The sequence below is a fragment of the Mycobacterium sp. genome, assembly GCF_965230835.1.
Taxonomy (GTDB): domain Bacteria; phylum Actinomycetota; class Actinomycetes; order Mycobacteriales; family Mycobacteriaceae; genus Mycobacterium.
Window position 1 is genome coordinate 3,112,875 of the sequence record NZ_CBDDLW010000002.1, and the last position, 57,671, is coordinate 3,170,545.

General features: G+C 63.6%; 36 protein-coding genes, 1 tRNA gene and 7 pseudogenes (2 of these 44 cut by a window edge). 22 read left to right on the plus strand and 22 right to left on the minus strand.

Annotated features, from left to right (window positions below; all coding sequences use genetic code 11):
• The 3 genes and pseudogenes from ACO07W_RS14805 to ACO07W_RS14815 form a co-directional block, all read left to right on the plus strand.
• On the plus strand, positions 1-142 hold the final stretch of the coding sequence (locus ACO07W_RS14805; RefSeq protein WP_421844291.1) for an enoyl-CoA hydratase. It extends 590 nt beyond the left edge of the window; 142 of the gene's 732 nt are visible here — the last part of the coding sequence; its start codon lies beyond the left edge, outside the window; the stop codon is at positions 140-142.
• 6 nt (positions 143-148) lie between these two features.
• The gene (locus ACO07W_RS14810; protein ID WP_421844293.1) at positions 149-1,267 is read left to right on the plus strand and encodes an MBL fold metallo-hydrolase; all 1,119 of its coding nucleotides are present in this window, start codon (positions 149-151) and stop codon (positions 1,265-1,267) included.
• Between the two features lie 75 nt (positions 1,268-1,342).
• Positions 1,343-1,597, plus strand: a pseudogene (locus ACO07W_RS14815) (serine hydrolase); the annotation flags it as partial.
• A gap of 55 nt (positions 1,598-1,652) precedes the next feature.
• Here the strand turns inward: ACO07W_RS14815 and ACO07W_RS14820 are convergent.
• Positions 1,653-2,927: an IS256 family transposase gene (locus tag ACO07W_RS14820; RefSeq protein WP_421840071.1), complete on the minus strand. Its 1,275-nt coding sequence runs from the start codon at positions 2,925-2,927 to the stop codon at positions 1,653-1,655.
• Between the two features lie 125 nt (positions 2,928-3,052).
• Here ACO07W_RS14820 and ACO07W_RS14825 point away from each other — a divergent pair.
• The 5 genes and pseudogenes from ACO07W_RS14825 to ACO07W_RS14845 form a co-directional block, all read left to right on the plus strand.
• Positions 3,053-4,399, plus strand: a pseudogene (locus ACO07W_RS14825) (serine hydrolase); the annotation flags it as partial.
• A complete protein-coding gene (locus tag ACO07W_RS14830; protein WP_421844295.1) occupies positions 4,396-6,783 on the plus strand; it encodes a cation-translocating P-type ATPase in 2,388 nt (795 codons plus the stop codon). The pseudogene ACO07W_RS14825 and the gene ACO07W_RS14830, both read left to right, overlap by 4 nt.
• Positions 6,784-7,047: 264 nt before the next feature.
• The gene (locus tag ACO07W_RS14835) at positions 7,048-7,227 is read left to right on the plus strand and encodes an antitoxin (protein WP_421846016.1); all 180 of its coding nucleotides are present in this window, start codon (positions 7,048-7,050) and stop codon (positions 7,225-7,227) included.
• 4 nt (positions 7,228-7,231) lie between these two features.
• Positions 7,232-7,690 carry a type II toxin-antitoxin system Rv0910 family toxin gene (locus ACO07W_RS14840; protein ID WP_421844297.1) on the plus strand — a complete coding sequence of 153 codons (459 nt, stop codon included), beginning with the start codon at positions 7,232-7,234 and terminating at the stop codon, positions 7,688-7,690.
• Positions 7,691-7,856: 166 nt separating this feature from the next.
• The gene (locus ACO07W_RS14845) at positions 7,857-8,291 is read left to right on the plus strand and encodes a hypothetical protein (protein ID WP_421844299.1); all 435 of its coding nucleotides are present in this window, start codon (positions 7,857-7,859) and stop codon (positions 8,289-8,291) included.
• 3 nt (positions 8,292-8,294) lie between these two features.
• On the opposite strand, the gene ACO07W_RS14850 is transcribed toward ACO07W_RS14845, so the two are convergent.
• From ACO07W_RS14850 to ACO07W_RS14870, 5 genes and pseudogenes are all read right to left on the minus strand, one after another.
• Positions 8,295-8,765 carry a VOC family protein gene (locus tag ACO07W_RS14850; RefSeq protein ID WP_421846017.1) on the minus strand — a complete coding sequence of 157 codons (471 nt, stop codon included), beginning with the start codon at positions 8,763-8,765 and terminating at the stop codon, positions 8,295-8,297.
• Positions 8,766-8,811: 46 nt separating this feature from the next.
• Positions 8,812-10,329, minus strand: coding sequence for a carotenoid oxygenase family protein (locus tag ACO07W_RS14855; protein WP_421846018.1), 1,518 nt, complete (start codon positions 10,327-10,329; stop codon positions 8,812-8,814).
• Position 10,330: 1 nt separating this feature from the next.
• Complete coding sequence (locus tag ACO07W_RS14860; protein WP_421844301.1) at positions 10,331-11,560, minus strand: acetyl-CoA acetyltransferase; 1,230 nt, start codon at positions 11,558-11,560, stop codon at positions 10,331-10,333.
• Between the two features lie 171 nt (positions 11,561-11,731).
• Positions 11,732-12,970, minus strand: a pseudogene (locus ACO07W_RS14865) (PPE family protein).
• Positions 12,971-12,985: 15 nt separating this feature from the next.
• Positions 12,986-13,285, minus strand: coding sequence for a PE family protein (locus tag ACO07W_RS14870; protein ID WP_421844302.1), 300 nt, complete (start codon positions 13,283-13,285; stop codon positions 12,986-12,988).
• A gap of 517 nt (positions 13,286-13,802) precedes the next feature.
• On the opposite strand from ACO07W_RS14870, the gene ACO07W_RS14875 reads away from it, so the two are divergent.
• The 3 genes and pseudogenes from ACO07W_RS14875 to ACO07W_RS14885 all read left to right on the plus strand — a co-directional run bounded on the left by ACO07W_RS14875 (position 13,803) and on the right by ACO07W_RS14885 (position 17,518).
• A complete protein-coding gene (locus ACO07W_RS14875) occupies positions 13,803-14,174 on the plus strand; it encodes a hypothetical protein (RefSeq protein WP_421844304.1) in 372 nt (123 codons plus the stop codon).
• A gap of 38 nt (positions 14,175-14,212) precedes the next feature.
• Positions 14,213-14,617, plus strand: coding sequence for an MmpS family transport accessory protein (locus ACO07W_RS14880; RefSeq protein ID WP_421846019.1), 405 nt, complete (start codon positions 14,213-14,215; stop codon positions 14,615-14,617).
• Positions 14,614-17,518: pseudogene (locus tag ACO07W_RS14885) on the plus strand (RND family transporter). The gene ACO07W_RS14880 and the pseudogene ACO07W_RS14885 overlap by 4 nt, the downstream one beginning before the upstream one ends.
• On the opposite strand, the gene ACO07W_RS14890 reads toward ACO07W_RS14885, so the two are convergent.
• From ACO07W_RS14890 to ACO07W_RS14910, 5 genes are all read right to left on the minus strand, one after another.
• Complete coding sequence (locus ACO07W_RS14890) at positions 17,444-18,316, minus strand: ABC transporter permease (protein WP_421844306.1); 873 nt, start codon at positions 18,314-18,316, stop codon at positions 17,444-17,446. The pseudogene ACO07W_RS14885 and the gene ACO07W_RS14890 overlap by 75 nt on opposite strands.
• Entirely contained in the window at positions 18,316-19,182 is an 867-nt protein-coding gene (locus tag ACO07W_RS14895) for a 2-aminoethylphosphonate ABC transporter permease subunit (protein ID WP_421844308.1), read from the minus strand. The genes ACO07W_RS14890 and ACO07W_RS14895 overlap by 1 nt, the downstream gene beginning before the upstream one ends.
• Entirely contained in the window at positions 19,179-20,309 is a 1,131-nt protein-coding gene (locus ACO07W_RS14900) for an ABC transporter ATP-binding protein (RefSeq protein WP_421846021.1), read from the minus strand. Before ACO07W_RS14900 ends, ACO07W_RS14895 begins: the two co-directional genes overlap by 4 nt.
• Positions 20,310-20,338: 29 nt before the next feature.
• A complete protein-coding gene (locus tag ACO07W_RS14905; RefSeq protein ID WP_421846023.1) occupies positions 20,339-21,340 on the minus strand; it encodes a 2-aminoethylphosphonate ABC transporter substrate-binding protein in 1,002 nt (333 codons plus the stop codon).
• 141 nt (positions 21,341-21,481) lie between these two features.
• Entirely contained in the window at positions 21,482-22,618 is a 1,137-nt protein-coding gene (locus tag ACO07W_RS14910; RefSeq protein ID WP_421844310.1) for a TIGR03364 family FAD-dependent oxidoreductase, read from the minus strand.
• A gap of 61 nt (positions 22,619-22,679) precedes the next feature.
• On the opposite strand from ACO07W_RS14910, the gene ACO07W_RS14915 reads away from it, so the two are divergent.
• Positions 22,680-23,363 carry a phosphonatase-like hydrolase gene (locus ACO07W_RS14915; RefSeq protein WP_421844312.1) on the plus strand — a complete coding sequence of 228 codons (684 nt, stop codon included), beginning with the start codon at positions 22,680-22,682 and terminating at the stop codon, positions 23,361-23,363.
• 353 nt (positions 23,364-23,716) lie between these two features.
• Entirely contained in the window at positions 23,717-24,571 is an 855-nt protein-coding gene (locus ACO07W_RS14920; RefSeq protein WP_421844314.1) for an alpha/beta fold hydrolase, read from the plus strand.
• A gap of 122 nt (positions 24,572-24,693) precedes the next feature.
• Here the strand turns inward: ACO07W_RS14920 and ACO07W_RS14925 are convergent, their stop codons facing one another.
• Together ACO07W_RS14925 and ACO07W_RS14930 are read right to left on the minus strand one after the other, a co-directional pair.
• Positions 24,694-26,181 (minus strand): amino acid permease, encoded by a 1,488-nt coding sequence (locus ACO07W_RS14925; RefSeq protein ID WP_421844316.1) that lies wholly within the window; start codon positions 26,179-26,181, stop codon positions 24,694-24,696.
• Between the two features lie 345 nt (positions 26,182-26,526).
• A complete protein-coding gene (locus ACO07W_RS14930) occupies positions 26,527-27,306 on the minus strand; it encodes an SDR family oxidoreductase (RefSeq protein WP_421844318.1) in 780 nt (259 codons plus the stop codon).
• A gap of 377 nt (positions 27,307-27,683) precedes the next feature.
• Between ACO07W_RS14930 and ACO07W_RS14935 the strand changes: the two genes are divergently transcribed.
• The 3 genes and pseudogenes from ACO07W_RS14935 (at position 27,684) to ACO07W_RS14945 (ending at position 30,667) form a co-directional block, all read left to right on the plus strand.
• Complete coding sequence (locus ACO07W_RS14935; RefSeq protein WP_421844320.1) at positions 27,684-28,478, plus strand: hypothetical protein; 795 nt, start codon at positions 27,684-27,686, stop codon at positions 28,476-28,478.
• Positions 28,475-29,605: pseudogene (locus tag ACO07W_RS14940) on the plus strand (CaiB/BaiF CoA transferase family protein); the annotation flags it as partial. The gene ACO07W_RS14935 and the pseudogene ACO07W_RS14940, both read left to right, overlap by 4 nt.
• A 63-nt stretch (positions 29,606-29,668) precedes the next feature.
• Entirely contained in the window at positions 29,669-30,667 is a 999-nt protein-coding gene (locus ACO07W_RS14945; protein ID WP_421846024.1) for an acryloyl-CoA reductase, read from the plus strand.
• Positions 30,668-30,728: 61 nt separating this feature from the next.
• Here the strand turns inward: ACO07W_RS14945 and ACO07W_RS14950 are convergent, their stop codons facing one another.
• Positions 30,729-31,523, minus strand: coding sequence for an AraC family transcriptional regulator (locus ACO07W_RS14950; protein ID WP_421846025.1), 795 nt, complete (start codon positions 31,521-31,523; stop codon positions 30,729-30,731).
• Positions 31,524-32,144: 621 nt separating this feature from the next.
• Here ACO07W_RS14950 and ACO07W_RS14955 point away from each other — a divergent pair.
• A complete protein-coding gene (locus tag ACO07W_RS14955) occupies positions 32,145-32,900 on the plus strand; it encodes an MBL fold metallo-hydrolase (protein ID WP_421844322.1) in 756 nt (251 codons plus the stop codon).
• Between the two features lie 297 nt (positions 32,901-33,197).
• Here the strand turns inward: ACO07W_RS14955 and ACO07W_RS14960 are convergent, their stop codons facing one another.
• Complete coding sequence (locus ACO07W_RS14960) at positions 33,198-33,686, minus strand: hypothetical protein (protein ID WP_421844324.1); 489 nt, start codon at positions 33,684-33,686, stop codon at positions 33,198-33,200.
• Positions 33,687-33,865: 179 nt separating this feature from the next.
• Positions 33,866-34,546: a hypothetical protein gene (locus tag ACO07W_RS14965; RefSeq protein WP_421844326.1), complete on the minus strand. Its 681-nt coding sequence runs from the start codon at positions 34,544-34,546 to the stop codon at positions 33,866-33,868.
• A 155-nt stretch (positions 34,547-34,701) separates the two neighbouring features.
• Between ACO07W_RS14965 and ACO07W_RS14970 the strand changes: the two genes are divergently transcribed.
• The gene (locus ACO07W_RS14970; RefSeq protein WP_421844328.1) at positions 34,702-35,484 is read left to right on the plus strand and encodes a hypothetical protein; all 783 of its coding nucleotides are present in this window, start codon (positions 34,702-34,704) and stop codon (positions 35,482-35,484) included.
• On the opposite strand, the gene ACO07W_RS14975 is transcribed toward ACO07W_RS14970, so the two are convergent.
• Positions 35,389-46,416, minus strand: a complete 11,028-nt coding sequence (locus ACO07W_RS14975) for a type I polyketide synthase (RefSeq protein ID WP_421844330.1) — start codon at positions 46,414-46,416, stop codon at positions 35,389-35,391. The two genes, ACO07W_RS14970 and ACO07W_RS14975, sit on opposite strands and share 96 nt — an antisense overlap.
• Positions 46,417-46,766: 350 nt before the next feature.
• On the opposite strand from ACO07W_RS14975, the gene ACO07W_RS14980 reads away from it, so the two are divergent.
• From ACO07W_RS14980 to pe, 3 genes are read left to right on the plus strand one after another with little or no spacing between them, the layout of a single operon-like run.
• Positions 46,767-48,176, plus strand: a complete 1,410-nt coding sequence (locus ACO07W_RS14980; protein WP_421844332.1) for a condensation domain-containing protein — start codon at positions 46,767-46,769, stop codon at positions 48,174-48,176.
• A gap of 59 nt (positions 48,177-48,235) precedes the next feature.
• Entirely contained in the window at positions 48,236-51,214 is a 2,979-nt protein-coding gene (locus ACO07W_RS14985) for an RND family transporter (protein ID WP_421844334.1), read from the plus strand.
• The gene (pe, locus tag ACO07W_RS14990) at positions 51,211-52,335 is read left to right on the plus strand and encodes an acyltransferase PE (RefSeq protein WP_421844336.1); all 1,125 of its coding nucleotides are present in this window, start codon (positions 51,211-51,213) and stop codon (positions 52,333-52,335) included. The genes ACO07W_RS14985 and pe overlap by 4 nt, the downstream gene beginning before the upstream one ends.
• A gap of 13 nt (positions 52,336-52,348) precedes the next feature.
• Here pe and ACO07W_RS14995 read toward each other — a convergent pair whose 3' ends face one another.
• The 4 genes and pseudogenes from ACO07W_RS14995 to ACO07W_RS15010 all read right to left on the minus strand — a co-directional run.
• Complete coding sequence (locus ACO07W_RS14995) at positions 52,349-52,975, minus strand: GAP family protein (protein ID WP_421844338.1); 627 nt, start codon at positions 52,973-52,975, stop codon at positions 52,349-52,351.
• 11 nt (positions 52,976-52,986) lie between these two features.
• A complete protein-coding gene (locus ACO07W_RS15000) occupies positions 52,987-54,708 on the minus strand; it encodes an AMP-binding protein (RefSeq protein ID WP_421844340.1) in 1,722 nt (573 codons plus the stop codon).
• A gap of 303 nt (positions 54,709-55,011) precedes the next feature.
• Positions 55,012-55,087 (minus strand) — tRNA-Arg (locus tag ACO07W_RS15005).
• A 109-nt stretch (positions 55,088-55,196) separates the two neighbouring features.
• Positions 55,197-55,595 (minus strand): annotated as a pseudogene (locus ACO07W_RS15010) (poly-gamma-glutamate hydrolase family protein); the annotation flags it as partial.
• A gap of 112 nt (positions 55,596-55,707) precedes the next feature.
• Between ACO07W_RS15010 and ACO07W_RS15015 the strand changes: the two are divergent.
• Positions 55,708-56,982, plus strand: coding sequence for an IS256 family transposase (locus ACO07W_RS15015; protein WP_421840071.1), 1,275 nt, complete (start codon positions 55,708-55,710; stop codon positions 56,980-56,982).
• A 56-nt stretch (positions 56,983-57,038) separates the two neighbouring features.
• Here ACO07W_RS15015 and ACO07W_RS15020 read toward each other — a convergent pair.
• Positions 57,039-57,671, minus strand: a pseudogene (locus ACO07W_RS15020) (gamma-glutamylcyclotransferase) (its annotated part continues 72 nt past the right edge of the window); the annotation flags it as partial.

Sequence of the window (57,671 nt, forward strand, 5' to 3'; positions counted from 1 at the left end):
GGTGCTCAACGATGACGGGTCCATTGAGGAGCCCTGGCCGGTTCATAAGGAACTCTTCGACAAAGCCTGGGGCAGCAAGGATGTAATTGAGGCGCAGGTGGCCCGGGTGGAGAAGAGGCCGCCGAAGTTTCAGGGAGCCTAGATCGCCATGCTGCGCCGAGCGCTACGGCTGGCGGCCGGCACCGCTTCGCTTGCTGCCGGCGGGTGGTTGTTGCGCGCGCTGCACGGTGCGCCGGCCGCGCTGGGGGCCGACCCAGCATCGATCCAGGCCGTGTCGGAACATTCCGCCAACTACCGCGATGGCAAGTTTGTCAACCTCGACGCTGCGTCGATGCTCAGCATGGACAGCGAACAACTGCTGCTCATCGCTTGGGAACTATTAGGTCGTCACAGCCCAAGCCGGCCGACGGCGCCGATCCCGCTGGCCGCGCCGGAAATCACCGGGGGTGACGCCAGCCGGCTCGCAGTCAGTTGGTTCGGCCATTCGACAGCGTTGCTGGAGATCGATGGTTACCGCGTGCTCACCGATCCGGTGTGGAGCGACCGATGCTCGCCGTCGGACATTGTCGGCCCGCAGCGGCTACATCCGCCGCCGATGCATCTGGACAGGCTGCCCGCTGTCGATGCGGTGGTGATCAGCCATGACCACTACGACCATCTCGATATCGACACCGTTCTCGCGTTGGCCCGCACACAGCGGGCCCCGTTCTTCGTGCCGCTAGGAGTTGGTGCGCACCTTCGGGCGTGGGGTATCCCAGAGCATCGAATTGTCGAACTCGACTGGGATCAGAGTGCTCAGGTCGAAGAACTCACTGTGATCTGTATGCCGGCACGGCACTTTTCGGGGCGTTTTCTGAGCCGAAACGCCACACTGTGGGCGTCGTGGGCGTTCGTCGGTCCGAGTCACCGAGCCTACTTCGGGGGCGACACCGGCTACACGAAGAGCTTCGCCAAGATCGGTGCGGACCACGGCCCGTTCGACCTGACGCTCATGCCCATCGGCGCCTACAACACGGCGTGGCCGGATATTCACATGAACCCGGAGGAAGCGGTCCGGGGGCACCTGGATGTCACTGACTCGGGATCGGGACTGCTGGTCCCTATCCACTGGGGCACTTTCCGGCTGGCGCCACACCCGTGGGCCGAGCCGGTGGAGCGGTTGCTCGCCGCGGCTGAACCTGCTCATGTGCAGGTGGCAGTGCCCACCCCCGGTGCGCGTGTTGATCCGGCCGCACCGGCGATATTCAACCCGTGGTGGCGCCTTTGATCGGCTAGCGGCCCGCGTTCTTTCTCCAGCCAGATCCGGTCCACTTGCCGCTGGTGCCGGCTAAAGTGAGCGGCCATGACCAAACGTGCGGCAACGGTCGCGGTCGTGGTGGTACTGCTGGCGCTTGCCGGATGTGGACCTGCGCAGCGGGCGGCCAATCCGGATGTCGGCTTGTCCGATATCCCGCCCAACGAAGTGTCGGGTATCGAGATTCCCGACGGCCGCGTAGCCGAAGCTATCTCGAAAGTCGACGGCTTGGTCAACGAGCTGATGAGGGCCTCCGGCATCCCCGGCGTGGCCGTGGCCATTGTCCATGGCGGCAAGACGGTCGGTGGCGTCTTAGGACTGGTGTAAAAACGCTGGGCGCATGTTCCTGGTGGTCATGTTACGCGGCGGTGGTGTCGGTCGTGGTTGTTGTGGTGGGGGGATGCAGTGGGCGGGGTGGCTCGAGCAGTTGGTGGCGTAGTTCTTGGAGGTGGCGGCTGGTCGCTGATGTTTGGGTGACTCCGCGCCAGCCGCGGCTGGCGCGGTCGAGGACGGCCCATACCAGCGACAGACAGCTGGTTTCGCCGGGTAGGCGGCCGATGACCTTGACCCGGCGACGGGATTCTCCGAAGGTGCGTTCGATGAGGTTGGAATGGCGGATGCGTGTCCAGTGTTGGCGGGGGAAGCGCAAATGCACGCTCAGCGAGGCGAAGTCGTTGGCCAGGCAAGCGACCGCGGCTGGGTAGAGCCCGCGGTATGTGGTGGTGAACTCCTCGGCGCGGCGGGTGGCTTCATCCACGGCCTGCTGGCCGGGTGGCTGGTCAATGTCATCGAAGATCGACCAGAACGCGGCTTTGATCTCGTCCTGGACCGCGACAGGTGTCTTGGCGATGACGTTACGGCAGCGATGGATCAGACACCGCTGACGCAGGCTTGCCGGAAACGTGGTCTCCCATGCGGCGATCAGGCCCGGCGCCCCGTCGGAGATGCCCAGTAGCGGCGGGCGTAGTCCCCGGTTCCTCAGGTCAGCCAAGAAGTCGGCCCACGCATCAGCCGACTCCGCTGCGGCTGGGGCCAGCCCAATAAACAGGGGCTTGCCGTCGGTGCAGATGCCCCAGGCGGCCAGCACCGGCTCGGCCGGGGCGTTGGGATGCATCCGAAAGTTCGAGGCATCCAAGAACAGGTAGTCCAACACCAGCTCATCAAGGCGTCGAGACGACCACGCAGCGAACTCGTCTTTGATGGCCGCACAAATCCGGCTCACCGTCGAGCGCGACAACGCCGCCTGCGAGCCCAGCACCTCGGCCAACGCGGCCTCGATGTCGCGATCCGACAAACCGCGCACCCATCCCGAAATCACCAACGCCTCCAGAGCGTGGGTGCGCGTCACCCCGGCACCGAATAGCCGCGAACAGAACCGCTCGTCGGTGTCGCGTAGTTTCGGGCGGCATAATTCGACCGAGCCCATCGTGGTCTTCACCGTCGCCGGCGGTTGATACCCATTGCGGTACCCGCCCGGGCCGTCCTGAACCCGACGCTGGTGACGGGCTCGGCCCAACACTGCTTCTACCTCGGCCTCCACGGCGACCTGAAACACCAGACGCACCGATAACCGCCCGACCTCCTCCAAAATCTCGGTCAACGGCCGCTCGGTCGCGGCGAACAACTGATCCATCTCAACACGCACACGCTCAATCGGCGATACTCGCTTGGTCACGGGCGTAGCCCCTCCTTCATAGCTTTCGTCGGTTGCGACGGAACCTACGCCCGTGACCATTTACACCAGCGATGAGACGCGACCAGACGGTCTACGCGAAGGGATTTGGTGTCAAGGACGCAGATAATGGCGACGGCGAAGACAACCGGGTCGACGCTGACACCGTTTTTCAGCTGGCGTCGGTGTCGAAGTCGATCGGCGCTACCGTGGTTGCCCATGAGGTGACCGACAACGTGATCGCCTGGGATACGCCTGTGGTGTCCAAGATGCCGTGGTTCGCTCTCGACGATCCCTATGTCACCGGCCATGTGACTATCGCAGATTTGTACTCGCATCGTTCCGGGTTGCCTGACCATGCCGGCGATAAACTCGAGGACTTGGGCTACGACCGGCGGCAGGTGCTGGACCGGTTGAAACACCTGCCGCTGGCGCCGTTTCGAAATAGCTACGCCTACACAAATTTCGGGGTTACCGCCGCTGCCAACGCGGTAGCTGCTGCGGCCGGAAAATCCTGGGAGGATTTGTCCGACGAGGTGCTCTACCAGCCGTTGGGTATGTCGTCGACGAGTTCGCGGTTCGCTGATTTCGTGGCGCGGCCGAATCGCGCGGTCAACCACGCGAAGGTCGGGGGCACCTGGCAGCCAAAGTTTCAGCGGAATCCCGATGCTCAGACTCCCGCGGCCGGGGTGAGCTCGTCGGTCAACGACATGGCGCGATGGCTAGCCATGCTGCTGGCCGACGGCAGCTACCACGGGGGTCAGATCACTTCGCCGGAGGCGCTACTGCCCGCCACAACGCCGCAGGTTGTCTCGGTGGCCGCGAAATCGCCGAAAGCGCGGGCAAGTTTCTACGGTCACGGTTTCAATGCGTCGGTAACGTCGTCGGGGCGTACCCAGTACAGCCATTCCGGCGGTTTCTCGATGGGGGCGTCGACGAACTTCGCGGTGCTGCCGTCCGAAGACCTCGGTTTCGTCGTGCTGACCAACGCCTCACCGATCGGCGTGCCGGAGGCGCTGACCGCGGAATTCATGGACCTGGTGCAATACGGTGAGGTGCGTGAGGACTGGGCGGCCCTGTACAGGAAGAGGATCGCTCCAATGAACAATCCATTGGGCTTGCTGGTCGGCAAGAAGCCGCCGGCAAATCCGGCGCCAAGCAAACCTCTCGATGATCTTGTGGGGGTGTACACCAACGAGTATTGGGGTCCAGCCACGGTGACCCAACACGACGGCCAATTGCAGCTGTCGCTGGGGCCGAAGAACCAAAAAGTCAGCTTGTCGCACTGGGACGGCGACACATTCACGTTCGGGATTTCCACCGAAAATGGCCCACCGGGAACGATTTCGATGGCTGTCTTCTCCGAGGTTCCACACACCAAGCTAAATCTGGAGTACTACGACTCCAACGGGCTGGGAACGTTCGCCCGGTGACACCAGCGGTAGCCACCGGCCTGACCGATGCAGAAGTGGCACAACGGGTTGCCCAAGGCAAGGGCAACGATGTTCCGGAACGCGCCACCCGCAGTGTGGCCCAGATCGTCCGTGCAAATGTTTTCACCCGGATCAATGCAATTCTGGGGGTGCTGCTGATCATCGTCTTGGTAACGGGCTCGGTGATCAATGGCATGTTTGGCTTGCTTATCATCGCCAACAGCGTCATCGGGATGGTCCAAGAAATCCGGGCCAAACAGACGTTGGACAAGCTGGCGATAGTCGGCCAGGCGAAACCGTCGGTGCGCAGACGATCTGGCACTCGACCAATGTCGCCGAGTGCGGTGGTGCTCGACGACATCATCGAACTGGGCGCAGGGGACCAGGTCGTCGTAGATGGTGAGATCATCGAGGAGCAGAACCTTGAAGTCGATGAATCGCTTCTTACCGGAGAGGCTGATTCGGTCGCCAAAGTCGCGGGTGACGCCGTGCTGTCAGGGAGTTTTGTCGTTGCTGGCGCGGGGGCATACCGCGCCACCAAAGTGGGTCGCGAAGCGTATGCCGCCAAGTTGGCCGCCGAGGCCAGCAAATTCACTTTGGTGAAATCTGAGTTGCGCAGCGGTATCAACAGAATCCTGCAATTCATCACCTACTTGTTGGTTCCGGCGGGGCTATTGACGATCTACACCCAGCTGTTCACCACGCACGCGGATTGGCGCGAGTCGGTGCTACGGACGGTGGGCGCCCTGGTGCCGATGGTTCCCGAAGGACTAGTGCTCATGACGTCGATCGCATTTGCCGTCGGCGTCGTCAGGCTTGGCCGTCGACGTTGCCTGGTGCAGGAGTTACCTGCTATCGAGGGATTGGCCCGGGTCGACGTCGTCTGCGCCGACAAGACCGGAACCTTGACCGAGAGTGGGATGCGTCTCGCGGATCTTCAAGAAATTGCCGTGGTGGGTCAGCGTGAGACCGTTGCCGATGTGCTGGCATCGCTCGCGGCCGCCGACGCTCGACCGAATGCCAGCATGCAGGCGATAGCCGAGGCTTATCCGTCGGCGCCGGCCTGGACCGCCACAGCGATAGCCCCTTTCAAGTCGGCCACAAAGTGGAGCGGCGTGTCCTACCGCGATCACGGCAATTGGGTGATCGGCGCGCCTGATGTTTTGCTGCACCCGGATTCGGCGGCTGCCGAACAAGCCGAGCGGATCGGCGAAAAGGGGTTGCGGGTGCTACTCCTGGGGGCGGGCAGCGTGGCTGTTGATCATCCAGACGCGCCGGGTCACGTTACTCCGGTCGCGCTCCTGGTGCTCGAGCAGAAGGTACGTCCTGATGCCAGAGAAACCTTGGATTACTTTGCTGCTCAAGATGTTTCGGTCAAGGTTATTTCCGGAGACAATGCGGTGTCGGTCGGCGCGGTCGCCGGCAACCTCGGGCTTCGCGGAGAGGCGCTGGATGCGCGTCGCCTTCCGGCGGATCCCCCGGAACTGGCTGACGCGCTGGAATCGTCGACCACTTTCGGTCGAGTCCGGCCCGATCAGAAGCGGGCAATCGTGCGCGCTCTGCAATCCCACCAGCACACTGTGGCGATGACGGGCGACGGAGTCAACGATGTGCTGGCGCTCAAGGATGCTGATATCGGCGTAGCGATGGGCGCGGGCAGCCCGGCATCGCGCGCTGTTGCCCAGATTGTGCTGTTGGACAACCGGTTCGCAACGCTTCCCTATGTCGTTGCCGAGGGCCGCAGGGTGATCGGAAACATCGAGCGGGTTGCGAATCTGTTCTTGACCAAGACGGTGTACTCGGTGTTGCTGGCGTTGCTGGTGGGTATCGGGTGTTTGATTGCCAAACCGCTGGGGCGTGATCCCTTGCTCTACCCGTTCCAGCCGATTCATGTGACCATTGCGGCCTGGTTCACGATCGGAATCCCAGCGTTCATTTTATCGTTGGCACCCAACAACGAGCGCGCCCATCCAGGGTTCGTCCGGCGAGTGTTGACGTCTGCGCTGCCGTCTGGATTAGTTGTCGGTGTCGCGACCTTTGTCTCGTATCTCGCGGCGTATCGGGGTCGCCATGTTTCCTGGCAGGAACAAGACCAGGCGTCGACCGCGGCGCTGATCACGCTGCTGGTGACCGCGCTCTGGGTACTTGCGGTGGTGGCGCGGCCATATCAGTGGTGGCGAGTGGCGCTGGTAGTCGCCTCCGGCCTTGCATATGTCGCGATTTTCAGTCTTCCGCTGGCCCGCGAGAAATTCCTGCTTGACCCGTCGAATCTGGTGACGACGTCCATGGCGTTGGGGATTGGGCTGCTCGGTGCCGCGGCGATCGAGGCGACGTGGTGGATCCGGTCCCTTGCTCTCGGCGAGAAACCGCGGATTTGGCGGTAGCTCACGGCGCCGTTGTGCGGCGGGGTATTCACGAGGCTTCCATTGAAAATGACCTCAATGGGGGACAGTGACACGGCTTATTGGCGCGCTGGTCGCAGGTGCGCGAACAGTTTGTTTCTTTTCGGCTAAAGGCGGCCACGGCGTTCAGCGGCGCGGGATGATTAGGGCGAATTGGCTGTGTAGGGCGCCGACAAGTAAGGTTTCACCCGCAAAATGGGTTTCCTCCGAGCAATGCTGGGGACGCAATGGGGAAGGGACGTGCGTATGGGACTCCTGGACAAAGCAAAGGACCTGCTCTCGCAGAACGCGGACAAGGCCGACACGGTGATCAATAAAGCCGGTGACTTTGTCGATGAGAAGACCCAGGGAAAGTACTCCGACACCATCCACCGGGTGCAGGAGGAAGCTAGGAAAGTCGTCGACGCCGGCGACCAAAAGAACTAACCGCATGGCGAAACTCTCTGGATCCATTGATGTACCGCTGCGGCCGGAGGATGCCTGGACGCATGCCGCTGATCTGTCTCGCTACCGGGAGTGGCTGACAATCCACAAAGTCTGGCGCAGCACGTTGCCCGAGGACCTGCAGAAGGGCGCGGTGGTCGAATCGATCGTCGAGGTCAAGGGCATGCCCAACCGGGTCAAATGGACCATTGTGCGTTACCACCCACCGGAGGGCATGACGCTCAACGGCGCTGGTGTCGGCGGTGTCAAGGTCAAGCTGATCGCTAAAGTCGCACCCAAAGGCGACGGCTCGGTAGTCAGCTTCGACGTGCGCCTGGGCGGGCCGGCGCTTTTTGGGCCAATCGGCATGGTCGTTGCCGCCGCGTTGAGAAGTGACATCAACGAATCGCTGCGCAATTTTGTCACGGTTTTCGCGGGACCAGAACAAGGTCGGAACCTGGCCTGAGCTGTTGTACGGGTGTGCGTCTGACAGCGATGTACGGTTCGACTGGCCGAGAGTCACCCCTGTCACGGCGGGTTGAACGGCTCTAGGCTTCTGAGCTGCTGTGAGGTGCGGTCCTTGCCAGCGTGCCGAACGCCGGACCGGCCTGAGACCCGATTAATGTCGAAATATGACTCACAGCCTGCGCCCTGGTTGGGTGGTGGCGCTTTTCGCCGCGATCATGTCGGCGAGTACCTGGGTGCCGTGGTTGACCACCACCGTCAACGGCGGAGGATGGGCCAATGCCATCGGAGGTAGCCAAGGCAACCTGGAACTCCCGGCGGGTTTCGGTGCAGGTCAGCTCATTGTCTTGCTGTCCTCGACTCTGTGGGTGGCCGGGGCGATGGTAGGACGCGGCCTATCGGTAAAGGCGGCTTCGATAGCCGCGCTGATTATTTCGCTGCTGATTGTGGCGCTTACGGTGTGGTATTACCACTTGAACGTCAACCCGCCGGTGTCGGCTGGCTACGGCTTTTACCTCGGTGCGGCGAGTGCTGGATGTGCAGTAGCGTGCTCGCTCTGGGCGGTGGGTGCAGCCATGAGGGCCGACCGGTCCGAGCGCTGAGGCTCAGGGCGACGGCAACTCGTGCATTTCTGAGGCAGCGCTGCCGCCGGGTTCGTTGACTCCGTACACAAAGGGAGCGAACACGACTTCGCGGCCGTCCGGGTCGTGATAGGTGACGGCTCCCATGGCCTCCCAATAGGGTTGCTGCTCAACTGGTGTCAGCGCAGCTTGGTGTAGTCGCGCAGCTGCTACTTGCTGTGTCTGCTTGTCTGGGAAGTACAGGCATAGTTGCTCGCGGCGGTCTACCGCGACATCGTCAGTGGCTTCCACGATTTCGAGCGTCAGGTTCGAGTTGGGTAGGCCGAATATGGCTCCCGTGCTGCCGTAGCTGGCTTCGAATGTCTCGTAGAGAGGAAGTTGCACCAGTTCGCGGTAAAAGCGCACCGTTTCAGCAAAATTCGACGTGCGTCGAGCAAAACGGATGGCGCCGATCGACGCTAGTTCCTCGGGCCATTGCGCTGTTGTTCGAGGTATCTTGTTGCTGCCGAATGCTTTTCCGGTACTAGGAGTGGGGCACACGTCAGAGCCCAACAGCGCTTGCCGGCGATTCTGCAACACGCCAGCGCCGCAACTGCCAGCCGGGGGCCCACGTTGAATGCGTACCGCTGGAAACTCGTTCCGGCAATTGGATTTTGCATACCGGGCCGTCAGTGACACCGGCGGCATCAAAGACGAGACAGTACGAGGCGTCTTCGTTCATATCTGTGGTGAGGGTGACCAGATAGCCGTCGTCCTCGCTGGTGCCGTCTTTGCGCGGAGCCATCGCGATTTCACTTCCGTACACGCCGTCGCCCAGCGTGTAGCCTTCCTGATTTCCGGTCAGGAGGTCGTGCTTCACCAGCCCGTCGAAGAGGAACCAACCCGGTTTGCCAGTCGCGGCGTACGCGTAGCGGTAGCTGCTGGTCGCATAGTCGGCGTTGATTGTCCCGAACTCTGTGATGGACTCGGACAGCGGCTCTTCTTTGACCGCGCCAGTGACCAGGTTGAGCCGCCAGCGGTGCAGCCTGGTCTGCAGCCGATCCAGCGCCAAGAAGCGAAACAGTCGATCCCACTTGCCGGCGGCACCGTCATCTGTAGGCTGCGGATCGCCTTCGAAGAAGCCGTCGAGCACGATCTCGTCGCCATCTTCGTAGGCGTTGGTGAAATGCAACACGAACGTCGGATCCGCCTCGAACCATCGGATGTCGGCAGATCCGCCGCGGCGCGGGATCACCGCGAAGCGAGACGGAATGTCGGGATAAAAGCGTGGCAGATGCACGTTTTGCTCAAGCAGTTTCGGATCCCAGAACAGCGGGAAATCGTTGAGGATGGCGTAGTTTTCGGTGAAGGCCATGTCATGCGGCAGCCGCGGCCCGGGCAGCGGGATATCGACGTAGTGTGCTAGCACGTTGGTCTCGTCGACGACGCCGTAGCGCATATATGGGGCTTGCTTGCTGTAGCTGAAGAACAGCAGTTCTCCCGTCTTGTTGTCTACCTTCGGATGCGCCGACACCCCCCAGTCCACCGGGAAATGTCCGTTCCAGGTCTCTTTCCCGAGCGTGGCCGCGGAATACGGGTCAACCCGGTAGAGATCTCCGCACTGGTAGAAGCTGGTCAGCGCAACACCCCGGTGGACGGTGACGTCGGTGCTGGACGCATCCTTCATAGCCTGGCGAGCGCCCCAGCCCTGCGGCCGTTTAGCCAACTGGACTGGCTCGACCAGGCCCGGCCACAGCGGCTCGCCCGCGTCGTTCTCCGCCAGAAATCCATCCGTGCGGATAAAACGGTTGCGGTAGAAGGCTTTTCCGTCGCGAAAGCCCACAATATGCAGCATGCCGTCACCGTCGAACGGGTGATAGATCTTGAACGCCGGGTGCAACGGGTTTTCGGTGTTGCGCAGGTAGATGCCATCCAAGTCGTGGGGAATCTGGCCTTCGACCGCGGTCAGGTCGCTCGCGTCCCACTCGGTGGTCTGTGGCCGCCACGGGCCGGTCCGATAGGGGTGGTCGTCGTCCGCGGGCAGGGTCGACAAGAACTTGCTAACAATCTCAACATCCATGTCATGTGCCTTCTGCAGTGCTGACAACGAAACTAACGGTGGTGGCGGTGCTGCCGCCGAAGTTCAATGTGCCGAACTTTTTCGCGTCTTCCACTTGATAGTCGCCGGCCGCACCGCTAACTTGCTTGGCTGCGTCGACGAGCATTCGCACTCCGGAGGCCCCGACTGGGTGGCCACCGCCGATCAGCCCGCCGCTGGGGTTGATCGGAAGCCGCCCGCCGATGTCGATCTCACCGTTTTCAATCGCTTTCCACGATTCGCCGGGGCCGGTCAGCCCGATGTGGTCGATAGCCAGGTACTCGCTGGGGGTGAAGCAGTCGTGCACTTCGTATCCGTCGAGTTCGTCGATGCTGGTCCGTGCTCGGCGCAGAGCATCGAGCGCCGCGGACCGCACGTGCGGCAGGACGTGCGGATCGTCGGACGAACGCTCCAATTTCTGTCGAAGCCCCAGACCGACAGTGCGATGGCCCCAGCCGTCGATACGCCCGATCGGGCACGCGTCGGGATGATCCCGAAGATAGGCATCGCTGACCAGGACGAGTCCCGCCCCTCCATCGGTCATCTGGCTGCAGTCGAAGCGCCGTAATCGGCCTTCGACGGTCGGGTTGGTCGTGTCGTCTGTCCGGCTTAGCTCGGGAACGGTCCAGCCACGAGTCTGCGCGTTGGGGTTGCGGCGTGCGTTGGCGAAGTTTAACTCGGCGATGGCGCGCAGGTGGGTGTCGTCCAAACCGAAGCGGCGGTCGTACTCGTCGGCTACTTGCGCGAACATCGAAGGCCACAGGTAACGGGCCTCTGCTCCTTCGTGCCCGGTCCAGGCGGCCGCGCCGAGGTGTTGGGCCGCGATGTCGCCCGGAACGGTCTTCTCCAGCTCAATACCCACCACGAGCGCGGTGTCGTACGCGCCCGACCGCAGGTCGGCGATCGCCGCAAGCGTGGCCACGCTGCCGGATGCGCACGCGGCTTCGTGCCGCGAAGCTGGGGCGCCCCACAGGTCGTCGCGCACGGTGGCCGGCATCGCCCCTAAGTGGCTTTGACTGGCGAACATCTCGCCGAAGGCATTCGCGACGTGGACGACCCCGGTGGCAGCTACGTCGGCGGCGTCCACTTTGGCGGCGACCAGCGTGGCGTCTACGACCTCTTTGGTGAGGTCGGCGAAATCCAGTTTCTCTCTGCTCAGGTTGCGAGCGAAATCGCTTTGATAGCCGCCGAGAATCCACACGCGGTCCTCCATAGCCGCACGCTACTACAAACGGAAAGACGGACCTGCTGAATGACATTGTTGGGCCAGTCATTCGGAAGAAGCATGTTTCGACCGGCGACAACTGTCGAACTCCGAGCCGAGATAGCCACTGCCGGGACCGCATCAAGGAGCCCGCGCCCGACGGTCAAGAGCTTGTTGAGGTCACCGTGGCGGCACCTCTTCGGTGGGCGGCGGCTTGTGTATCACCACAACGGTGGGCTTGCGTTCCGGTTGTCCCTGCTGGTCGCGGGAAACGGCATCCCGGGTGTCGGTACCGCCGATGCCGCGTCCGGCCAAGCTCGCCAGCGCCATTCCGCTCAACAGACCTGCCGACGCGCCGCCCAGGCCGGTTGGTGTGGCACTGGTGCTGGTGCTGGGCAGGGTCTCGACGGCCAGCTTGATTTCGGGGGCGGCAGTGGTCCAGCTGTGCGGTACCGACAAGGAACCGAGCAATGCCGCGTGGCCAACGCCCGCTGACGTAGCGGCGCCCCATACGGCGGGGTTCGGGGCTGACACCAGCACATCTTTTCCCGAGCGGATTGCCTGGCCTTGAGTCGGCCCCAAAGCGCCAGCATTGAATTGATGGGCATTCCACGGGCGGAAACTGTTGGTCAACGACAGGGCGAAGCTGCCCGTTGCGATGGCCGCGATATACAGCGCTATCGCATCCAATTCACCAATCGGGGTCGGGATTTGAATAGGTGCGGCTGGTAATGGTCCGGTGGGGCTCGATGCGAGTCCCGAGAGCCCTGAGGTGAGCGAGTTGGCCGGCGCGGAAAGCGCCAGTAGCTGCGCCAACGCCGCCTGGGCCGTTGCCGCCGGATCGGCGCTGACAGCTTCTGCGACCGCAGCCGCTTGGGCAGCCGGACCCGCCGGATCGGCGGTCTGCGTCGGTGCGCTGAACGGTGCCAGGGTCGACGCGGCCTCCGACGCCCCCGCATAGCTGTACATAGCGGCGGCGTCCTGGGCCCACATCTCGGCGTACTCGGCCTGGATGGCCTCGATTGCTGGGCTGTTCTGGCCCAGGGTGTTTTGCGCGACCAGCGACACTAGCTGGCTGCGATTGGCCATGATCTACGCCGGCGGCACGGTCGCAGCGAAGGCTTCCTCAAAGGCGGTGGCTGCCGACCTGGCCTGGGCGGCGGTCTGTTGTGCTTGAGTCGCGGCGGCACTGAGCCACCCGGTGTACGGTGCGGCCGCGGCCGCCATCGACGCCGCCGCAGGACCCAGCCACGATTCGAACTTCAATCCCGCAACCACCGAACCATACGAAGCGGCCGCCGAACGCATTGCCGCAGCCAGCCCATCCCAGGAAGCGGCGGCCGTCAGCATCGACCCCGCCCCGGGGCCGGTATACATTAGGCCCGAATTGACCTCAGGCGGTAACTCCCCGAAGTCCATGGCCCGCTCTTTCCCTTACCCAGTCGCAATCGCGTTGGCGGCTTCGGTGGCTTCATATGACCCGGCACTGGCCGCCAAGTTGGCCACGAACGCGTCGTGGACTGCTGCTGCTTGGGCGTTCATCGCGTGAAACATCCGGGCGTGCTCGATAAACCGCGCTGCCGTCAGCGCCGACACCGCGTCGGCAGCCGCTGGAACCACCCCGGTCGTGGGAGCAACCGCGGCTGTGCTCTGCGCGCCGACCGCCGAACCTATCTCCTTCAAGTGCCCGGCCGCGGCTGCCAGAGTTTCCGGCTGGGTGACCACGAACGACATCTGATCCCCTAACTCCGATCGAGGTGAACTGACCGGCGACATCACATGCAGAATTCCGAAGCGCCTGTCCAATAAAGGAGTTAGACACCGAGAATGTCTGGAGAACCTAGATGGAACGCACTCCTTAGCTGCAGCGTACTTCGTCCTCAGTTGAATCGGCTCGGTTTGGCCACGATCGGTACTTACGGGGTGAAGAATTTGCCGTATTTGATGCTCGGATTTGCCGATGCGACACGTTTCGCGGCGCGGTGTTGACGAGTCCGGCAATTGTGGCGTCGCCGCTGCGGGGCTGTACCGGCCGGCTGGAACTCTCCTGCCGTCGATTCCCGGGGTAGCGGAACTAGCTGCACAAGTGAACCGGCTCCGAGGCATCAGATGTTCACCCGCGAGCAGTCGTAGGCGAGGTCATCGAACGACCGGACATCGCGTTCGTCCAGGTAGCGGGCGGGGATCTGGTCGCGGTCGCGTGCGGAACGGTACTGGACTGGACTTTGCCCGCCGTTCTAAGGTGGGCGCTGTGGCCCGGATTGCCGATCGCGCTGCAGAGTCCACGTCGTGGTCCCCCGGAGAGGCTCAGTTGCCCGCCGCGACGGTGCGGTTACCGCAGGAAAGCGGGTATGACCGCGTGCCGGTCGACGCAGTCGCGGCCGCCTGGCTTTTCGGCAAGGTGACGGTCTGTCGAAGCTGGCCCGCCAAAGCCTGCCTGGTGTTGGCCGCGGCGATCGAGAGTGACGGCGAGGCCCTGTTCGCTGTGGACAGCGAGAGGCTACGTGGTGATTTGCTGCGACGGCGCGGTGGGTATGCCAGCCGCCGGTCGGCGGCAGTGAGATCAGTAGTGGCGCGATCACCGGGCTGGTGTGCTGCACGTTGTCGAAAGGCTAACGGGTGAACAAGGTTCCGATTGTCGCTCTAATCAAGCGTAGCTGGATGTTGCTGGTCGCCGTGGTGGTGGTCGCCGTCGCAGGGTTCACCGTCTATCGGCTGCACGGCATATTCGGCTCCAACCAAAATGGTCCGGGCGCCGATGTCATCTCCAACGAGATCATTCCGTTCAATCCCAAGAACGTTGTTCTCGAGATATTCGGGCCTCCTGGCGCGGTAGCGACGATCAACTACTTGGACGCCAATGCGCAGCCACAGCGCGTCGATGATGCGACTTTGCCGTGGACATACACGATCACGACGACCGACCCTTCGGTGTTCGCCAATGTCGTTGCGCAAGGCACGTCGAATTCCATCGGCTGCCGTATCACAGTCGACGGTGTCGTCACGGACGAAAGGTCGGTCAACAACGTGAACGCCTACACCTTCTGCCTGGACAAGTCCTCGTGAACGGCCCCCAGGTTCGCCCGGGATCGTCGCTGTCGCGCATCCTTCGTCGGTTTTCGGCGCCGATCATCTTGGTGTGGATTGCGATCGCTGCCATTACCAATGCTGCGGTACCGCAACTGGAGGTGGTGGGCAAGCAGCAGAATGTTTCGCTGAGCCCTACCGAAGCACCGTCGCTGCAGGCGATGAAACGAATCGGCCAGGTGTTCCACGAATTCGATTCCGACAGTGCCGCAATGGTCGTCCTAGAAGGCGACAAGCCGTTGGGCGACGACGCGCATCGCTATTACGACAAGCTGATCCAGCGGCTCTCCCAGGATACAAAGCACGTAGAGCACATTCAAAATTTCTGGGGGGGATCCGCTGACCGCTGCGGGCTCGCAAAGTCCGGACGGCAAAGCGGCCTACGCGCAGATCTATCTGCGCGGCAATCAGGGCGAAGCGCGGTCGCTTGAATCTGTCGATGCCGTCCGTGAAACCCTGGCTGACACACCGGCGCCAGAAGGGCTGAAGGCATACGTCACCGGTGCGGCGACGGTGGTTGCCGATCAGTTCGAGGTTGGCAGCGAGAGCACCGACAAAGTCACTGCCATCACTTTTCTGGTGATCGCGTTGATGTTGTTCCTGGTTTTCCGCTCGGCGGTTACGACGTTGCTGGCCCTGGGCGTCGTTCTGATCGAAGTGGCCGCGGCGCGCGGAGTCGTCGCCACGCTCGCGCATCTTGGAATTATCGGGTTGTCGACGTACTCGACCAATCTGCTCACCTTGCTCGTCATCGCTGCCGGCACTGACTACGCGATATTCTTCCTCGGTCGATACCATGAGGCGAGGCAGGCGGGGCAGGAGCGGGAAGCGTCCTACCACACGATGTTCGCTGGTACAGCCCACGTCGTGTTGGGTTCGGGGCTGACCGTCGCCGGCGCGGTCTTCTGCCTGAGTTTCACCCGGCTGCCGTATTTCCAAACCCTGGGCGTGCCAGCCTCGCTCGGTATTGTGGTCGCGCTGGCGGCATCGCTGACTCTGGGCCCGGCGGTGATCACGGCGGCCAGCGTTTTCGGTCTCTTCGACCCCAAACGCAGGATCAGCACACGGGGATGGCGACGGATCGGCACAGCTATCGTGCGCTGGCCCGGGCCCGTTCTGGTGGTCGCGTCCGCGGTCGTCATGGTGGGTCTGCTTGCCTTGCCCGGCTACCGGACGAACTATGACATGCGTCCCTACTTGCCGGCCAACGCCCCGGCAAATGTCGGCTATTCTGCAGCAGAACGCCACTTTTCTCCGGCTCGGCTTAACCCCGAGTTGCTCATGATCGAGACCGATCGCGATCTGCGTAATCCGGCCGATTTCCTGATCTTGGAAAAAGTAGCGAAGAGTATCCTGCATGTCCCGGGTATCGCCCAGGTGCAGTCTATTACCCGACCATTGGGAACGCCGATCAAGCACAGTTCGATCCCGTTTCAGATCAGCATGCAAAGCGCCAGCCAGATCATGAACCTGCAATACCAGAAGGACAATGCGGCGAACCTGCTGAAGCAAGCAGGGGAGATTGACAAGACAATCGCGATTTTGCGGAAGCAATTTGTGTTGCAACAGCAGGCCGCGGACGCCACGCGCGAGCAGGCTGAGGCGTTTCACGAAACCGTCGCCACGGTAAAAGACCTGCGTAACAAGATCGCCAATTTCGATGATTTCTTCCGGCCGTTGCGCAGTTACTTCTACTGGGAGCGCCATTGCTACGATATTCCGGTCTGCTGGGCGCTGCGATCCATTTTCGACGCGGTCGACGGAATCGACGCGCTCACCGAACAATTCGGAAATGTCACGGCAAGTTTAGACAAACTGGATGCCCTCCAGCCGCAGTTGTTGGCGCTCATTCCTCCCCAGATCGCCAGCCAGAAGACCAATCGGGAACTGACGTTATCGAGCTATGCCACCCAGTCCGGGATCTTGGACCAGACAGCGGCTGCGATCGAAAATGCGACGGCTATGGGCGAAGCATTCGACTCCGCGAAGAACGATGATTCCTTCTACCTGCCTCCGGAAGCCTTCGACAATCCCGATTTCAAACGTGGACTTAAACTTTTCCTCTCCCCGGACGGCAAAGCTGCCCGCATGATCATCACGCATGAGGGCGAACCTGCGACTCCGGAGGGCATCGCGCGTGTTGATGCGATCAAAGAGGCGGCGAAGGAGGCCGTGAAAGCAACCCCATTGGCCAATGCGAAGTTTTTTCTCGCGGGTACCGCGGCGACCTACAAAGATATTCAGGACGGCGCCAGATACGACCTGCTGATCGCCGCCATCGCCGCGCTGAGCCTCATCTTGCTGGTCATCATGATGATCACCCGAAGCTTGGTTGCCGCGCTTGTCATCGTCGGCACCGTAGCGGTGTCGTTGGGCACCTCTTTCGGTGTTTCTGTGTTGCTGTGGCAATACATTTTGGGCATCCAACTGTATTGGGTAGTGCTTGCCCTAGCGATTATCGTGCTCCTGGGGGTGGGGTCGGACTACAACCTGCTGCTGATCTCGCGCTTCAAGGAAGAACGCGACGCTGGTTTGCACACCGGCATTATCCGCGCCATGGGCAGTACGGGTGGTGTCGTCACCGCCGCTGGTTTGGTGTTCGCCGCCACCATGGCCACGTTCACTTTCAGTGACTTGACGGTGCTCGCTCAGGTGGGAACAACGATCGCACTTGGGCTGCTGTTCGACACACTGGTGGTTCGTGCGTTCCTGACGCCTTCTATCGCGGCCCTTCTTGGGCGGTGGTTCTGGTGGCCTCAACGCGTACGCTCCCGCCCCGCGAGCCCGATGCTTCGGCCCTATGGATCACGTCCTCTGGTTCGTGCACTCTTGCAGGGCATTCCGAGGGAAACGAAAGACGCGACGTCCTCTTCCCAATAGCCCAGACGTCGTTTTTGCACCGGGCATCTGTGACACCGTCGCCAGCGCAACAACCACGACAACGAGCAGGACAAGTGTGCAGGCGGCTGCCAGCAGGGTGTCGCCATGCTCGGCCAACCCGTAGATCTTTGCCGGCAGAGTGCGCCACGTCGGCGGATACACCATGGCTGTGGCTCCGAGTTCACCCATCGACAGTGCCAACGACAAACCTGCCGCACCGCCGATAGCTGAGGCCAGCAACGGGAGCGTGACCGTGAATAGGATTCGCATCGGTGATGCACCAAGCGATTCGGCCACGCGGTACAACCCCGGATCGATGTGTCGCGCCGCGGCGGCTACAGAGCTGTAGGCGAACGCGAGCACCAGCACGGTATGGGCAACTACCACGATTCCCGCACGCCCACCCAGAATGAGTGGTGGCTCGTTGAAGGCGATAAGTATTCCCAGACCGATCGCGACCGACGGTACTGCCACCGGGATGTGGAAGACGCCGGCGGCAAGTGTTGCAAGCCATGTCGGCGCACCGCGGGCCAAGATCGCTGTTGTTACTCCGAGCACCACCGAGATCACGCTGGCAATGACGGCGGTCTGGACGCTGACGGACAAACTCGCAAGGTTCTCGCCGGAAAGAGCTTCCCGCAGATGGCCCGCCGTCCACCCCGAAGGCACCAGCCCGGTCCAACTGTCAGAAAAGGCCGCGATGGCGATTGCCATCATCGGTAAGGCGAACACGATTATGCCGATGACAACAAACAGCCCACGTGCGATGTGGCGTGAGGTCGAACTCCACCACAACATCAGCGCCGCCCTCCCAGCCGACGGGTAAGCAATCTGAAACCCCCGAACAGCGCGAGTGACAAGACGATCTGCGTGCATGCGTACACGGCCGCGGCGGGTACGTCTGCGGTGACAATGCCAGTGGTGTAGATCTGCGTCGGGATAGTCCGTACCCCCTTGGCGCCGGTGAACGCGACGATGCCGAATTCGTTGAGCGTCAACAAAACTGCAATTCCGCCACTGGCGGACAATGCGGGAACAATCTCAGGGAAAAGCACCTGGGTGAATACCCGCAGTGGCGACGCGCCAAGGCTTGCTGCGACGTTCAGCTGGGCCGGTGGCAGCTGGCTGTAAGCGGCGAGCAGCGGCTGTATGACAAACGGGGTGAAGAAGGTAACTTCGGCGAACACGATGCCTGTCGAGGAGGAGAGAAAGGTCGAGAAGTCGACCGAGTCGCCGATGATCGCGTGTGCTGCTCCCGATTTGCCGTAGAGAAAGACGAATGCCAGCACAACCAGGAACGACGGCATCGCAACAATGACATCGATGAGCTTGGAGGCTATGCCGGAACCCCGAAACGGGGCGAATGCGATCAATGTTGCGACCAGGATTCCGAGTAGCAGGCACCCGAGAGTGGCCGCGACGCTAATGGTGACGGTATTGCGCACCGCCTCGTGGAATGAACGTGAGGTGAGCGTAGCGGCGATCGTCTCGGTTCCCCAGCCGCCGGCGGAAGTCCTCGTCGCTTGAGCGAGAACTCGGAACAGCGGATATCCGGCGAAAAACAGGACAATCGCCAGGGGGATCGTGACGAGGTACCGAGAGACGTCGAACTTCCTCGGCGGCGCCACCGCGGGAACTGCGCCGTGTTCGACCGTGGCCGTCATGGTGTCCCGTCGACGGCGATCGCGACGCCGGAAGGTGTTTCGAAGCGGACGCCGACGGTACGGTCAGCCGCCCATTCGCAGCGTCCGAGAAGGTCGATGTCGAGCAGCGAGTCCGGGACGTCGCGCAGCGCCACGGTGACCCGTGTCGATGTTCCACGCCACATCGCTGTGGTGACTCTGGCGGCGTGGGTGTCGGCGGTACCCACACTGTGGATCGCGGCTGCGTGCGGCCGCACAGCGAGGTCCACCACTGAACCGATTTTGACCGCGGGAGTTGCGACGGCCTGCAGCGTCAGGGACTGGGACAGTTCAACGTCGGCGATACCTGATGCGAGGTTTTTGACCCGGCCACGCAACAAGTTGGCACCACCGAGGAATTGAGCGGTGAACTGTGTTTCCGGCCTGGTCCACAGCTGCTCCGGCGTACCGACGGCATGCAACTGAGCGTCGCGGAGCAGCGCGATTCGGTCGGCCAGCGCCAGCGCCTCGGTTTGATCGTGGGTGACGTAGACCATTGTGGTGTCGGGCAGACGGTGCTTGAGAGCGGAGAGTTCGACGAGCATCGTGGCGCGAAGTTTCGCATCGAGGGCTGACAGTGGCTCGTCGAGCAACAAGATCTTTGGTGCGATGGCAAGGGCGCGCGCAATGGCGGCACGTTGTTGTTGACCGCCGGACAGCTCCCGTGGCAGCCGGTCGGCGTAGGCGCTCATCCCCACTAGCTCAAGGCATTCCGCGACACGGTCGACGATCTGGGACCGCGACGAGCGCCTAGCCCGCAGCCCGAATGCAACGTTGTCTGCGACCTTCATGTGCGGAAACAGCGCATACGACTGGGGGACGACGCCGATCCCGCGGCGGGCCGGCGGCAGGTTCGTGACGTCTCGTTCAAAAAGTTGAATCCTGCCCGATGAAGGCCGGACGAACCCTGCGAGTACAGATAGCGCGGTCGACTTTCCCGAGCCGGATGGCCCGAGCATGGCCATTGTCTCACCTGGCTCGACGCGAAGGCTGAAGTCCCGCAATGCGGTTGTCTTGCCGTAGGTTACCGAGACGCGCGAGAAGCAAATCGCTGGCTCGATGGCTACCGGAAAATCCGGACCGGTGGGTGTCTTGCTTTGTGACGTCATCGTGTTCTTCTGCGCCTTAACAGGATTGGTCACCGGTGCACCGCCTGATCGTAGGCTGCCATATCCGCCCGGAATTTCGTGGCGACCAAGGGCCAGTCGACCGGCACGACGTCGATGCCCGCCATGACACGGCGCTGCTTGTCGTCAACGGAGTCCCGGGCGGCCGGTAGCGCGGGGTACCCAACTGCGACCGGTCCAATGGTTCGCTGCGACTCGAGCGAAAGGAGGAAGTCCAGGAGTTTGCGCGCCCGTTCGGGATGCCGGGCTCCTTTGACCATCCCGGCTACATAGGGGATGGCCACCGTACGACGTTGGCCGTCTGCATCCGCAGGCATGAACAGCGAGAAGTTTCCTTGCCCGCTGCGCAAGGTGCGAAGGTTCATCTGAACATCGCCGTTGGCCACAACGATATCGCCGCGCGACGTTTTTTCCTGGAGCGAGCCGGTCGACTTGCTCGGGCCGACGTTGTTGGACTGCAACTTTTGTAGGTAGTCCAATGCGCGGTCTCGACCCCACATTGTGTTGAGCAGGACTAGGACTGCGGTGCCGTCACCGGCTTGGCCCGGAGTGGAGTATTGCAGCTTGCCTTTGAACCGGGGCGCGAGCAGATCTGACCAGGTGTGTGGCTTCACGGCGACCTCGTTGTTGACGATGAAGGTCAGGTAGTTGTCCACGATGGTGACGTAGCGCCCCTGCGAATCGCGGGCATTTTGTGGAATGTCGGCGACGTCGGCTCCATGGGCCACCAGCAAGCCGTGCATGGCGATCTCCTGGATGAACGGGGGAAGGGTGATAACCACATCGGCTTGTGTGTTGTGCCGCTCATTGGTAATCCGCGCCACTGTCTCTGAGGAACCGGTTTCGACCAGGTTGACAGGGATGCCGGTTCGGCGAGTAAAGGCCGGGAAACGGTCTTTGTACCAGGCCGCCAAGCCGTCGGCGGAATAGACGGTGACGGTGCCGGCCTCGGTGTGTCCGGTGCCGCCGCACCCGCTGACCATAAGAACGGCCACGGTGAGCGTCGACGCAATAGTTGTACCTGCCCTGAACGGCAATTCGCGGTGCCTCCCTTCACGGTCCGTCGCGGGTCCCCGACATGAGAGTCCACGTGATTGCCGTCAGAATGGCGACCGTCGATGCTGTTTGTTCACGCAGAATAAAGGCGGCATTCATCAAGCAGGGCTGGGGAAATAGCGCTGTGCTAGGCCGAATGCGATGGTCATGCCGACTCCGGCGGTGACCACTCGTACCGACACGCGGTCGCTGAGTTCGGCGACAAGATAGTCGTTGTGTGGGCTGGACGCGTACACGCCTTGCCAGCGTTGATGGAACGTCAGACTATCGACACCGAGTATCTCGCACATAGCGCGACGCAATGTGTCGCTGGTGCGCTCACTCAAGAAGGCGTCCGCGGTGGGCTCGGTGTGATGTGAGTCGCCAATGATCAGCGTGCCATCGGGGCGCTGGGTCATCATGATGTTGGCATCGATGTCGAGCAGATCGGGACGCGTGGCGGCTAGACGGTGCCGCAGTGCTTGCGAGGCGTGGGTTCCGGCAAATGCCGAATACCGCAGCAGCGATGTCGCGGTCAAGACGGCGGGGTCGATGACGACGCCCGCGGGAGCCTCGACAAGTGCCATTTGTAGCGCGCAGCGCGCGACATCATGCGCCTCGGCCAACTCCGGGTAGAGGTAGTCCAGGTCGTGACCAACGCAGACGATCACCCGTTGGCAGCGCGCGCTACCTCGTGACGTGTGTACGGTATGGCCGTCGAATCCCAGGTAGTTGGTGCAGAAGAGGACGTCTACGGCTGACTGCTCGGCCAGCCATCTGGCCAGCCGAGGCGCGGCGACGCGTGGGTCCACTCGCAAGTCCGACCGGAGTTCGGCGCCGCCGACAATATCGTCGGCTCCGCATTCGCCTAGCTTTCTGCGCACTTCGGCCGCGTTGAGCAAGCCAAGTCCTTCGTGGCCGCGACTGGAGAGCTCCTCGACGACGGCCAGTTCGTCGGGATGACGAGCAACCACCACGCCACCGGTTTCGCGCACCTCCAGGCTGGCGCGCCGACCGAGTTCAAGCCAGCGCTCGCGGGCGATCCCGGCAAGTTCGCGTAACTCGCCGGACTGGCCGGTGACACAGATGTGCCCGAAGTTTCGCACCGAGGCTCCGACCGCGCGATGGTCGCGCTCGAGGAGCAGAACACGCAGGCCAGCGTCGAAGGCCCAAGCTGCGTGGGCAAGCCCGACTATCCCGGCCCCCACAACCACGACATCGTAGGACTCATCTGAAGAAATTCGGGTCAAAGTCACGCAACAAGACTGAGCGGCAACGTGGTCGAGTTCAAGTGCACCACACGGTAACCTGCACCCCATGATCGCTCTCGTAGCCCTCGACATGGCCGGCACGACCATCGACGATGGCGGCGCTGTCTACCGGATGCTGCAACGGTCGGTGGAAGAAGCCGGCGCCACCGTCGCCGCTGATGACCTTCAAAAATGGATGGGCACCGACAAGGTCGAGGCGATCACCAATCTGTTGCGGCTGGGCGGAGTGGAGCCGGCCGGCGATCTGGTCGCGAGCACCTTTGATGCGTTCCGGGCTCACCTGCACCAGGCGTATCTCGACGAGCCGCCGGTTGCCCTGCCCGGTGTGGTGGACACGATTGCCGAACTACGTTCCCGGGGCATCAAAGTGGCTCTGACGACTGGTTTTTCCGACGATGTTGTCGCACCGCTGCTGGACTCGCTGGGCTGGACTGCCGGCGATGGGCCCGATCACACGGTCGATGCGGTCATCACCACATCAGCGGTGCCCGCCGGCCGCCCGGCGCCGTACATGATCTTCCGCGCGATGGAGGCCTGCGACGCGCATGACGTGCGTTCGGTACTAGTAGCTGGCGATACCGCTGTCGATGTTCGGTCAGGCCGCAACGCCGGCGCCGTCGCGGTCGGTGTGCTCACGGGAGAGGTCGACCGCGCCGCTTTGGCGGCTGAAGATCACGACTACATCCTTGATAGCGTTGCTGACATCCCGAGTGTGCTCGGGCAATGCTGAACGGCTCAATCCCCCTGATCAGCTGATCGGTGTTCTCAAACGCATTGGTGCTTTCGTGCGACGAAGTTGGCAACGCCAGCGCACTTCGGCTTGAGTGACCTACTCCCGGTAGTGCACAGGTTTGGCGCAAGGGTTTACCGCCCGTAGGTACCGCAGAACCGTGCTCGACGAATCCGCATAAGTCGGTAGCTGCGCGATCGAATTTCGCGGGAGCGGGGCCACACCTGGCCCTGGACCAGGGCAGCAATGAAATGTGTTGCGACAAGCTAGCACTGATCAGCGGTTCATTGCGTGCTGACATATACGACTGTTTGTAGTAGTTTGAATTCGGGCTTCGATCCAGGAGTGACGCCATGCGCGAAGTGCGGTTGTCTGGTGGCTTGATTCACTATGCAGAACACGGTCAAGGCCCGACGGTGGTTCTGCTGCACGGCCTGTTGATGGATCACACCGTGTGGGACGCGGTCCTTCCCGGTCTCCCGGACGGGTTTCGCTATATCCGCCCGGTCCTTCCGCTGGGGGCGCACCCAGTGCCGATGAACGATGATGCAGACCTGAGTATGCGCGGAATGGTGCAGCTTCTTGCGGAGTTCATGGCAGCCTTGGATTTGCGGGACGTGGCGCTGGTGCACACTGACTGGGGCGGCGGACTGTTTCTGAGCGCCTACGGACTGGATGAGCGTGTCGCGCGGCTGATAATTCTGTCCTGCGAGGCTTTCGACAACTTTCCGCCCGGGCTTCCCGGACGGGTCGCCGTGCTGGCTGCCCGAGTACCCGATGGCATGTGGTTGGCGATGCGCCAGTTGCGCATCGGCTGGATTCGCCGATTACCGGTGGCGATGGGTCTGATGAGCCGCAATGGCATCCCCGCAGCGCAGATCCGGGCGTGGACGGCACCGGGCCTAGCGAATTCGAAGATCCGTCGCGATGTGCGCAAATACGCGACAGCGGCCCTTGACCGGTCCGAGCTAGTCCGCAATACCGAAGCGTTGCAGCACTTTACCGGCGATGCGCTGGTGTTGTGGTCTACGGCGAGTGCGGTCATGCCTCGCGAGCATGGCCGCAGGCTCGCGCGAATTCTGCCTAAGGCGCAACTCGCCGAGATCGACGCCTACGTACTGTCGATGATCGACCAACCCGAGCAGGTTGCCTTGTCGATAGCAGATTTTCTTCAGAGCACGCCCATGGGTGGTTCGAACCGCCCCTGAGCGGAAACGGGCAGCCAGTCCCAGCTCTCTGACGGCAAACTCTAGGCGCAACCCCGCAAGGGCAAGCAAAGCAATTGTCGGTCACCCAGGCTTTGTTGGCACCTGATCTAGCGTTGACGGCCTCAGCGGTAGGCCGTTCCGGTTGTACCCGAAGGTTTCTCATCGCCGATTCGGTGAAGCGGTTCGTCCCGGGAAGCAGGTGGATCTATGTGTGAGTTGCGATAACCGTAGAGCGCGTAGATCAACAACCCCAATACCAGCCAGCACACGAACCGCAGCCAGGTGAGTTCGGTTAGGTAGGTGGTGAGCCAGATGGAGGCGCCGACCCCAACCAGCGGGACGAGCGGCATGCCGGGCAGGCGGAATGACCGTTCTATGTCAGGAGATCGATAGCGCAGCACGATAACTGAGCCGCATACGATCGCGAAGGCGAGCAGAATCCCGACATTGGTCAGTTGTGCGGCTTCGGCGATCGGAGTGAACCCAGCCATCAGGGCGGAGCCGACGCCAACGATCCAGGTAACCCGTTCCGGCACATGGTTTTTAGTGTTGACCGCGGCGAACCATCGGGGTAGCAGGCCGTCGCGGGCCATGGCGAACCAGACACGCGTCACCGCGAACATGAAGGTGAACATCACTGTCATGATGCTGATGATGGCGCCGACCGAGATGAGGGTCGCGATTCCGGGCAGGCCAACGGCGTCGAAGGCGTGGGCGAACGCTGACGTTGGGCTAAGTTCGGTGTATTTGATCATCCCGGTCAATACCAGGCAGGCCAGCACGTAGAGCGTCATCGAGATGGCAAGCGAGATCACGATGGCTTTGGGGAGCATCTTGCGGGCCTGGGTGGATTCTTCCGCGGCTGTGCTCATGGCGTCGTAGCCGAAGACGGCAAAAAACACGATGGAGGCGCCGAAGAACACTCCGTGCCAGCCGAATGGCAGGTATGGAGTGTAGTTCTCGGTTTTCACGTAGAACCCGCCGACGACAATGATGAGCACCACGAGGCCGACTTTGACCCAGACCAACACACTTTCGGCGCGGGCGGCGTTGCGTACACCGCGGGTGAGCACGAACGCGATGAGCAGGCACAGCAGCATCGCGAACACGTCGACCACATGCCCTGGGCCGGTGCCTGGCGCCCCGAGCATCCACCTAGGTAAGTTGACTCCGACCTGTTGGACGAGGAAACCGAAATAGCCGGAAATGCCAATGGCGACAACGGCGACAATAGCGGTGTACTCCAGCAACAGATCCCAGCCAATGATCCAGCCGACGCTTTCGCCAAGAACGGCGTAGCTATAGGTATAGGCCGACCCGGCCTTGGAGATCATGCCGGCAAATTCTGCATACGACAATGCTGCGCATGCGCTGGCGACGCCTGCGACGAGAAATGACACCATCACCGCGGGTCCGGCTGCCTCCTTGGCCACCGCTCCAGCCAGCGAGAAGACACCGGCTCCGACAATGCCGCCGACCCCCAAGGCGACAAGCTGCCACATGCCGAGAGCCCGCAAAAGCCCCCCGCTGTGCTGCGGGTCTTCGCTGACAATGGCATCAATCGGTTTGCGGCGGAAGATACCGGTCGCAGAGGAGTTCAGGATGTTCATACAGTGGCGCCTTTCTCTGCAAACCGCTCACTCGTGCTCCACATACCCACGCTGTTGGCGGCCAGTCCCCGAGGTTCTGCAGGCCTACGTGTGAGCCCGTCTCGTCACGTCCCGGCTGGGTGCCGGCCATGCCGGTGTCCGGTGACTCACAATCAGCATTGCCTCCGCCAAGCCAACAGTTCGTTGACGGTACCTATGCCGAGTTCGGGCCACGGCATTGGCTGAGGTCTGGCTGTCGCGCGAGATGGGTCGGTCGACCTGTGGGGGTCTCATCGTCTGCACCGGCGCTTTGCGCGAAACGTCGATACACGGTCGGCCGGAAAGCCCAGCGGATCGGAATTTTCGCTAACGGGTGTCAAGCATTGAGGTGATTGGTGGCGTCGACGATGTGAGGTTGATCTGCTCAATCTGGACGTCTGCCGGTTGGGCGAGCACGTGACCGATGGCTTTGGCGACGGCGTGCAGGTCGACACCGAACTGCTCGACGCGGGCTCTCGACTCGGCGGCGTCCGGCTCGGCGTCGAACAGCTCGGTATCCCGAACGTAACTGGGTGAGATCACCGTGACGCGGATTCGATGCTCGCGGAGTTCGAGTCGCAGCCCGCTGCTGATTGCCCGCACCGCGTGTTTAGTCGCGCCGTAGACCGCAGACTGTGGGCTCAGAATCCGTTGGTCACTCATAGAGCTGACGTTGACGATGTGCCCGCAATCACTGTTGCGCAACGACGGGATAGCCGCCTGTGTCACGGCCAGCAACCCGATGACATTGACATCGAACATGTGCTGCCAGTCGGCCGCGGATCCTGTTGCGATCAACCCCGACCGCATCACGCCCGCAGCGTTGACCACCGCGTCGAGCCCGTCCAATGCCGCGGCGGCTTGGGCCACCGCAGCAGGCACCGCCCCCACGTCTGTCACGTCGGCGGGAATCGCCTCAATGCCGTGTGGCGCGAGTTCGATCAGCCTGCGGGCGCGCCGAGCAAGCGCAGCAACCCGCGCGCCGTTCTCGGCCAACAACTGTGCAGCCGCACGCCCAATCCCCCCGGAAGCTCCGGTCACGAGCACCTTCTTGCCGCGCAGCGCGTCGCCCATCAGGCTTGTCGGGCCGGCTTGCTCATCGCTCATGCCGTCGCTCGGTTCGACATCGCAGTAGAGCGCCCCCGTTTGTGGACGGACATCAACCGGAAATAGCGTGCGCGAGTTTCACCGGGCGACACTAGCATCGACCCACTCGATGCGAGCGCCTCCGGGCGGCCGTTCCTGAGCCACTGCGTCACCGTGGCGACAGGTTGGGTTGGTGGATATTCCGGGTTCGACTGAACAGCTGATGCCGGTGGTCTATCTCGGTGCACCCCGCGCGCTGCGGTAGCGCGACATGGTGAGCAGCCGGCTGCGGTGACGTGCACTGGCAGGTTTCCGATATTCAGCGACTGCAATTCGAAACGCGCGCCGCATAGCGTGAATTGTGCAAGCATGCCGTGAGCTACAAAGTCGAGGGGCCTATGACACGCAGTTTCGAAGTCCAGCCCAGCATGAAACCCAGTCAACACCGCACCCATAACCCCGTCCACAACGATGCGCAGGCGCGGAAACTGGGTTTTAAGGCGGGGCTGATCACCGGGACGACGACATATGCGTATCTCGCTAGATGTCCAATACAACATTTTGGGCGCACATGGTTTTCCGCATCGGTAAACGTCCTCAAACTTCGCGCGCCGCTATTCGAGGGTGATCGTGCTGAAGTTATATTGGAAACCGCAACAGACGAGGCTGCGACTGCTAGCCTCATTGATTCCGGCGGCGCAATACGCGCGACGTTGTCAACCGGACTCATCGATGCTAGCGATCCGCCCACGCCGCCCGATATTCCCCGTGGCATTATTCCGGCGCTGCCCCCGCTTATCCGCGCCGACATCTTGCAACCGGGGGCGCTGCTTGGCTCGTTGTGGGATCCGCTGGACGCCGCGGAGTGCCGCGAGTATGCCAACCTCCTCAACGATTCGTACAAAGGCTATGCCGACGGCGATCTGGTGCATCCCGGGCAGCTATTGCACTTGGCCAATGAGGTAATGATGGCTAACTACACAATGGGGCCCTGGTTTCACACCAAGACCACAGTGACGAATCTGGCTGAAGTTGCTCCTCAGACTCCGGTAGAAGTCCGATCCCGAGTTGCCGGGCAATTCGAGAAAAATGGCAACGAACTGGCCGTGCTGGAGTACAACTGGATTCTGCCCAACGATGTCATTGCGATGTCCGCTGTGCATACGCTGATGTATAAGCGCGGTGACAAATGAAAGCCGCACCGCGGGTCAACTTCGCAGCCGATGCGGCGTCTCCGTTGGCGGGATTACGCGTGCTCGACTTTACCCAAGCACTGGCAGGTCCGTTCTGCACCATGATTCTCGGTGACATGGGCGCCGACGTGATCAAGGTTGAGGAGCCGAGTCGCGGCGACGACAGTCGATCCTGGGGGCCGCCGTTCATGCAGGGCACTGGAACCTATTATTTGTCGGCGAACCGCAACAAACGAAGCATTGCGTTGAATCTGAAATCAGAGCACGGACGTGCGACCGCTTGTGCGTTGGCGGCGCAGTCAGACATTGTTGTGGAGAACTGGAGACCAGGGACAGCCACCAGGCTCGGGGTGGGACCGGAGTTACGCGAACGCTACCCTTCGCTTATCTATTGCTCAATTTCAGCTTTCGGCGCCGATGGCGATGCCCGTCCAGGCTATGACCAAGTTATCCAGGGAATGTCAGGGTGGATGAGCTTGACTGGGCCCCAAGACGGCCCACCCTATAAGGTCGGATTGCCGGTAGCCGACATAGCCAGCGGAATGTTCGCTGCACTAGCTATCGCTGCAGTCGCGCGGGAACGCGAAATAACCGGACAAGGCCGCTTTGTGGATATTGCTATGTTGGATTCTTTGGCGTCAATGCTCTCGTATCAGGCGTGTGTCTACTTTGCCACTGGTCGCCAGCCCGTCCGCAGCGGAAATATGCATGCGACGATAGTCCCTTTCGGGGCGTGCGAGACTGCCGATGGCATAGTGAATGTGACATGCGGCAATGACAAACAATGGCAGAATCTCTGCGCGGCGCTCGGCGCGAAGCAGCTAGCTACAGACGAACGCTTTCGCGCCAACGGGGATCGGGTTGAAAACAGTGATGCTCTTTACCGCCAACTGTTTGCTTACACCCGTGACTGGACAAGCGAAAAACTGATAGCTGCCTTGGATGACGCGGGAGTTCCCGCGGGCCCGGTGTGGGACCTTCCTGAGTTGTTTGAAAGCGACGAGGCCCGCCGCAGGGGATTGCGGCAAGAAGTTCCGCATCCCAAATATGGCACGATCGCCACGGTGGGTCAGCCCTGGCGCATCGACGGAGTCGCAGCTCAGACGGCGAAACTGCCGCCGGAGCACGGCGAACACACCACCGAGATCCTCGCTTCGCTAGCCGCCGAATCCTACACTCTGGAGCTTGCTATGAACGAGTTTCGTGCGTTGGTCGCCCGCCGAGACGGCGATGAGATCACCGTCTCGGCAGAAGCGCTGAGCCTTGCGGATCTGCCGCCCGGCGATGTGACGATTCGAGTGTTGTATTCCAGTGCAAATTTCAAAGATGCGCTGGCAGTGACACCGAACAGCGGTGTGGCACGCCACTATCCCTTGGTGCCGGGCATCGACCTGAGCGGAGAGGTAGTCGAATCGCGGTCGCCAGATTTCGCTGTTGGCGACATGGTGTTGGCGCACGGATACCAGATCGGCACTGGCCACCACGGCGGCTACGCTGAGTACGCGCGCCTTCCCGCCGATCAGGTGGTGGCGCTGGGCGGGCTGACGCCGCGCGAGGGTGCGGCGATCGGGACCGCTGGTTTCACCGCGGCGATGAGCGTACAAGCGTTGATCTCCTGGGGCGTCAAACCGGACGCCGGATCAATTGTGGTGACCGGTGCCTCCGGTGGTGTCGGCTCGGTGAGCGTAGATTTACTCGCGGCCGCGGGCTATCGTGTGGTGGCCTCGACTGGTAAGAAAAATGCCGCCCAACTTCTCAAAGAACTTGGTGCTACTGAGATTATCGGCCGACTGCCCGCTGACCTTGACGCCGAACCGCGACCGTTGGCCAAGGCGCGCTGGGCTGCCGCGGTGGACTGTGTGGGTGGAGCGACCCTCGCCGACGTACTCAGCGCTGTCGAATACGGCGGGGCCGTGGCCGCGAGCGGACTGACTGGGGGTTCGGTGTTGAACACCACGGTGATGCCCTTCATTCTGCGCGGCGTCGCACTGTTGGGAATGGACTCGGTATTGATGCCGATCGGTCCGCGCCGGGAACTCTGGGCACGTCTGGCCAGCACCCTGCGGCCGCGCCATCTCGACAAGCTGGCCACATGCGTGGACGTCAAAGATGTCGTTGGTGTGCTTGACGAGGTGCGTGCCGGAAAGTATTTAGGCCGAGCGGTGGTGCGTGTAGCCGGCGGATTTTGAGTCGGACGCTGCGTGGCGTCACGTTGTTCGGCGGTCTCCGTGCCGGTTGCTCGAAACAACGTCAATCTGAGCCAGACTCGCCGCGAGGAATGCCTCGATCGGCGTCGGAGAAACTGAGAGCGTACGCGCCGGGCGAGTAGCCTAATGAGCGCCGAAAAACATCGATGAAGGAACTCGAACTCCCGAATCCGCAACGGCGCGCGACGGTTTTGACCGGGTGACCTTCAGCGAGCAGACACAAGGCGTGGTAGATGCGAAGTTGGGTTCTCCACTGAGGAAACGTCATCGCCATGTCATTGCGGAACAACCGCGCCAAGGTGCGGCTACTCGCACCCACCCGGCGACCCAGTGCGTCCAAATTGCGGTTGTCAGACGGGTCGGCCTCCAACATTGCGCAGAGTTTCTGCAGGCGAGGATCGCTCGGCACGGGAACCTGAACCGGATGTTCAGCGGTAAGGCGGAGTTCATCGAGCAAAAGAGCCAACAGCTGTCGGCCCCGTCGATTCATGGTGTCGTCTCCCAGATCCGCGTATGCAACCATGAGTTCACGCACGAGCGGTGAAACGGCGAATACCGTGGGCTGGCCGAGACCAATGGGGTCGGAGGAAGTTGGTAGCCCTACAAGATGCAACGTGGTGGCGCCGTACATGCGGTGAGCATGCACAATCCCACCGGGAATCCATATGGCGCGATTGGCCGGGATAATCCATCGCGATGTGTCCGTATGAACGGCGAGTACTCCCTTACTCGCGTAGACAATCTGGTTCCCGTCATGCCAGTGAGCTCCAATCTCGCTCTCCGCGCCCAACTCCCGACTTGAATTGGGGGCCTGTGGGAGATGCCGCGCAGGTGGCATGGCTTTAGAGGCTTTAGTTGTCACACCGTGGCCCCTGTCTTAGTAAACCGGTCTGAGGTTGACGCCAGCTTCGCTCTTGCGGCTTCACCGGTTGGTACGCCTTGCTTAAACATATTAGTCGTGGGTAGCGCCGCCGCATCTTGATCCATCTGTCAGAATGTGCGCTATTTCGGTTCACATTTGTATGGAGTTCGACGGTCGCTATCTAATGCGGACGCACTATTGGTGACAGGCCCGTCGGCGTTCTAAGTCGTTTTTGGCGACCCGTGAAATCGGCAAGACAGGAGCAATCGCCGGTATTAGGGCTTCGGAACCTTCGCGCGGCTACCCGATCTGGGCGTGGACGGAATCAGCCTACGTACGCGCCGGTGTTGATGGTAGAGCCGGTGTTTCGTGGTGGCAGGTTTCGGCGTATGCAACGCGGAGGGATTCGTTGCGTTCGCAACCCTCGATAGCCAGCAGCGACGGGCGATGATCGACTCGATTGCCGCGAAATTGGCTTTGTCGACATACGAGCTAACAGCCAAGTCAATTCGGATGAGTGTTTGTGGTTAGCCAATGATCGCGTGCCACCGTCTTGATAGGTTTGGTCGTTCAAGTCGGCTGCGAGGGAGATGCCCTGTGGGTCTTGTGATCGAGGAATTCTCCGACCTTGGGGTTTGGAGAATTTCCCGCTGGTGTTTCAACTGCTACGTGGTCTCCGGAGACGACGGGGGGCTGGTCGTGGTCGATGCCGGAATGCCGACGACTGCTGACGACATCAGGCCCGTATTGGCGCACATGCCCGGTGCGGTGAGAATGGTGACCGCCACCCATGGGCATCCCGACCATGTAGGAGGCGCACGATCGGTGGCCCTGCGGCACAATGCGCCGATCTACCTGCCGGTGACGACGATTTCATATTTCGACGGCGTGGAGCCTCGTACGCCATCTGCGGTAAAGCTGGCCCGAACATGGAAATTGTTGTTGGGGCAACCATTTGATATCAGGGCAGCGGCAGGATTCGTCCACGTGGCGGCTACAGTCGGCTTCGGAACCTCGCGGGGCATGCTATGGCGCGATCCGCATCCGTTCGGCGGTCTCGATGATGGGATGCCGCTGCCAGGGGCTGCAGAGTGGAGAGTGCTGAGTACCCCTGGGCACACTGACGACAGCATCGCGCTATGGAACGAAGGCTCGCGGACGCTGTTGTCCGGGGACGCCGTGATCACAATCGGTGGACGGGCGCGCTTCGCGCCGGACACTGTGGATGACGCTGCTGCCGCTCGAACGTCGGCGCGGCTGCGCGCCCTGCCGGTCGAGCATCTCCTGCCTGGTCACGGGTTACCGATCCATGCAGGTTCGGTCTGGGACCGAGCAGTGCAGCGCGGTCGGTAGGAGGCAAGCAACACTGGGCACGCCAGCAGCTCGTCGAGTCCTGGACCCGCAGACGGGGGTTGCGGTGAGCGTGGCGCGCGGTGGTGCGCGTCAATAGTGAATTCTTCGAGGGCCGCCAAAATCTGCGGCGGCCTAGCGGACAGTGCCCCTTCCTCATGCGCTCGGCCCGGCAATGGCCGGCTACTTCGCGGCGTTCGGTGGCGCAGGCCGGAGAACTGGCCCAACAACTCTGGACGTGATTTCGTCTCGGCTATTTGGGTGTCCCTTGGCGCCCTTTGCTATACCCGATGTTTGCTCTCATATCGGGCCTATTGCATGTGCAATTATAAAGACAGAGGCAAACGCAACCAGTGCCGCTGGAACCGAGAGCAGGCCAATCAGCATTCCGCGGCCGATCTGAGCCAGGTTGCCGGCTCGCGTTGCAAATGCAATGGAGAGACCCAGGTCGGCCAACACGAATAAATAAATCTGATACAGAATTATCGTGTACGGGGCGCAGATCCACATGGATAAATTGACCACGAAAATATTCAGCATTGCCGACACGAAGGTGACCGGCCCATAGCGGGGCTTCGGCGTGTGGACCTCAAATGGTGTCGTCACAGATAACCTCATCACCGCAGAATCCAGAATGCATAAATAACTATTCCGGAAAAGACAACCACGGATGCGCCCATGATACTCACGGCTACGCCGCGAATACGCGATGATCGCGACGCCAGGCACGCGAAGCCCGTCGGCAGCGAGACCAGCGCGGTAGCTATCGCCGCAGTCAGGAACCAGCACCGCTCATGCGAATCGTTGAAGTACGTCGCCTTCCCCAAGGACCAGAAAATGATCCCAGCCACTCCCAATACGAGCTGGGTAGTGAACGGTATCGTCCAGGTTGCGGTGGACCATGAGCGCGAGTCGAGATCGCGCATTCGGGCGACTGATGGCATTTGCATTTTGGTTTTGCTCTCGGATTAGAACTGACCTGTACCAGGTGATAACCGGCTTGGGGGGAGGGCGGGAGGATTGGCCACGGGGCCGAACTCTGTGGACGGCAACGGAACGCGCACATCGTATTTGGGGTTCCACCCACCCGTGTCAAACGGTTCGAACGCGTCTCCGCCTATTCCAACATCGTGGTGGAAGGGAAGGTTCGCCATAGGCCCCCAAGAACGCCCGGACTCTGCCGGGTCAATAAGCACTGTATTTGTCGTGCCATTCGGCAGATCTTGATAAACCTCCATGGAGGGGTAGTTTGTGCGTGTGCCGTCGACCTGGATGCCGTCCGTGGTAGGGGTGAACACCAGGTCTCCATTGACCGTCCATGGATTGTTCTCCAGCGGCCGCGGGGGATTTTGCGCGGGTTCAGGTGCGAATGGGTTCGCAGCATCGTATTTGATGCGAACGGCGCCGTCGCTGGTCTGCTGTATCACGGCTTCCGGGACGCCGACCTTCACTTGTCCGGGACCGCCTTCGTTGGTGAGTTCGACGGACGGATTTTGCCGCATAACGACAAGGCCGTTCTCGTAGTCTATGTAGGTCGTGACCTTGGTCTGCCCCGGGGCGAAATTCGGATCAGCCGCCCTGTTATTCCCGAAATCTCGCTTGCCATCCAGACTGCTCGTTACATCGCGTTGTTCGATCCATTGCGACACTCGGACGACTCCTTGGCCTGGCACGGGCTCAATCTTTGCCACGCGGATCTCTGGGGCGACACCTTGGCTATTCGGGTCGTAGCTATTGGGGTTTAGCGCCTCGGCTGTAGCCCAGTCGGTTGGGCTACTCGGCGGCCGGCCGAAGACCTGTTCAAATGCTGCCGCGGACGCTCGCCGACGTTCTGGATCATTGCGAGGTATTTCAGGCTGGCCGCGAACTGTTGGCGGCGTCCTCACCGCCGGCGCGCACCACCACGGTGCTCACCAACGAGATGATCAACACCATCAACGCCGACGTGCACGCCGCCCAAAACGCCCTGGACGCCGCCCTATCGGCCCACCAGCAGATCGCGGCTCGACTGCCGCTATCCCAGGTCAACCCCGGCCAAAAGGTCCTCGACACCGAAACCAAGCTGATCCACCATGCTATCCGCATCGCGGCTTTCAACGCCTCTCAAGCCTTGGCGCGGGCCATCATCACCCACACCGGCTACACCCGCGCTCACGATGAGGCCCACAGCCTGATTCGCACCGCGCTGGCCGCATCCGGCGACATCATCCCCAACCCCGACACCCACACCCTGCACATCCGGCTCGACCCGCTACCCGCCCCGACACACCGCCGCCATCGACGAGCTCTGCCACATCCTCAACGAAACCAAAACCGTCTACCCCGGCACCAACCTCACGATGCGCTACAGCATCAAATCCCACCAATCACCACACACCAATTCTTGAACTATGTCTGGAGTCCTGGTGGCGCAGCGCGGTGTGGCGCTGTGGAACGAACCAACGCCGGTGCGACGTCGGTCACACCGCTACGGTGCGATGGCCGGATTCGCTCAGTCCTCGGGCTCGGCAGCGGCCTCGGGCTCGTCGGCGGGTTCCGCAGCGTTCGCGGATTCCGTTTCGCCCGACGGTGCCTCCGCATCGGGTAGCTGCGCCACCAGGTGCTTGGCGAGTTCGCCGAGCGTCGGGTAGTCGAAGACGGCAGTCGGGCTGATATCGAACTTGCCCCCGAACTGCCCGAACAACCGATTGCGCAGTTCGACTGCCATCAGTGAGTCCGTGCCGAGGTCCAGGAATCTGCTCGTCGCGGCCGGCGGCTGGGCCAGCCGCAGGAAGCCCTGCACCTCGCGCTGGAGGAACTCGGTGACGAAACCGCCGCGCGCTGCCACAGGGAGCTCGAGTAGCTGCCGGAGCAGTTCGCTGTCCCCGGTGACCGTCCCGTCGCCACTGGGCAGCACCTGATCGAGCATCGGTGGCCGGATACCGCCGAGCATCTTGGCCGTCCGCTGCCAGTTCGCCTTGAGCACGGTGGCCTGCGCCGTGCCGTGCCGGACGGCCTCGCCGAGGGCGGCCAGCGCCGCCGACGGCTCCAGCGGCATCATGCCCTGGGCGCTGAGGTTGGCGACGGCAGCCGCGGAACTGGCCATACCGCCGTGACCCCACGGGCCGAAGTTGACGGCGGTCGCGGGTAGGCCGTGGGCTCTGCGGTGCGCGACCAGGCCGTCGAGCAACGCGTTCGCCCCCGCGTAGTTGGCCTGCGCGGGCGAACCGAGCACCGCGGACGCCGACGAGTACACGATAAAGAAGTCGAGGTTGTCGTTCTTGGTCAGCCGGTGCAGATGGTGTGCCCCGTAGGCCTTGGGCCGCAATGTCGTTCGGAAGCGGTCCAGGCTCTGTTCGGGCAGCAACGCGTCGTCGAGCACGCCCGCCAGGTGTGCCACTCCCGCCAGCGGCGGCAACTCGGCGCGAATCTTGCCCAGCAGCGCGGCCACGTCGGATTCGTCGCCGACATCGGCGCAGAACACGTGGATCCGGCAGTGGAACCGCTCGGTGAGCGCGTCGATCGCCTGTTGGGTGTCCGCATCGGGAGCCCGGCGGCCGGTGAGAACGATGTCGCTGGCGCCGAGCTGGGCCAGGTACGCGGCCGTGTGCAAACCGAGCGCCCCGAGACCACCGGTGATTAAATAGTTGCGATCACCTTGTGGCTGGAGCGGTTTCGGCATCTGCACCACGATCTTGCCGATGTGCCGGGCCTGCTGCATGCGCCGGAACGCGGTCCTGGCCTCCGTCAGCGGGTAAACCTCGGCAGGCACCGGAGTCCACTCGCCGTTGGCCAATCCCTCCGACACCTCGGCCATCAGCCGCTGGATGTGCGCGGGGTGGTTCATCATCGTCACGTCCAGCGCAACGATCTCGTAGTCGATGCTGGGGCGGATCGCGGCCATCTGCTCGGCCGTCCAGATATCGCGCTTGGCGATCTCGGCGAATCGGCCGCCTGGGGCGGTCGCCCGCACCGTCGCCTCGATGAATCCTTCGTTGGTCAGGCTGTTGAGCACCACATCGACACCCTCACCGCCGGTATCGGCGAGGATCTGATCCGCGAAATCCGTTGTACGCGAGTCGTAGACGTATTCCACGCCCATTTCGCGCAACGTGGCTCGTTTGTAGGTGCTGGCGGTGGCGAAGACTGTCGCGCCGCGCTGTCGGGCCATCTGGACGGCGGCCAACCCCACACCGCCGCTGGCGGCGTGGATGAGCACGCGGTCGCCGGGCTTGAGCTGTGCCCAATCGAAGGCGAGCCGCACGGTGAGCGCGGCGGCGGGGATGGTCGCCGCGTCGACGGCGCTGATACCGTCCGGTACCGCGGCGAGCAGCTGTGCCGGAACATTGAGTCGGCTGGCGAAGGCGCCCTGCATGGAGCCGAAGACCCGCTGGCCGACCTCGAATCCGGTGACCTCGGAACCCACTTCGGTGACGATGCCGCACAGGTCGCCGCCGATCGGGCCGGGATCGCCGGGGTAGAGGCCCAGCACATTGAGCACGTCGCGGAAGTTGAGGCCGGCGGCCTCGATGCGCACCTGAACCTCGTTCGTGTCAGGCGGAGTGACCTCGGCCTCGGACAGCCGGAGATTATCGATCGCGCCGCGCTCGGTCGGCGCCAGGACGTAGTCGTCGCTGCGAGGCACCGGGAGCTGCCCGCTCCGGGCCCAGTGCAGCAGCCGGGACACCAGGAAGCGTCCTTGCCGCACGGCCATCTCGGGCTCCACCACCGGTGTGCCGAGCGCGCCCGCCAGCCAGCCCAGCGACTCCGTGCCGGAATCTGCGTCCACCAGACGAACCCGCAGCGTCGGCTGCTCGGCGATCAAAGTGCGCCCGAATCCCCACAGTGCGGCCTGGGCGGGATCGACCGGTTTACCCGGTTCGGTGGCAACGGCCCGCTGGGTGAGGATCCACAGACCACCGGCCAGATTGCCTGTCGGCCCGGCCAACGCGGTCTGTGCAGCAGCGAGCAGGGCCGCGATCTCGGCCTCCAGTCGCGCGGCGAGGTCAGCCGTGGATTCGTCGGCGTTTGTTGTTCCGCTACTGCGCCAGACGATCCCGGTGACGGGGGTGCCACGCTCGGCGGCGTCGGCGAAGGCCCGCTGCCAGGACTGTGCATCAGCCGCGTCGGTGACCGTCGCGGCCCCGGGAACCTGGGTCGCCAGCTCGTCGAATCCGGCGATCAGCCAGGTCCCGGTCGCGGTGTCGGTGGCGCCGTCCGCGCCGGCCTCCGCCGCGGGTGCCGCCGTCTCCTGCCAGCCCAGGGTGTACAGCAACCGGGTCGAGTCCCCACCCAGCCCGCGCAGCAGCGCTTCGCGCGGGGCCCGTTTGACCGTGAATTCGCTGATCCCGCCCAGCACCCGTCCGTCCGCGCTCACGAAATCGATATCGAAGACCTGAGTTTCGTTGGTCAGTGCGTTCCCGTGCCAGCGGGCACGGCAGTAGAACCGTCGCGGCATCTTCTCCCGCACGTGAACCTGTCCGTACCGTAGCGGCAGGAACAGATCGGACATTCCCTGCTCGGCGGCCAGTGCCGCCGGGAAGGCCGGGAAGGCCACGCCGGTGCACAGATCGAGCAGCACCGGATGGACCGGTTCGCTGCTCAGATGCTCGGCGAGTTCCTCACCGACGGCGATATCACCGATCGCCTCACCCGCTCCGACCCACAACGACTTCAGCGAGGTGGACCAGGTCGGCCCCCAGGCCAACTCCATGTCGTGGAAGATGTCGAACAACTCCTGCGGGCGGGTGCGATTCATCTGCTCGATCGCCTCGTCCGGAGCCATCGCGCCGTCCTGAGAATCCACCTCGGAGTCGGTGCTCGCCAGCAGAGTGCCGTCGGAGTTCAGTGACCACTCTGCGTCGCGTGCACCGTAGGTCCGGCTGTGCACCTGGAACTTCCAGCCGTCGTCGACCGGATGCAAGGTGAGCTGCACCTCACGAGAAGCCTTGTCCGGCAGGATAATCGGCTCGTAGAAGAAGACTTCCTTCACCCGTGCCGGCGCTCCTGCCGAGGCCAGCGCCATCGCCGCGTACGTCGCACCGGGAACGACAACGGTGCCGTAGATGACGTGGTGCGCCAACCACGGCTGGGTCTTGACGGACAGCACGTTGGTGTAGACCGTGTCGCCGGACGCCAGATCCTTCGCGCTGCCCAGGATCCCGGATGCCGCAGTACCGTCCACCCGGATGCCGGACGTTTTGGGCCAGTAGCGGCGACGCTGGAACGGATAGGTGGGCAGTTCGAGCCGACGACCCGGTGCGTGGTATCTCGCGGCGAAGTCCGGACGGTGCCCGCAGATGTAGGTCGTGGCAAGGGCTTCGGTGATCTGGCGCTGCGCGTTGGTGCCTTTTCGAAGGGACACTATCGCGCGCGGCGTGGCCGAGGACTCGGGCCAGATCTGCAGCGCGGCGGCGGTCAGGATCGGCTGCGGGCCGATCTCCATGAGTACCGAACAGCCCAGTGCCGTCACGGTGCGCACACTCTCGGTGAACTGGACGGGCTGGCGGGAATGCCGGCGCCAATACTGCGCATTCAGCGGTGTGTCGCTTGTGAGTACGGCGCCGGTCTGGTTGCAGACCAGCGGCCGAGACGGCACCGCGTAGTCGAATTGTGTCGCGAACGACTCGAATTCGTCGAGTACCGGCTCCAGCAATTCCGAGTGGAACGCGTGGCTGGTCTCCAGCCAGGTGCAGCGCGTTCCGTCCTCGCTGCAGGCGGCGACGATCTCGTCGAGGTCCTCGCCCGGACCTGACAGCACCGTGTTGCGGCCGTTGTAGGCCCCGACCGACACCCGCGGGAAGGTCGCCGCGGCACGTTCCACATATTCCGAATCGGCGAATACGGCCACCATCCGGCCGCCCGCCGGCAGGCTGCCGAAAAGCCGGCCGCGTTCGGCGATCAACCGGGCCTCGTCCTCGAGGGTGAGCACACCGGCCACGCACGCCGCCGCGTACTGCCCCACGCTGTGGCCCAGCACCACATCGGGCTCGATACCCCACGACTGCCACAGCCGGGCCAGGCCCATCTCGACGGCGAAGATCGCTGGCTGGGCAAATGACGTGTGCTGCAGCGTTTCTGCCGCTTCACGGTCACTGGAGAACAACACATCCAGCAGTGGGCGTGGCAGCATAGGATCCACGGCCTGTGCGCAGCGGCGCACGGTGTCGGCGAATACCGGCTCCGCGGAGAACAATTCGCGGGCCATGCCCGGATACTGGCTGCCCTGTCCGGGGAAGAACCACGCGGTCGTCGGCGGGCCGGTGCATTCGCCGCGCAGCACGCCCGGACGCAGCCGGTTGGCTATCAGATCGTCCAGCAGCATCCTGGCCTCCTGAGCGGAAGTGGCCACCACGGCGGCCCGGTGCTCGAAATGCGAACGACCCGCCCCGGCGGTGAAACAGACATCGGCGAGCGACGCTTCGGGATGGGTGTCCAGCCAGGTCGAGTAGCGCTGCGCCAGCGCGACCAGGCCCGGCCCGGACCGCGCGGACAGCGGCAACAGGCTCAACGGATTGCGGCCGGCGTCGGGTGCGGTCGCGCCTTCGACGGGCTCGTCGGCAATGTCGTCGGCGACGTCTGTCCCGAGTGGCTGCGGCGCCTCTTCGATCAGGATGTGCGCGTTGGTGCCGGTGAATCCGAAGGAGCTGACGCCGGCCCGCCGCGGCCTACCGTAGGCATACCACGGTGTCGCCTTATCGACGACCCGCACAGGCAGCGAGTCCCACGGGATGTGCGGTGAGGGCTTCTGGAAATGGAGGTTCTGCGGGAGAAGGTCGTGCTGCAACGCCAACACGACCTTGACCAACCCGGCAACGCCCGCGGCCGACTCCAGGTGGCCGATGTTGGTCTTGGCCGTTCCTATCAGCAACGGTCGGTCCGGGTCGCGTCCGGCGCCGTAGACCGCTGCGGCCGCCTGTACCTCGATCGGGTCACCCAGGGGAGTGCCGGTGCCGTGTGCTTCGAGGTAGTCGACGTCACCACCGGTGAGGCCGGCTCGCGTCAGTGCCGCAGCGATGAGTCGCTGTTGCGCACCACCATTGGGCACCGTCAAACCGCTGGAGGCGCCGTCCTGGTTGACCGCGCTGCTCCGGATGACCGCGGCGATCCGGTCACCGTCACGCTGGGCATCGCTGAGGCGTTTGAGCACCAGTACGCCACAGCCCTCACCACGCACGTAGCCGTCGGCGGCCGCGTCGAAGGTCTTGCATCGGCCGTCGGGGGCCAGCATCCGGGCGCGCGACGCCGCCACGATCGACGCCGCGCTCAGCAGCACGTTGACGCCACCAGCCAGAGCCAGGTCGCAGTCGCCGGAGTGCAGGGCCTGGCTGGCCTGGTGGACGGCCACCAGCGACGAGCTGCACGCGGTGTCCACCGCCATGGCCGGTCCTTCCAGGCCGAGGGTGAAGGCCACCCGGCCCGCGATGGCGTTGAGCGCATTGCCGGTGATGAAATGCGCTTCGAGATTCTCGACGGATTCACCCGACAACAGGTGTGAGTATTCGTTGGCGCCCACCCCGACGAAGATGCCGGTTCGGCTGCCGCGCAACGAAGTCGGGGAGTAGCCGGCGCGCTCTAGCCCCTCCCACGCGATCTCGAGCATCAGCCGCTGCTGCGGATCGATCCAGACGGCCTCCCGCGGGGAGATGCCGAAGAACTCCGGATCGAAGCCGTCGACGCTGTCGAGATACCCACCGCTGCGGGTGTAGATCTTGCCCGGGGTCTGCTGATCCGGGTCGTAGAACTCATCGACGTCGAAGCGGTCTTCGGGGATCTCCCGGATCGCATCGACGCCGCCGGACAGTACGTCCCAGTAGGCATCGGCATCGGGGGCGCCGGGGAAGCGGCATGCCACCGCGATGATGGCGATCGGTTCATCGGTCGCCGAGGTCGCCAGCGACGTCGGCGACGCGGCGATGTGGCCGCCGGCGCGTTCGTTGAGGTTGAGTACGTCGGACAGCAGGTGGTCCGCTACGTCGGACAGCCGCGGGAAGTCCATTGCCAGAGTCGCCGGCAGCTCCTTGCCCACGGCCTGCTCCAGCCGGCGCCGCAACTCGACCGCCATCAGCGAATCCATACCGAGATCGAAGAATCCGGCCTCTTCGCGAACCTCCGACGCGTCGATCCGGGTCACCTCGGCCACGGTGTTGCGCAGGTACTCCAGAACGAGTTTCTTGCGCTGCTGCACCGGAGCCGCGGTGAGCTGTTCGACCAGTCGGGTACTACCCGACGCCGGGGACGTGGCGGCCACCGATTCGTGCACCTCGCGGGCCACCTCGGCCAACAGCGCCCGACGGCCGGCCTGCAGGTAGATCGGCAGGAAGCGAGCCCAGTCGATCCGAGCCACCACGGCTTGTGCCGGCCCCGACGAGCCGGCGGCCGCCATGACGTCGGCCATCCCGGCCAGCGCATCTGACGGCGACAACGTGCGGATGCCGCGCCGGTCCAGTTGTGCGCGGGCGTCCTGGTCGGCCATGCCGGACTTCCACGGGCCGAAGGCGACGCTGAAGCTGTGAACACCCTGTTCCCGCAGCCGCCAGGTCAGCCCGTCGAGGTAGGCGTTCGCCGCGCTGTAGGCGCTCTGGCCGAAGCCGCCCCAGACCGACGAGATCGAAGAGGTCGACAGGAAGAAATCTAGCTCTAGATCCGCACTGGCTTCGCTCAAATGCCAAGCGCCCCAGACCTTGCCGGAGAACACCCGATCCACTTCTGCGCTGTGGAGCGAACTCAGCGGGGTGGTGTTGTTCTCACCGGCGGCGTGGATGATACCGGCCAACGGGGGAAGCTCGGCCCGCACCGTGGCAAGCAGGCGGGCGACGTCGTGCGGATGGGCGACATCGGCCGCAATGATTGCGACGTTGCAGCCGTGTTGCTCACGCACCGCATCGATGAGGTTTTTCGCGGCCTCGCCGGGTGCTCGCCGACTGGTCAGCACCAGCTGGCGAGCACCGTGCCCGGCCAGATATCCCGCGATCTCCAGTCCGACCGAACCGAGACCGCCTGTCACCAGATACGTTGCATCGGAGCGCAATTCCAGCGGTGTCGAGTTGGGTTGGCCGCTTCGGCGGACCAGCCGGGGGACCTGTACGGTGTCCGCGCGCAGTGCTATCTGGTCCTCGCCCGGCGATGCCGTGACGACCTGCTTGAGCAACCGAGACCATTCGTCGGTGTCGCGGCCGGACAGGTCGGCGAGCCCGCCCCACACCTGCGGATACTCCAGCGCGGCGGCGCGGCAGAATCCCCACAGGCTGCTCTGCTCGGGTGCCACCGTGTCGCCGTCGGTAACCCGTTGCGCACCAAGGGTCACCACCCAGATCGGAGTGCGGAGCTCGGCGTCGGCCGCCGCGCGGAACAGCCGCTGGGTGCCGCCGAGAACACGGTGCTGCATGCGCAGCAGCGAACGCATTGAGGAGGAGCCGTCCGACTCCAAGGCAGCCACATGCAGGATGCGCAGCGCCGGCTCGTCGTGCACCGCCGCCCGCAATTCCTCGACCAGGCGTTCCTCGTCCGCGTCTGACGCCGGCAACCCGAGTACCCGGTGTCGGTGGCCATGCATACTCAACACGTCGACCAATGGTCCCATCACATCCGCGTCATCGCCGATCAGCAGCCATGCGGCTCCCTCGCCGACCTCGCCGGAAGAAGAGCCGGCAGCCTTTTCCCAGCGGATCTCATAGCGAATATCTGTGATGGATTGCGCGCTTCGCTGTTGGTTATGTTGTGCGGCAAGTCTGTTCAGCACATCAGCGGTCGACTTGTTGTCGCCCCCGAGATCGAGTAGCGCGGCGAGTTCCTCGATCCGGCCATCCTCGAGCAGACGGACAGCTTCGGTGCGTGCGGGGTCGGCCGTCGTCGGTTGAACCTGCGTGCTGAACCAATACTGACGGTGCTGGAAAGGGTAGGTCGGCAGATCGAGCTTGCGCGCGGGGTGTTGGGCAAGCACCGCGAAGTTGGGCAGATGCCCCGCGACGTAGGTGTTGGCCAAAGCTTCGGTGATCTGGCGGTGGTCGGCGCCGTTGCGGCGCAGCGAGGCGACCGCCTTGGATGCGGTTGCCGGGTCCGGCCAGGCGCGCAGGGCTGCGGCGGTGAGCACCGGCTGCGGGCCGACCTCGAGAAGCAGGGCGCAGCCGAGCTCGGCCAGCGTCGCGACCCCCTTGGCGAACTGGACCGGCTGGCGCGCATGGCGCCGCCAGTAGGCGCCGTCCAGCCTGGCGTTTCGCCCGAGGGCGGCACCTGTCCGATTGCAGATCAAAATCCTTTGCGGCGAACCGAATTCGAACCGATCCGCATACGATTCGAACGCGTCGAGCGCCGGATCCAACAGCGCCGAATGGAATGCGTGGCTGGTGTCGAGCCAGTCGCAGCGGGCGCCGTCGTCCGTCAATTCGGCGACCGCCCGTTCCAGATCGGCGGCGGGTCCGGATAGCACGGTGTTGGCCCCGTTGTAGGCGGCCACCGACAGGCTCGGGAATTCGTCGGTGAGGCGCTCGACCCGGTCCGGGTCGGCGAAGATCGCGCACATCCGACCACCCGCGGGCAGGTCACCGAAGAGGCGGCCCCGCTCGGCGAGTAGCCGCGCCCCGTCCTCGAGGGCGAACACACCCGCCACACACGCGGCCGAGTACTGGCCGACGCTGTGCCCGAGCACCACATCCGGTTCGAATCCCCACGACTGCCAGAGTTTCGCCAGGCCCATCTCAACCGCGAAAATCGCGGGCTGGGCGTGGCGAGTCTGCTTCAGGGTCTCTGCGCCGTCGGCGTCAAAGACGATGTTCAGCAAGGATTCTTCGAGCACCTCGGCAACGGCCTCGGCGCACCGGGTCATCGTCTCGGCGAAAACGGGCTCGGTTTCGAACAGCTCCTTGGCCATGCCGGCGTACTGGCTGCCCTGGCCCGGGAACAACCACGCCGTCTTCGGCGGGTCAACGCTGTCGCCGCGCACCAGGCCGGAGGCCGGCAGGTCATCGACGAGCGCTCCGAGTAGTTCGCGTGCGGATTCGAGGGAATTGACCACCAACGCGGCCCGGTGCTCGAAGTGGGCGCGCCCGGCGCCGGCGGTGAGGCAGACGTCGGCCAGCGTCGCCTCGGGATGCTCGCCGAGCCAGCTGCGGTAGTGCTCCGCGGTCTGCACCAGGGCGGCCGGGGTGCGGGCGGACAGCGGAAGCACCATGAACCGCCGGTCGTCGGCGGCGTCGAGAGGTACTGCCGTGGGCAGCGGCGCTTCCGGGGCCTCTTCGAGGATGACGTGCGCATTCGTGCCGGAAAACCCGAACGAGCTGACTCCCGCGACGCGTGGTCGGTCCGAGCGCTTCCAGGCAAGCGCCTCATCGACGACCCGGACCGGGATGCGATCCCACGGAATGTGGGGTGAGGGAGTGCCGAAGTTCAGGTGTTTGGGCAGTTCGTCGTGTTCGAGAGACAACACCACCTTGAGGACCCCGGCGACGCCCGCGGCGGCTTCCAGATGGCCGATGTTCGTCTTCGCCGATCCGATCAGCAGGGGCTGGTCGGTATCGCGCCCCTTGCCGAGCGCCGCCGCCGCGGCCTGCACCTCGATGGGATCGCCCAGCGACGTTCCGGTGCCGTGCGCCTCCAGGTAGCCGATATCGCTGGGAGACAGTCCGGCACGTTCCAGCGCCTCGCCGATGACCCGTTGCTGGGCGACGCCGTTGGGCACCGTCAGGCCACCTGAGGCACCGTCCTGGTTGACCGCGCTGCCGCGGATCACGGCCCGGATCCGGTCACCGTCTTCGATCGCGTCCTCGAGACGCTTGATGGCGATGACACCGCAGCCCTCACCGCGCACATAGCCGTCGGCCGCCGCGTCGAACGTCTTGCAGCGACCGTCGGGTGCCAACATTCGAGAATGCGAAAAGGTGATCATGGTGGCCGGGCTGAGTATGACGTTCACGCCGCCGGCCAGCGCAAGGTCGCATTCGCCCAGGCGCAGCGCCTGGCACGCCTGATGGATCGCGACCAGCGACGAGCTGCATGCGGTGTCGACGGTGACCGCGGGGCCCTGCAGGCCCAGCCGGTAGCTGATCCGGCCCGCCGCGGCAGCGCTGGACGTGCCGACCGCCAGATACGCTTCGATCTCGGGGTAAGTCAGTGCGTCGGACGCCATACCCAGAAAGTCATGTGTGGCCAGGCCGACAAACACGCCCGTCCGGGTGCTGGCCAAAGTCGTTGGCGCGGTGCCGGAATGCTCCACCGCCCGCCATGCCGTCTCCAACAGCAATCGATGCTGCGGGTCCATCAATTTGGCTTCGCGCGCCGATACCCCGAAGAACGGTGCGTCGAACCCGGCCACATCATCGACGAAGCCAGCCCGCCGGCTGACAACCTTCCCGGGAGCGTCCGGGTCCGGGTCGAAGAACTCCTCGACATCCCACCGGTCCTGGGGCACCTCGGTGACCGCGTCCCGACCGTTGTGCAGCAGATCCCAGTACTGGTCCGTGTCCGCGGCGCCGGGAAAACGGGCCGCGTACCCGACGATCGCGAAGCGGGGTGCCTGCTCGGTCGGATGTTCGGTTGGTGCCATCAGGTTGTGCTCTCCGCGTCGGGCCGGTGAAACGTCGCCAGTGCGGGAGACCACGTCCGGGCCAGGATCAACGTCCGAACGGCCACGGCTCGAGAATCTCCCGAGAGCGACGGCGGGCTCGTCTCCCGAGGGTCAGTATTGCATGTGCGTTGCTGAATGACGCGGTTTCGGGTCTGTCGTCGGGGTGCCAGCGGACGCGCGTGCTCCAAGCGCGGCCCCCGGCTCCGCCACCGCCCTTGAGCAGGTCGATCAGATTTACCGGCGACCGTCTCAGCTATAGGGGCTATGTTGGTCTGGCCACCGGCGTCACCGGTCGCTGGCTGTCGCCATTTCGACCCGGGAGGGAAATATTGCATATCGGGAAGATTTCGATCGGCACAATCGATGATTGGTCGCCGAGCCCCGGTGTGGTGATCTCCTGGCGCCCGACAAATGCCGCTATGGAGAAGGCTCGGCAAGCGCCGGTCAGTTCGGTGCCTGTCAGCTATATGCAGGGCCAACATATTCGTGGCGTCTATGAACAGGACGCCGCGGGACTCGGCTATTCGCGGCAGATCATCGCTACCTGCGAAGTTCCTGGCCAGTGCGATATTTCCGCCATGAATCACGCACTCAACGCGTACCTGCGCCGCCATGACACCTATCGGAGCTGGTTTGAGTACGCCGGTTCCGGGGATATTGTCAGGCGAACGATCGCCGATGCAGCCGATATTGAATTCGAGCCCATTGATCACGGTGAAATGGCTGCCGAAGACGCCCGCAAACATATTGTCGACATACCCACGCCGCTGGAATGGGGCTGTTTTTCTTTCGGAATTGTCCAGAGCGCTGATCACTTCGATTTCTATGCCAGCATCGACCACGTCCACGGGGATGCGGCGCTGATCGGGATCACCATGCTCGAGGCTCACGGCATGTACACGTCGTTGACGATGACCGGGCAACCGATAGCGCTGCCCGAGGCCGGCAGCTTCGACGAATTCTGTCTCCATGAGCGGGAGTCCACGGCGGATCTGACCGTCGATTCGCCGGAAGTCCGCGCCTGGATCGAGTTTGCCGAGGACAACAACGGAACCCTGCCCGAGTTCCCGCTCCCGCTGGGCAACCCGCTGGAACCGACGGTGGCCGACATGACCGGCGACATGCTGATGGACGCCGAGCAGACCGTGAGATTCGAGGCGGCCTGCACCGCGGCAGGCGTCCGCTTCGTCGGCGGCCTGTTCGCGTGCACCGCCATGGTGGAACACGAGTTCACAGGTGCGGCAACCTATTACGGGCTGACTCCGAGGGACACTCGCCGGACTTCGGACAATTTCACGACCCAGGGCTGGTTCACCGGCCTGGTCCCCATCACCGTGCCGATCGCCGCGGCGTCATTCGGCGAGGCCGCCTGGGCGTCACAGACGTCCTTTGACTCGGGCCTGAGCCTGGCCAGGGTTCCCTACTATCGCGTTCTCGAATTGGCACCCTGGTTGGACAAGTCCCGGCCGAACTTCCCGGTCTTGAACTTCCTGCACGGGGGCGCCGCGCCGCTCAACGCCGTCCTCGCGGCCGCTGACATGGGCTATTCGAACAACATCGGCATCTATTCCGATGGACGATTCTCTTACCAGCTGACGATCTATATATTCCGGTATGAGGCCGGTACCGCGATGGCGGTGATGTTTCCGGACAACCCGATCGCCCAGAAATCGGTCGCCCGATACATTGCGGCGATGAAGTCGATGTGCGGGCGGGTAGCCGACAGGGGGCAGTGGTGACACGTTGCGGGTAGCGAGACCTCACGGAACACGGGTGAGGACAGCTAGGTGAAGACAAAGTGCGACGGCTAGCCGATTTTGTGGTGCGATGGCCCTGGGCGGTGATCGGGCTCTGGGTTACGTTGGCGGTGGCGCTCCCCCTGACGTTCCCGAGTCTGAACGACATGGCCCAGAAGCATCCGCTCGCCATGCTGCCCGGCGACGCCCCGTCCAGTGTCGCCGCCTGGCAGATGACCGAAGCATTCTCCGAGCCCGGCGGCGACGACCTGCTGCTGGTGGTGCTCACCGATGAGCGCGGTCTGAGTTCTGCCCACGAAGCGACGTACCGCAAGCTGGTCGGCGCGCTGCGGGAAGACCAGCACGACGTCGTGATGCTGCAAGATTTCGTCCAAACCCCGGCGCTGCGTTCATTTTTGACGAGCAAGGACAACAAGTCCTGGGTGGTTCCGGTGGGGCTTGCGGGCGCGTTGGGCACCCCGCAGTCCTATGCCGCCTACAACCGGGTGGCCAATATCGTCAAACAGAACACCGCGGGCAGTCCACTGGACGTGCATCTGACCGGGCCGGCGGCCACCGTGGCCGATCTGACCGTCGCCGGCCAACGTGACCGGTTACCGATCGAGATCGCGATCGCCGTTCTGGTTCTCGTCGTCCTTCTCGTGGTGTACCGCAACCCGATCACCATGCTGTTGCCGCTGATCGGGATCGGGATATCCCTGGTGATCGCGCAGTCGGTGGTGGCCGGGCTGTCCCAGCTGACCGGCTTGGGGGTATCGAACCAGGCCATCATCCTCCTGAGCGCGATGATCGCTGGCGCGGGAACGGATTACGCGGTATTCCTGATCAGCCGCTACCACGACTATGTACGGCGCGGTGAAAGCTCCGACGAGGCGGTACGGCAGGCGTTGACCTCGGTGGGCAAGGTGATCACCGCGTCTGCCGCTACGATCGGAATCACCTTCCTCGGGATCAGCTTCGCGAAGATGGGAGTCTTCTCGACCGTCGGCGTGTCTTCGGCCGTCGGGGTCGGGGTGGCATTCCTCGCCGCGCTCACGCTGCTGCCGGCCATCATCGTCCTCGCCGGGCCGCGCGGCTGGATCACACCGGGGCGCGAGCTGACCGCCCGATGGTGGCGGCGGTCCGGAATCCGCATCGTGCGACGGCCGCGGGTCCATCTGGTGGCGAGCGTGTTGATCCTGATCCTGCTCGCCAGTTGTGCGGGGTTGGCGCGATACAACTACGACGACCGCAAGGCGGTGTCACCGGGTGACCCGAGCTCAGTCGGGTATGCGGCGCTGGAACGCCATTTCGACCTCAACCAGTCCATCCCCTCCTATGTCCTGGTCCGCTCGCCCCACGACCTGCGCAACCCGCAGTCACTAGCGGATCTGGAGCAGATGGCCGAACGCATCAGCCAACTGCCGAACATCGCGATGGTCAGCGGTATCACCCGACCGATGGGCGAGGTGCCCAAAGAGTTCAGGGCCACCTATCAGGCGGGTCTGGTCGGTGATCGGTTGAGCGACGGCTCGGTGGTGATCGCCGACAACATGGACGACCTCAATCGGCTCGCCGGCGGCGCTGACACGCTGGCCAACAACCTGAGTGATGTGCGCGGCCAGGTCACCCAGATCGCCACCAGCGTCCAGGGGATGGTTGACGCATTCACCGCGATCCGCGGCCAATACGGCGGCGACAAGCTGGTCAAGAATGTCGAAACCGCGGCCAAGCTCGTCAATGCGATCAACCGGCTCGGCAACTCCATGGGCATCAACATCCAGGCGGTCAAGGATCTGTTCGCCTGGGTGGGGCCGGTGTTGGTGGCGTTGCACGGCAATGCGGTTTGCGATCTCGACCCGTCCTGTGCCGAGACTCGGGGCCACTTCCAGCAACTTGTCGACGCGCGTAACGACGGGACCCTCGACGAGATCGACGATTTGGCCGGGCAACTGCAGTCGATTCAGGACAAGCAATCGCTCAACGACGCTCTGAACCAGCTGAGCACCGCTTTCGGCAGGCTCACGAAGGTGATGCACATGATGGGGCTGGATTCACCCGGCGGCGCCAGGGCGAGTACCATCAAATTGCGCCAAGGTGCCGACCGCGTGGCCAGCGGGAGCCGGGAAGTGGCCAACGGTGTCGGCGAGGTGGTCGACCAGATCAAGCTGATGCAAACCGGGCTCGATCAGGCCGCAGCATTCCTGCTGTCGCTCAAGCAGGACACCGCGATTCCCTCGATGGCCGGGTTCAACATTCCGCCCGAGGTGCTGCAACTGCCCGACTTCAAGATGGCCGCCAAGATGTTCATCTCGCCCGACGGGCACTCGGTGCGGTATCTAGTGCTCACCAAGCTCGACCCGTTCAGCCCCGCGGCGATGGATCAGGTCAATGCCGTCAGCGCCACTGCCCGGGGGGCGCAGCCGAACACCACCCTGTCGGACGCCACCATCTCCATGGGCGGGTATCCCGCCGCGCTTCGAGACACCCGCGACTACTACCAGAAGGACATCCGATTCATCATCGCGGTCACCATGATCGTGGTGCTGCTGACGTTGATGCTTCTCCTACGTGCCGTCATCGCACCGCTGTATCTGGTTGGTTCCGTGGTGCTTTCGTATTTCGCGGCGCTCGGCATCGGTGTCTTGACCTTCCAGTACATCTTCCACCAGCAGCTGCACTGGACCGTGCCGCCGTTGGCCTTTGTCGTCCTGGTCGCGGTGGGAGCCGACTACAACCTGTTGTTCGCTTCGCGTCTGCGCGACGAGTCACCGGGCGGTATCCGCTACGGGGTCATCCGGACGCTGTCGTCGACCGGGGGAGTCATCACCGCGGCGGGCGTGATTTTCGCCGCCTCAATGTGGGGGCTGCTGTTCTCCAGTATTGGTACCGTGGTGCAGGGCGGGTTCGTCATTAGTGTGGGGATCCTGCTGGACACCTTCCTGGTCCGGACGGTCACCGTGCCCGCGATGGCTACGCTGGTCGGAAAGGCGAACTGGTGGCCGTCACGGGTGACATCACAGGGGAGCGGTAAGGCATGAAGAAGCTAGTCGCTGCAGTGACCACACTGCTGACTGTGTGTGCGACCGCGGGCGTCGCCACCGCCGACCAGCCGTCGCCCGGCGGGTCGCAGGGCGACGGTCCCACGCCTACCCCGCTGGGAACGCCTGGCCGGGGATATGCCCTCGGCGGCGCTCACGTTCTGGGCATCCCCTACGATGAGTACATCCGGCGCACCGGCGCGGACTGGTTCCCCGGCCTGGACCGGCAGATCGTCGACTATCCCGCCGGCCAGGTGCAGGGCCACACGCTGGAGCGGCTGTTCCCAGGCATCGGCAGGCTCGATGACAACTTCCCCGGCCTCGGCCTGGACGGTCCGAGCATCGGCGAGTCGGTCGACGAGGGGGAGGGCAACGTCCTGGCGGCGATCCGCGCGGGCGGTCCCGGGACCGCGATCGGACTGTCCGAAGGTGCGATGGTGCTCAACGCCGTGCAGAACCGGCTGGCCACCGATCCCAACGCCCCGCCGCCGGATCAGTTGTCCTTCGCCACCTATGGCGATCCGATCGCCCCGCACGCCTTCGGCGCGAGCTTCCTGGCCCAGAACTTCCCGGTCGGCAGCGTCGTTCCGGCACTCGACTACAAGATCCCACCCCGTGTGGAGAGCCAGTACGACTCCTACCGGTTCGTCTCCGCATATGACAGCATCGCCGACTGGCCGGACCGGCAGGACAACTGGATGGCGGTCGCCAACGCGGTCGTGGGCCTGGCGACCGGGCATACGGCCGTCGCGTTCACCAACCCGAGCATGGTGCCGCCGCAGAACATCCGGACGGCCGTCAACTCCAGGGGAGCCAAGACGACGACGTACCTGATCCCCGAACAACACCTGCCGCTGGTCTTGCCGTTCAAATATCTCGGCGTGGACGAGGCCACCCTGAACAAGCTGGACGCGGTGCTGAAACCCATGGTGGATTCCGGATATTCGCGCAACGACGACCCGCTGACCGCGCCGATCGAGGTGGATCCGGTGAACGGCTACGACCCCGCGGCCATCACCGCGCCGGCCACCCAGGCCGCCTTCGGCGGTGGCGCCGATCCGCTGTCGCAGCTCCTCGCCGGCGCGCAGTACGTGTTGAATCACGGCCCGAGCGCGCACTGAGGCAGCGGGCGGTTCACACGCCGAGCAGGCCCGCGGTCAGCAACACGACACCCACCACAGCCAGTAGCACAGCGACCTCACGACGTCGCCGCGCACGGATCCAGCCGTGCAACGCGGTCATCGCCGCAAGGGTGCGCTGCGGCGCCACCAGATAGGCCAGCAGCGGGACCTCCACGAGGGCGGAGGCCATCACGTTGAACATCACCAGCGCGCCGAGGCGGGCGCCGGACGTGGCCGCGCCCACCGCGATGACGGCCAGGTAGTCGACCGAGGGCAGCGCGATGCCCAGGCCGGCGATACCGGCGATCCACAGTGACTGACCGTCGAGCAGACGGGTCAGCCACGCCGGTGGGGTACGGTCGCGACCCCGTGTGACCCCCAGGAACGCCGCGGCCAGCAGGGCCAGCACCCCGATGACGATCTGCACTCTGGGCAGGGTGAAGTGAGCCGACGCGGGGATCCGGGATTCCAGCGCGAACAACACCAGCGCACCCACGGTCAGGCCCATCAGGAACCCGCCGCACAAGAAGGCCGAAAGCTGTAGATGGGGCCGGGGCCGATTCAGCATCAGTACCGACATCCCGATGCGAAACGGCTCCAGACTGACTGCGGCAGCCATCACCAGCAGGGTGAACCACATCAGCTGATCGGCTACGCGTCCAACCGCACGAACTGATCCTGGCGGTACTGCTCGACGCAAGCCGCCCGGCGGACCTTGCCGCTGGTGGTGGTCGGGATCGTGCCCGGCTCCACCAGCACGATGTCGGCCACCTGCAAACCATGTGCCCGCGAAATCGCGGCGATCACATCGTTTTTCACCGCGGTGTACGCGTCGGCGTCGTCGCGCTTCTTGAGCTCGACGACGGTCACCAGGGTCTCGGTCTGCTCGTCGGACACCGCGATGGCGGCCACCCGGCCGCGGGTGATCTTCTGCACCGTCGCTTCGATGTCCTCGGAGTAGTGGTTACGCCCCCGCACGATCAGCATGTCCTTGATGCGGCCCAAGATGAACAGCTCGTTCTCGGAGATGAAGCCCTGATCGCCGGTGCGAAGCCAGCCGTGCTCCAGGATGGCGGGGTCATCCCCGGGTGGGTCGATCAGCGTCGCGCCGAATGCCGACCCCGTCTGTTCGGGTTTGCGCCAGTAGCCGGCCGAGACATTCTCGCCGTGCGTCCAGATCTCGCCGACGGTGCCGTCCGGACACAGGCGGCAGGTTTCGGCGTCGACGATTCGCACCAGCGGTGAGGCCGGCAGCTGGTAGCGCAGCAACGGTGTGCCACCAGTTTTGCGAACGGCCATGCCCTGGGACAGTTCGTCGGCGTCGAAGTCGACGACTTCGGGGACTCGGTTCGCGCCGCCGCTGGCGAGGTAGACCGTCGCCTCGGCCAGACCGTAGGACGGCGCCATCATCTCGGGGCGGAACCCGACGGGGCCGAGGCGTTCGTTGAACTTGACCAGGGTTTCCGGATGGATGCGTTCGGCTCCGTTGATGATGCCGATCACCCGGCTCAGATCAAGGCCGTCCAGTTCGTCGTCGGTGGTGCGCCGTGCGGTGAGGTCGAACGCGAAGTTGGGCGCGCCCGACCAGGCTTTGTCCTGCCGGGCCATGGCCTGCAACCAACGCACCGGGCGGGTCAGGAACGCGATCGGGCTCATCAAGTCGGCCGGGTGCCCGGACAGGATGGGTGCAGCGATCCCCAGCATCAGTCCCATGTCGTGGTAGAACGGCAGCCACGAGACCAGGCTGGTCCCTGGGGGAAACGCCCCGCCGTAGTGCGCCAGGTATTCGGCCATCAGTTGTTCGAAATTCGCGTGCAGGTTGCGGTGCGAGATCATCACCCCGGCCGGCAGCCGCGTCGACCCCGAGGTGTACTGCAGGTAGGCGATGTCCGGGCCGTCGGGAATCTCGTCGTCGCCGGCCACGGCCGCGTCGAGATCCAGCATGTCCACCGCGATCGTGGCGATCACCGCGGCACCGTCGTCCACATACTGCGCGGCGACTTCGAACACCGCGGACGTGGTCAGCACGACCGTCGGCGACGTGTCGGTCACGATTGCGCCGACCCGCTCGTCATGCGATCCCGGCACGGGCACCGACAGCGGGACGGCGATGAACCCGGCCTGCATGGCCCCCAGGAACGCGACGATGTAGGCCAATCCCTGCGGTGCGATGATCAAGGCACGATCGCTGGGATCCCCGTGCCGGCTCATCTCCCGTGCGACGTTCAGGGTCCGGCGGTAAAGCTGTGACCAGGTCAGACTCTCGGCGATACCGTTCCAATCCCGCTCATGGTCGGTGAACGTGAACGCGACGTCGTCTGGTGTCAGACCAGCGCGTTCGCGCAGCACGGACAGGATTGAGACGTTCGGCACTTCGCCAGGCTACTCAACGGTCATATGAACCGTGCCGGGCCCTGGTGCGAGGTGCCTCACGTAAAAGTGAGCGCGAAGCGGTGGTTGGTGCCTCACGCAGGGTGAGCGCGTGGGGGCTTGCGCTCCTTCTTTGTGGCCAATCGGTTGATTGACGGTTGTAATGCTTGCAGGTCGATGTGGCGTGCTGCAGGTGGGCGCAGAACGCACACGCTCCCACGCACTCCCGATACGATTGCAATGGCACACAGGTGGCACGGAAAATAAAAAGGTAGCCTAGATACAGCATTTGAACTGCAGACTATCTGGTGCCCCCGGCAGGATTCGAACCTGCGACACCGGCTTTAGGAGAGCCGTGCTCTATCCCCTGAGCTACGAGGGCGGACGGGCCGAGCTTACCGGGACGCAGGTTGGCGTCGGCGCCAGCAGCGGCCGGCGGGTGCATCTCGCGGTCCGCCGCCGGATGCGGCCGATGCGGCGTGTTGCACGGTTCAACGATTCGCTTGCAGCTGCCAGGAATGAGCCGCGTTGACCAGGCAACGGACCAACTCGGCGGTGATAGGTGTCAGGCCGTCCGCATCGGGCAGCGGGCTGCCGGGGGTGAGGCCCCGAACGCGAACTGATAGTTCCAGCTGTGTACCGCCTTCGCGTACCCGGTTGACCGGGTTGTCCGGATGCAGTCCCCGCAGCTCCTGCGGGATGTCGTCCAGATCGGTCACGACCTGATAGCCGGGCAGTGTTATGTGTCGGGCCAGATGGTTCGCGAGCATCCGGTTGCGACCGCCGGCCAGCAGCTGCGTACTGCGCCCAATGCGCCCGTAGCCGTGCAGCGAGACCGCGAAGTCGACGTGGTTGAGGAATTCGGCCAACCGCGCCGGTCGCGTCTCATCGCTGGTGTAAATGGTCACGGGCGTAGGTTCCGTCGCAACCGACGAAAGCTATGAAGGAGGGGCTACGCCCGTGACCAAGCGAGTATCGCCGATTGAGCGTGTGCGTGTTGAGATGGATCAGTTGTTCGCCGCGACCGAGCGGCCGTTGACCGAGATTTTGGAGGAGGTCGGGCGGTTATCGGTGCGTCTGGTGTTTCAGGTCGCCGTGGAGGCCGAGGTAGAAGCAGTGTTGGGCCGAGCCCGTCACCAGCGTCGGGTTCAGGACGGCCCGGGCGGGTACCGCAATGGGTATCAACCGCCGGCGACGGTGAAGACCACGATGGGCTCGGTCGAATTATGCCGCCCGAAACTACGCGACACCGACGAGCGGTTCTGTTCGCGGCTATTCGGTGCCGGGGTGACGCGCACCCACGCTCTGGAGGCGTTGGTGATTTCGGGATGGGTGCGCGGTTTGTCGGATCGCGACATCGAGGCCGCGTTGGCCGAGGTGCTGGGCTCGCAGGCGGCGTTGTCGCGCTCGACGGTGAGCCGGATTTGTGCGGCCATCAAAGACGAGTTCGCTGCGTGGTCGTCTCGACGCCTTGATGAGCTGGTGTTGGACTACCTGTTCTTGGATGCCTCGAACTTTCGGATGCATCCCAACGCCCCGGCCGAGCCGGTGCTGGCCGCCTGGGGCATCTGCACCGACGGCAAGCCCCTGTTTATTGGGCTGGCCCCAGCCGCAGCGGAGTCGGCTGATGCGTGGGCCGACTTCTTGGCTGACCTGAGGAACCGGGGACTACGCCCGCCGCTACTGGGCATCTCCGACGGGGCGCCGGGCCTGATCGCCGCATGGGAGACCACGTTTCCGGCAAGCCTGCGTCAGCGGTGTCTGATCCATCGCTGCCGTAACGTCATCGCCAAGACACCTGTCGCGGTCCAGGACGAGATCAAAGCCGCGTTCTGGTCGATCTTCGATGACATTGACCAGCCACCCGGCCAGCAGGCCGTGGATGAAGCCACCCGCCGCGCCGAGGAGTTCACCACCACATACCGCGGGCTCTACCCAGCCGCGGTCGCTTGCCTGGCCAACGACTTCGCCTCGCTGAGCGTGCATTTGCGCTTCCCCCGCCAACACTGGACACGCATCCGCCATTCCAACCTCATCGAACGCACCTTCGGAGAATCCCGTCGCCGGGTCAAGGTCATCGGCCGCCTACCCGGCGAAACCAGCTGTCTGTCGCTGGTATGGGCCGTCCTCGACCGCGCCAGCCGCGGCTGGCGCGGAGTCACCCAAACATCAGCGACCAGCCGCCACCTCCAAGAACTACGCCACCAACTGCTCGAGCCACCCCGCCCACTGCATCCCCCCACCACAACAACCACGACCGACACCACCGCCGCGTAACATGACCACCAGGAACATGCGCCCAGCGTTTTTACACCAGTCCTAAGACGCCACCACCGCGCCGACTCGGCCGGGTCGAAGCGGACCGACGGCAGGTGATGCTGGTAACGGTCTGGATGCCGCAACACGTATACCGATGCCGCTGCGGCCGTGGCGGCATGTTGGGCGATGACGTCGGTCATCTGTTCCAGGCCACCGCCATGGATCGCGAGAAAGCCGAAACGCGAACGTATTTGGCTGATCTCGATCACTCCGGGTTCGCCCAATAGCGCTGAGAGTGACTGTGGCGAATGCTTGGACGGTGTCGAAGGCGGTGTAAGGGGAGGCCACTGCGCAGGATCCCAGCGGTGTAGAAAGTCGATCCAGTGTTGCGGCAGCCCGTGCTGGATGGCGCCGTCGATGATCCGAGGCAGATACTCCGACCTGGGCGGACCTGGGGTCACCCGGCGGTCGATGTAAACCCATGCCGGTAGCGTCTCGCCGTCGGTGCGCACGTTCAGACGGTCCCGTCGGTAGCGCACCGGGACCCCCTCGGCACTGTCCAGGACGGTGAGGTCGTGGTCGGAGATCCGCCAGAGCACCCCGTGCACCTGGCTGCCGGCGAACGGCTCGACGGTGGCTACCCCGCGCTGATTGATCAGCCAGTCGTGATCGCTGAGTACCGCGGGCCGCGGATCACTGGCGTCCGG

Excerpts from the sequence above, each read along its gene's own strand:
- ACO07W_RS14820 (WP_421840071.1), bottom strand. The coding sequence starts at position 2,927 with ATGGATCAGTTGTTCGCCGCGACCGAGCGGCCGTTGACCGAGATTTTG.
- ACO07W_RS14920 (WP_421844314.1), top strand. The coding sequence starts at position 23,717 with ATGCGCGAAGTGCGGTTGTCTGGTGGCTTGATTCACTATGCAGAACAC.
- ACO07W_RS14930 (WP_421844318.1), bottom strand. The coding sequence starts at position 27,306 with ATGAGCGATGAGCAAGCCGGCCCGACAAGCCTGATGGGCGACGCGCTG.
- ACO07W_RS14835 (WP_421846016.1), top strand. The coding sequence starts at position 7,048 with ATGGGACTCCTGGACAAAGCAAAGGACCTGCTCTCGCAGAACGCGGAC.
- ACO07W_RS14945 (WP_421846024.1), top strand. The coding sequence starts at position 29,669 with ATGAACGAGTTTCGTGCGTTGGTCGCCCGCCGAGACGGCGATGAGATC.
- ACO07W_RS14810 (WP_421844293.1), top strand. The coding sequence starts at position 149 with ATGCTGCGCCGAGCGCTACGGCTGGCGGCCGGCACCGCTTCGCTTGCT.
- ACO07W_RS14840 (WP_421844297.1), top strand. The coding sequence starts at position 7,232 with ATGGCGAAACTCTCTGGATCCATTGATGTACCGCTGCGGCCGGAGGAT.
- ACO07W_RS14845 (WP_421844299.1), top strand. The coding sequence starts at position 7,857 with ATGACTCACAGCCTGCGCCCTGGTTGGGTGGTGGCGCTTTTCGCCGCG.
- ACO07W_RS14950 (WP_421846025.1), bottom strand. The coding sequence starts at position 31,523 with ATGCCACCTGCGCGGCATCTCCCACAGGCCCCCAATTCAAGTCGGGAG.
- ACO07W_RS14935 (WP_421844320.1), top strand. The coding sequence starts at position 27,684 with ATGACACGCAGTTTCGAAGTCCAGCCCAGCATGAAACCCAGTCAACAC.
- ACO07W_RS15015 (WP_421840071.1), top strand. The coding sequence starts at position 55,708 with ATGGATCAGTTGTTCGCCGCGACCGAGCGGCCGTTGACCGAGATTTTG.
- ACO07W_RS14915 (WP_421844312.1), top strand. The coding sequence starts at position 22,680 with ATGATCGCTCTCGTAGCCCTCGACATGGCCGGCACGACCATCGACGAT.
- ACO07W_RS14895 (WP_421844308.1), bottom strand. The coding sequence starts at position 19,182 with ATGACGGCCACGGTCGAACACGGCGCAGTTCCCGCGGTGGCGCCGCCG.
- pe (WP_421844336.1), top strand. The coding sequence starts at position 51,211 with ATGAAGAAGCTAGTCGCTGCAGTGACCACACTGCTGACTGTGTGTGCG.
- ACO07W_RS14870 (WP_421844302.1), bottom strand. The coding sequence starts at position 13,285 with ATGTCGTTCGTGGTCACCCAGCCGGAAACTCTGGCAGCCGCGGCCGGG.
- ACO07W_RS14970 (WP_421844328.1), top strand. The coding sequence starts at position 34,702 with ATGCTGCCGCGGACGCTCGCCGACGTTCTGGATCATTGCGAGGTATTT.
- ACO07W_RS14925 (WP_421844316.1), bottom strand. The coding sequence starts at position 26,181 with ATGAACATCCTGAACTCCTCTGCGACCGGTATCTTCCGCCGCAAACCG.
- ACO07W_RS14860 (WP_421844301.1), bottom strand. The coding sequence starts at position 11,560 with ATGGAGGACCGCGTGTGGATTCTCGGCGGCTATCAAAGCGATTTCGCT.
- ACO07W_RS14890 (WP_421844306.1), bottom strand. The coding sequence starts at position 18,316 with ATGTTGTGGTGGAGTTCGACCTCACGCCACATCGCACGTGGGCTGTTT.
- ACO07W_RS14900 (WP_421846021.1), bottom strand. The coding sequence starts at position 20,309 with ATGACGTCACAAAGCAAGACACCCACCGGTCCGGATTTTCCGGTAGCC.
- ACO07W_RS14975 (WP_421844330.1), bottom strand. The coding sequence starts at position 46,416 with ATGGCACCAACCGAACATCCGACCGAGCAGGCACCCCGCTTCGCGATC.
- ACO07W_RS14880 (WP_421846019.1), top strand. The coding sequence starts at position 14,213 with ATGTTGCTGGTCGCCGTGGTGGTGGTCGCCGTCGCAGGGTTCACCGTC.
- ACO07W_RS14995 (WP_421844338.1), bottom strand. The coding sequence starts at position 52,975 with ATGTGGTTCACCCTGCTGGTGATGGCTGCCGCAGTCAGTCTGGAGCCG.
- ACO07W_RS14855 (WP_421846018.1), bottom strand. The coding sequence starts at position 10,329 with ATGGATGTTGAGATTGTTAGCAAGTTCTTGTCGACCCTGCCCGCGGAC.